The sequence below is a fragment of the Streptomyces sp. L-9-10 genome (assembly GCF_004151105.1).
Classification (GTDB): Bacteria; Actinomycetota; Actinomycetes; order Streptomycetales; family Streptomycetaceae; genus Streptomyces.
In genome coordinates this window covers 1-57,671 of sequence record NZ_PHRF01000035.1, presented here as the reverse complement: position 1 = coordinate 57,671, position 57,671 = coordinate 1, and the positions used below count along the sequence as shown (strand labels likewise).

Genomic DNA, 57,671 nt, shown 5'->3' with positions numbered 1-57,671 from the left:
GCTTCACCGATCTGGTCGGCGAGCCCCCGATGGCGTATCTCACCGGCTGGCGGCTCGCACTCGCCGGGGATCTGCTGCGCGGCACGGACGCGACCGTCGAGTCGGTGGCCAGGAAGGTCGGCTACAGCGGTTCGTTCGCGCTGAGCGCGGCGTTCAAACGGGTACGCGGCGTCAGCCCCCAGGAGTACCGGTCGGGCGCGCTGCCGGTCGGGTCCTAGAGGGAGCCCGTGGACCACGGCGCCGCCGGCCGGTACCGGCCGACGGCGCCAGGGGGTCCGGGGGCGGGGTCAGTCGTTGACCTCCGCCGGGTCGGAACCGATGCGCCTGCCCTCGTCCAGCGCGGCGAACGCCGCCAGATCGTCGGCGTCCAGCTCGAAGCCGAAGACGTCGATGTTCTCCTGGATCCGGGACGGCGTCACGGACTTGGGGATCACCACGTTCCCCAGCTGGATGTGCCAGCGGAGCACGACCTGCGCCGGGGTCCTGTCGTGCTTGTGCGCGATGGCGACCACCGTCGGGACGTCGAGCAGCCCCTTGCCCTGGCCGAGCGGCGACCACGCCTCGGTGACGATGGAGTGCTTCTCGTGCACGGCGCGGGACGCGCCCTGCTGAAGCTGCGGGTGCAGCTCGATCTGGTTGACGGCGGGGACCACGGAGGTCTCGCCGAGCAGCCGCTCCAGGTGCTCCGGAAGGAAGTTGGAGACACCGATGGCCTTGACGCGGCCGTCGCTCAGGAGCTTCTCGAACGCCCTGTAGGTGTCGACGTAGGCGTCGACGGCCGGCCTCGGCCAGTGGATCAGATAGAGGTCGAGGTACTCCAGGCCCAGCTTCTCCAGCGAGACGTCGAAGGCGCGCAGCGTCGTGTCGTACCCCTGCTCGCTGTTCCACAGCTTGGTGGTGACGAAGAGGTCCTCACGGGCGATGCCGGAGGTCGCGATGGCCTTGCCCGTGCCCTCTTCGTTGCCGTAGATGGCGGCGGTGTCGATGCTGCGGTAGCCGGCCTCCAGCGCGGTGCCGACGGCCCGCGTCGCCTCGTCGTCCGGGACCTGCCAGACACCGAAGCCGAGCTGGGGCATCTCGATGCCGTTGTTGAGGGTGAGGGTGGGGACCTTGCTCACGAGCGGTCGATCCTAACGTCGTCGGTAGCTTCTTCTGAGGACAACGGTCACGGCGGCGGGCGGATTCCCGTCCGCGCGGAGTCCGTGGGCACCTCACCGGTAGAGCGCGTCCACCTCGACCGCGTAGGCGGCCTCGATCGCTTTGCGCTTGAGTTTCAGCGACGGTGTCAGCAGCCCCTGTTCCTCGCTGAACGGATGCGCGAGGATCCGGAACGTACGGATCGACTCGGCCTGGGACACCGCCGTGTTCGCGGCCACCACCGCGCGCCGGATCTCCGTCTCCAGGTCCTTGTCCCGCACGAGATCGGTGGGTTTGAGCGGTGACCTGCCCTGGATGGAGAGCCAGTGGTCGACGGCCTCCCGGTCCACGGTCACCAGCGCCGCGATGTACGGCCGGTCGTTGCCGACCACGATGCACTGGGACACCAGCGGATGCGCCCGTACCCGGTCCTCCAGGGCGCCGGGCGAGACGCTCTTGCCGCCGGAGGTGACCAGGATCTCCTTCTTCCGGCCGGTGATGGTCAGATAGCCGTCCTCGTCGAGCGACCCGAGATCACCGGTGGCCAGCCAGCCGTCGTGCAGTACGGCGTCGGTGGACTTGGGGTCGTTGAGATAGCCCGAGAAGATCTGGTCGCCGCTCAGCCACACCTCGCCGTCCGCCGCGATATGCACCGAGGTGCCGGGGATCGGCTGGCCCACCGTGCCGTAGCGGGTGCGCTCCGGCGGGTTGGCGGTGGCCGCCGCGCAGGACTCGGTGAGCCCGTATCCCTCGTAGACGGTGACGCCCGCGCCCGCGAAGAACAGCCCGAGCCGCCGGTCCATCGCCGAACCGCCCGACATGGCGTGCCGTACCCGGCCGCCCATCGCGTCACGGACTTTGCTGTAGACGGCCTTCTCGAAGAACTGGTGCTGTACCCGCAGCGTCGCCGAGGGGCCGGGACCGAGGCCGAAGGCGCGGTGCTCCAGCGCTTCCGCGTAACGCACCGCCACGTCCACGGCCTTGTCGAAGGGCCCGGCCCTGCCCTCCGTCTCCGCCTTGCGGCGCGCCGCGTGGTAGACCTTCTCGAAGATGTACGGCACGGCCAGGATGAACGACGGCCGGAACGCCACCAGATCGGGCAGCAGCGCGCTCGCCTGGAGGACGGGCTGATGGCCCAGCTTCACCCGGCCGCGGATCGCCGCGATCTCGATCATCCGCCCGAAGACATGCGCGAGCGGCAGGAAGAGCAGGGTCGACGTCTCGCCACCGGCCTTCGCGCGGAAGACGGGCTCCCAGCGTGTGAGGACGGTGTCCGCCTCGAACATGAAGCAGGCGTGGGTGATCACACATCCTTTGGGGCGTCCGGTGGTGCCCGAGGTGTAGATGACCGTGGCCACGGAGTCCGGAGTCACCGCCCTGCGGTGCCGGTGCACCACCTCGTCGTCGATCCCGGCGCCCGCCGCGAACAGCTCGCCCACCGCGTCGGCGTCCAGCTGCCAGAGCCGTTTGAGCCTGGGCAGCCGGTCGATGACCGAACCGATGGTCATGGCGTGGTCCTCGTGTTCGACCATGCAGGCCGAGACCTCGGCGTCGTACAGCATCCAGTAGACCTGTTCGGCCGAGGACGTCGGATAGACCGGTACGGACTGCGCGCCGACCGTCCAGAGCGCGAAGTCGAAGAGCGTCCACTCGTAGCGGGTACGGGACATGATCGCGACCCGGTCGCCGAACCGTACGCCGTGCGCCAGCAGCCCCTTGGCCAGCCCCAGCACCTCGTCGCGGAACGCGGCCGAGGTCATGTCCCACCACTGGCCGCGCTCGTCCTTGCGGCCGAGCGCGATCCGTCGCGGATCGTCGACGGCATGATCGAACACGGCGTCCGCGAGCCCACCGACGTGGGGGGCGGCCGGCAGAGGGGGGACGGTGAACTCGCGCAATGACCTGCTCCTTGTGGCGCTCCGCACAGCGCGGGTGACGGTACCCCAACGGGCGTTCCGGGGGGAGAGTGTCCGCGAACCGGAGCGAAGCCGTATCGCCACAGGTCAGCGCCCGATTCGAGCCCGCTTTCGCAGGCTCGTGGCAGACATCTGACCGTGGAGTAAGTGGCCGGCGGGTGAATCTCCACCGAATCCGTACGCCGCTGTCACGCGCGCTCTACCGAGCAGGGGCCTTGGTCCGTACCTGTGGCGTCGTCCGTGCGCGCCCCGCCGAGGGCCCGGCGACCGTCAGCTGTCCGCCGCCGGACGGTGCAGCCGGTCGCCGCCCGCCAGGATCGCCGCCGCCAGCGCGTCCGCCGCCTCCTGGGTCTCCGGGCGGCCGCGCCGCCGGCCGTGCAGCAGGACGAAGTCCACGCCGCCCAGCTCGGGCAGCCCGGCCTTCGCCGGGACCGGCACCAGGCCCGGCGGTATCAGCCCCCTGGTGTGCGCCATGACGCCGAGCCCCGCGCGGGCCGCCGCGATCAGCCCGCTCAGGCTGCCGCTCGTACACGCGATGCGCCAGCGCCGGTCGTGCGCCTCCAGCACCTCCAGCGCGCGGGCGCGGGTGAGGGCGGGCGGCGGAAAGGCGATCAGCGGGACCGGACGCTCCGGGTCCAGACGCAGCTGTGGCGCCCCGATCCAGGCCAGGGTGGACTGCCAGACCAGCTCACCGTGACGGTCGCCCGTACGGCGTTTGGCCAGCACCAGATCGAGCCGGCCGTCCGCCAGCTGTTCGTGCAGGATGCCGGAGAGCTCCACGGTCAGTTCCAGGTCGACCTCGGGATGGTCGCGCCGGAAGGTCTCCAGGATCTCCGGGAGCCGGGTGAGGACGAAGTCCTCCGAGGCGCCGAACCTGAGCCGGCCGCGCAGCCGGGTCCCGGTGAAGTAGGCAGCCGCCCGGTCGTGGGCCGCCAGGATCGTCCGGGCGAAGCCGAGCATGGCCTCGCCGTCCTCGGTCAGCTCCACGCTGTGGGTGTCCCGGGTGAACAGCAGCCGCCCCGTCGCCTCCTCAAGACGGCGGATGTGCTGGCTCACCGTGGACTGGCGCAGCCCGAGCCGGTGCGCGGCCTGCGTGAAACTCAGGGTCTGGGCCACGGCAAGGAAGGTGCGCAGCTGTCGTGGGTCGTACATACCGCCAGGTTAGAGCGTTATCACAAATCACGATGACAGTGAGAGCGGTATGCGGGATTCCCGATCATGGAGAACAGGGGGAGCATGGGGAGGCACGCACTGTACCGACAGCCAGTAGTGGAGCACATGAACCGCCGTCCTTCCCCGCGCATCCGGATCCCGTCCTGGCTGCCTGTCGACCCCTACATCCTGGCGCTCATCGGAACCGTCGCCCTCGCCGCGCTGCTGCCGGCCTCCGGCACGGTCGCCGACGTCGCGGGCGGGGCCTCGACGGGCGCGGTGGCGCTGCTGTTCTTCCTCTACGGGGCACGGCTCTCCACCCGCGAGATGGTCGACGGGCTGAAGCACTGGCGGCTCCATCTGACCGTCCTCGCCTGTACGTTCCTGCTCTTCCCGCTGCTGGGGCTGGCGGCGCGGGGGCTCGTACCGTTCGCCCTGACCCCCGAGCTCTACAGCGGACTCCTCTTCCTCTGCCTGGTGCCCTCCACGGTCCAGTCGTCCATCGCCTTCACCTCCATCGCCCGCGGCAATGTGGCCGCCGCGATCTGCGCCGGATCGTTCTCCAGCCTCGTCGGCATCGTGATCACCCCCCTGCTCGCGGCGCTGCTGATCGGCGGCGGGACGACCGGCTTCTCCGCCGACTCGCTGTTCAAGATCGTCGCCCAACTGCTGCTGCCGTTCCTCGCGGGCCAGTTGCTGCGCCGCTGGATCGTCGGCTTCCTCACCCGCCACCGCACTCTGCTCGGCCTGGTCGACCGAGGCTCGGTCCTGCTGGTCGTCTACACCGCGTTCAGCCAGGGCATGGCCGCGGGCATCTGGCACCAGGTGACCCCCGCCAGGCTGGCGGTGCTGCTGGGCGTCGAGGCGGTGCTGCTCGCGGTGATGCTCTCGCTGAGCTGGTACGGCGGCAAGCGCCTGGGCTTCGGCCGCGCGGACCGGATCGCGATCCAGTTCGCCGGATCGAAGAAGAGCCTGGCGGCGGGGCTGCCCATGGCGAGCGTGCTGTTCGGCGCGCAGGCGAGCCTGGCCGTACTGCCGCTGATGCTGTTCCACCAGATGCAGTTGATGGTGTGCGCGGTGATCGCGAAGCGCCGGGCACGTGACACCGGGTCGTCGGAACCGTCGGGTCTCCCAGGACCCCGGAAGCGGCCCGCCTCGATCCGTACGCCCGTCTCCACGTCCGCCGGCGAGTGAGCCGAAGGGGCGCGCCGACGCCGTGAGGCCGAGCGCGCGGAGGTTCGTGAGGAACGAGCGAATCGAGCACGGTGGGCCTCACGGCGTCGGCGCGAAGCGCCCCGGAGGCGAACCGAGCCCCAAAAAGAGAGACATGAGAAAGGACCCGGCCGACGCAGGGGGCGCTCCCCGCCGGCCGGGCCCTGTTCCGTGCAGCGGGGGTGGTCAGACCCCGGTGTGAAGGGCGATCCTCCCGTCCCCCGCGTACACGTTCATGGAGGTGCCGCGGAGGAAGCCGACGAGCGTGAGCCCGGTCTCCGCGGCGAGATCGACGGCGAGCGACGAAGGCGCCGACACCGCCGCCAGCACAGGAATGCCCGCCATCACGGCTTTCTGTGCGAGTTCGAAAGAAGCGCGGCCGGAGACGAGCAGGATCGCCCGGGAGAGCGGCAGCAGGTCCTGCCGCAGTGCCCGGCCGACGAGCTTGTCGACGGCGTTGTGGCGGCCGACGTCCTCCCGGATGTCGAGCATCTCGCCGTCCTCGGAGAACAGCGCGGCCGCGTGGAGGCCCCCCGTCCGGTCGAAGACCTGCTGTGCCGCTCGCAGCCGGTCGGGGAGACCGGAGAGCAGCGCGGGTTCGACGCGGACCGGGGGAGTGTCATTGATCGGGAACCGGGCGGTGGTCCGTACGGCGTCCAGGCTGGCCTTGCCGCACAGCCCGCACGACGAGGTCGTGTAGACATTGCGCTCCAGCGTGATGTCCGGCACGGGGACTCCCGGCGCCAGCCGTACGTCGACCACGTTGTACGTGTTCGAGCCGTCGTCCTTCGCTCCGGCGCAGTACACGATGGACTGGACGTCGGATCCCGCCGCCAGGACCCCTTCGCTGACCAGGAAGCCCGCCGCGAGCGCGAAGTCGTCGCCCGGCGTGCGCATGGTGATGGCGAGGGGTTTGCCGTTCAGCCGGATTTCCAGCGGCTCTTCCGCCACCAGGGTGTCGGGACGGGTCGAGACGGCTCCGTCCCGGATACGGATGGTGCGGCGGCGCTCGGTGACCCGTCCCATGTGATCCAGTCCTACTCGTCGGTGCCGAAGTCAGTGCTGCTGTACGTGCTGGTAGCCGAAACGGCCCTTGATGCAGAGGTTTCCGTGCGTCACCGGGTTGTCGTGCGGCGAGGTGACCTTCACGATCTCATTGTCCTGCACGTGCAGTGTCAGATTGCAGCCGACACCGCAGTAGGCGCAGATCGTGGTGGTCTCCGTCTGGGCCGGTTCGTTCCAGGTACCGGCCTCCCGCATGTCGAATTCCGACTTGAAGCTGAGTGCTCCGGTCGGGCAGACCTCGATGCAGTTACCGCAGTAGACACAGGCCGAATCGGTGAGCGGTGTGTCGTGCTCGGTGGAGATACGGGCGTCGAAGCCGCGGCCCGCAACGGAGATCGCGAAGGAATTCTGCCACTGCTCACCGCATGCGTCGACACACTTGTAGCACTGGATGCACTTGTCGTAGTCGCGGACGTACAGATCATTGTCGATCTTCGGTTCCTCGTTCAGCCTGGCCGCGTCGGGCCCGAAGCGCTCGGGCTTCGCGTCGTACTCCTTGAGCCACTCCGCGGCCCTCGGGGTGGTCGAGAGATCGGTCGACGAGGCGAGGAGTTCGAGGACGATCTTCCGGCTGTGCCGGGCGCGCTCGGTGTCCGTACGGACGTCCATGCCCGCCTCCGCGCGGCGCGAGCAGGCGGGCGCCAGCGTACGGGCGCCCTCGACCTCGACGACACACACCCGGCAGGCGTTCTTGGGGGTCAGTGTGTCGCCCTCGCAGAGCGTCGGGATGTCCTTGCCCGCGGCCCGGCAGGCGTCGAGCAGTGTGGACCCCTCCGGTACCCGGGTCTCCTGGCCGTCCAGGGTGAACTCGATGAGCCGGCGCGGTGGTTGAAGCGGTATCGCGGTCACTCGGCACCCCTTGACTCGAAGACGTCCAGACGGTCGATGGCGGACTCGACGGCGTTCCACGCGGTCTGTCCGAGACCGCAGATGGACGCGTCCTTCATGGCCCGGCCGACCTCGCGCAGCAGCGCGATGTCCCCGGCGGCCTCGGCGCCCGTGCGGTCCAGGATCCGGTGCAGGGCTTCCTCCTGCCGTACCGTGCCGACCCGGCAGGGCACACACTGCCCGCAGGACTCGTCGCGGAAGAACTCGGCGATACGGAGCAGCATCCGGGGCAGCCGCACGGTGTCGTCCATCACCAGCACCACACCGGATCCGAGTGTGGTGCCGGCCGCTCTCGTTCCCTCGAAGGTGAGCGGGATGTCCCGCTCGTCGGGGCGTACGAACCCGCCCGCGGCGCCGCCGAGCAGGATCGCGCGCACCTCGCCCGGTGTGCCCGCCAGATCGAGCAGCTCGCCCAGCGTGGCACCGAAGGGCAGTTCGTAGATTCCGGGACGCGACACACTGCCGGAGACACAGAACAGCTTGGGCCCGGTGGACTGGGGCGTGCCGATCGCCGCGTACGCCTGGGCGCCGCCGGTCAGGATCGGCAGCACGTTGATCAGTGTCTCGACGTTGTTCTCGGCGGTCGGCTTGCCGAACAGGCCCTGTTCCACCGGGAAGGGCGGCTTGGAGCGCGGCTCACCGCGGTAGCCCTCGATGGAGTTGAACAGCGCGGTCTCCTCGCCGCAGATGTACGCGCCCGCACCGCGCCGGATCTCGATGTCGAAGGCGAATCCCTGGCCGAGGATGTCGTCCCCGAGCAGTCCGCGGGCGCGCGCCTGGTCGATCGCGTTCTGGAGGAGGCGCAGGGCGCGCGGATACTCGCCGCGCAGATAGAGATAGCCGTGGTGCGCGCCGACCGCGTATCCGGCGATGGTCATCGACTCGATCAGGGAGTACGGATCGCCCTCCATGACCACCCGGTCCTTGAAGGTGCCGGGCTCCGACTCGTCGGCGTTGCAGACCAGATAGTGCGGGTGGGCCGGCTGCGAGGCGGTGGCCTGCCACTTGCGGCCGGTGGGGAAGGCCGCGCCGCCGCGGCCGACCAGACCGGCGTCGGTGACCTCCCTGATGACACCGGCGGGCCCGATGCCGAAGGCCCGCCGCAGCGCCGCGTAACCGCCGTGCGCCCGGTAGTCGTCGAGGCTGTACGGATCGACGACCCCGACGCGGCCGAGCAGCGTCAGCCCCGGCTGCCCGGCCTGCGGTACGGCCATCGCCGCGGCGGGTTCCGCGGGCGCGGCCTCGGGCGCGGCCGTGGCCAGGACGAGCGCCTCGGCGGTGGCGGGGGCGACGACGGCCGTGGCGTACGGCCGGGACGGCGGCTCCGTCGCTCCGGCGTCCTCCGCCGGCCCCGCCTGGATGAGCAGCGCCGCCGGGGCGCGCTCGCAGAGGCCGAGACAGGGGCTCGGCTGCCAGACGGCGCCGCCCGTGGGCGTGCCCGCGGCTCCCAGCCGCTCTTCCAGGCTCGCGCAGAGCGCCTGGGAGCCATGGGCGGCGCAGGCCAGGTCGGTGCAGACGTGCAGCACCTTCGCGGGGCGCGGTGTGACCGCGAACATCGCGTAGAACGTGGCGACGCCGTACGCCTCCGCCGGCGGTACCGTGAGCCGTCGGCAGAGGTAGTCCAGCGCGCCCTCGCTGATCCAGCCGACGCGGTCGTTGACCGCGTGCAACCCCGGCAACAGCAGGTCTCTTCGCGCTCGGGCCTCGCGACCGCCCCGTGCCCAGCGCAGATCCGTGTCCGTACGGTCCTCCGCGCCTTCCCAGGCCGAGGCCGGCGGGCCGAGCAGCGCGTCGACCGCCGCCCGCTCCTCGTCGGTCGGTTTGCTGTCACCGAAGTGCAGGTCCACTGAGTCTCAGCTCCTCGATGCCGCTGCGGGCAGCTTCTCGATCCGGATCGCCGATGCCTTGAACTCGGCGGTGCCCGCGATCGGGCAATTTGCCTCGATGGTCAGCTGGTTGGTGTCCACCTCGTCCGGGAAGTGCATGGTCATGAAGGCCAGACCGGGACGGAGCCCGGGGTCGACCCAGACCGGCGCCTGTACGGTGCCGCGCCGCGACGAGATTCGGACCTCCTCGCCCACCGTCACCCCGTACCGCTCGGCGTCCTCGGGGCACAGCTCGACATACTCGCCGCGCCGCAGCGGAGAGGCAAAACTCCCGCTCTGCACACCGGTGTTGTACGAGTCGAGCCGGCGTCCCGTGGTGAGCCTGATCGGATACTGATCGTCCGTCAGATCGACCGGGGGGTCGTGCTTGACGATGCCGAAGGGCGCGAGCCGGCCGCGCCTGGCCGGGTCCGCCTCCCACAACCTGCCATGCAGATAGGTCGGTTCGAGCTTGTCCGTGTCCGGGCAGGGCCACTGAATGCCCTGATGCTCCGCCAGCCGCTCGTAGGTCATGCCGTAGTGGTCGGGGGAGACCGAACGCAGCTCGTTCCACACCGACTCGGCGTCCGCGTACTTCCAGGCGTGCCCGAGCCGGCCCGCCAGGTCGCAGATGATGTCGATGTCCTCGCGCGCCTCGCCGGGCGGCTCGACGGCCTTGCGCACCCGCTGCACCCGGCGCTCGCTGTTGGTGGTGGTGCCGTCCGTCTCCGCCCAGGCGGCGGTGGCGGGCAGCACCACATCGGCGAGTTCGGCGGTCTTGGTGAGGAAGATGTCCTGCACCACGAGGCAGTCGAGCCGCTTCATCCGCTCCACGGCCTGCTCGCTGTCGGCCTCGGACTGGGCGGGGTTCTCGCCGATGCAGTAGACGGCCTTCAGCTCGCCGGTCTCCATCGCCTCGAACATGTCCGTCAGGTTCAGTCCGTAGTGCGGCTGGATCACGGTGTCCCACGCGGTCTCGAACTTGCGCCGGACACCGGGCTCCAGGATGTCCTGGAAGCCGGGCAGCCGGTTGGGGATGGCGCCCATGTCGCCACCGCCCTGCACGTTGTTCTGGCCGCGCAGCGGCTGCACACCCGAGCCGTACCGGCCGACATGCCCGGTGAGGAGGGAGAGATTGATCAGCGCCCGTACGTTGTCGGTGCCGTTGTGGTGTTCGGTGATGCCCAGCGTCCAGCACAACTGGGCCCGTTCGGCGCGGGCGTAGGCGTGCGCGAGCTCGCGGATCGCCTCGGCCGGTACGCCGGTCACCTGCTCGGCCACCGACAGTGTCCACGGCTCGACCTCGGCGGCGTACTCCTCGAACCCGGTGGTGGCGCGCTCGATGAACGAGCGGTTGTGCAGCCCCGCGTGGATGATCTCGCGGCCGACCGCGTGGGCCAGCGGGATGTCCGTACCGACGTTCAGTCCCAGCCAGCTCTCGGCCCATTCGGCGGTGGAGGTACGGCGGGGGTCGACGGCGTACATCCGCGCGCCGTTCCTGATGCCCCGCAGTACATGCTGGAAGAAGATCGGGTGGGCGAAGCGGGCGTTGGAGCCCCACATCACGATCAGATCCGTGTGGTCGACCTCCCCGTACGAGGAGGTGCCGCCGCCGGATCCGAAGACGGCGGAGAGGCCGGCCACACTCGGCGCGTGGCAGGTCCTGTTACAGGAGTCCACGTTGTTGGTGCCCATCACCACACGGGCGAACTTCTGGGCCACATAGTTCATTTCGTTGGTGGCGCGGGCGCAGGAGAACATCCCGAACGCGCCGCGTGCGGCGCCCAGGCCCTCGGCCGCGCGGTCCAGCGCCTCGTCCCAGGTCGCCCTGCGGAGGGGGCCGCCCTTGTCGTCCCGCACCAGGGGGTGGGTGATGCGGGCATACGTTTTCGGCGTGCGATCTCGCTTCTTCACGCTGCGCTCTCCTTTGGGAGTGATGGCCGCGCCCCATTGCATACAGTATCCCGACGGCGGGTACGCGAGGGAACCCCAGTGCGGGGATTTGACGCGTACCCGCCTCTCCGGGAATCGCCGACGGGCCGTCAGGCGGCGGCGGTCACACCGCGAGCCAGCAGATCGGAGATCGCGTCCACCGTGCGGAGCGTCGGCACCTGGACATCACTGATCGCGGCGAGTTCCACGACGGCGGCGAGCAGGACATCCAGCTCCAGGGGCTTGCCCTTCTCCAGGTCCTGGAGAGTGGAGGTCCGGTGGTCACCGACCCGTTCCGCCCCGGCCAGCCGCCGTTCGACGGATATGTCGGGGCGGCAGCCCAGCGCCTCGGCGACCCGCAGGGCCTCCGACATCATCAGCTCGATGACCTCGCGGGTGGAGCGGTGCAGACACATCTCCCGCATGGTGGCGCGGGTGAGGGCGCTGATCGGATTGAACGAGATATTGCCGAGGAGCTTGATCCAGATGTCCTCGCGCAACTCGGCCTCGACCGGACATTTGAGACCTCCGGTGCGCATGGCATCGCTGAATTCCAGACACCTCGCGGACACCGAGCGGTCAGGTTCGCCGATCGAGAACCGGGTGCCTTCGAGATGCCGGACGATGCCCGGTCCCTCCAGCTCCGTCGCCGCGTACACCACACACCCGATCGCACGTTCGGGTGGGAGTACGGCGCTGACCGAGCCGCCCGGGTCGACACTCTCGACCCGCCGGCCGTCGTGCGGGCCGCCGTGGCCGTGGAAGTACCACCAGGGAATGCCGTTCTGGGCGGCGATGACCGCCGTACTGTCCTTGAGCAGGGGCGTCACCAGCGGCCCGCACGCCGCATAGGAGTTGGCCTTCAGCCCGAGGAACACATAGTCGACCGGACCGATGTCCTCCGGCCGGTCGGTGGCGTGCACCCGCGCGGTGAAATCGCCGCGTGGGCTGAGCACTCTGACTCCGTGCTGCCGCATGGCGGACAAATGCGGCCCGCGGGCGATGAGATGGACGTCGGCACCCGCTCGGTCGAGAGCGGCTCCGACATAGGCGCCGATCGCTCCGGCGCCGACAACTGCGACTTTCACTGTGGGGCTCTCCGTTCGGTTTGAGGGAGACCGAGGGAAGGGTCACACTCCGCTGTCTGTTCTCTGTGCTGTTGATCACACTCCGTGTTGACGATATATTGTCTACAGTATGTACTTCTGGTCGACAAGGCTCCGGAAAGGTATGCAGTCGGCAAACTCGGCCGGAGATCTTCCCTACCGGTCGGTCGGTTCCTAGAGTTCCCGACCATGACGCCACCACTCGCGCCCGCCGGCTGGAGCCGCTGGCTGGTGCCCCCCGCCGCGCTGTCGGTGCACCTGTCGATCGGCCAGGCCTACGCCTGGAGCGTGTTCAAACCGCCGCTCGAATCGGCGCTCGGCCTCTCCGGCACCGCCAGCGCCCTCCCGTTCCAGCTGGGCATCGTCATGCTCGGCCTGTCGGCGGCCTTCGGCGGCACGCTCGTCGAACGCAGAGGGCCGCGCTGGGCGATGACGGTCGCCCTCTGCTGTTTCTCGTCGGGCTTTCTGCTCGCCGCGCTGGGCGCCGTCACCGAGCAGTACTGGCTGATCGTCTTCGGCTACGGCTTCGTCGGCGGTATCGGCCTCGGCATCGGTTACATCTCGCCCGTCTCCACCCTGATCAAGTGGTTCCCCGACCGGCCCGGCATGGCCACCGGCATCGCCATCATGGGCTTCGGCGGCGGCGCGCTCATCGCCTCGCCGTGGTCCGCGCAGATGCTGGACTCGTTCGGCGCGGGGAGCAAGGGGATCGCGCTCGCCTTCCTGGTGCACGGGCTGGTGTACGCGGTGTTCATGGCGCTCGGCGTGCTGCTCGTCCGCGTACCCCCGCCCGGCTACCGGCAGGGCGGGGACGGCGCGGCGAAGCCGGCCCCCGGCGCCGCGAAGCCCGCGGCGGGCGCGCTGATCTCCACCGCGCAGGTGTCCGCCAGGTCCGCCGTGCGCACCCCGCAGTTCTGGTGCCTGTGGGTCGTGCTGTGCATGAACGTCACCGCGGGGATCGGGATCCTGGAGAAGGCCGCCCCGATGATCACCGACTTCTTCGCGGAGACCGACGCGCCCGTCAGCGTCTCGGCCGCCGCCGGTTTCGTGGCGCTGCTGTCCGCAGCCAACATGGCGGGCCGGATCGGCTGGTCCTCCACCTCGGACCTGATCGGCCGGAAGAACATGTACCGCGTCTATCTCGGCGTCGGCGCGGTGATGTATCTGCTGATCTCACAGTTCGGCGACTCCTCCAAGCCGCTGTTCGTCCTCTGCGCGCTGGTGATCCTGTCCTTCTACGGAGGCGGGTTCGCCACGATCCCCGCCTATCTCAAGGATCTCTTCGGCACCTATCAGGTGGGTGCCATCCACGGCCGGCTGCTCACCGCCTGGTCCACCGCCGGTGTGCTCGGCCCGCTGATCGTCAACCGGGTGGCGGACAGTCAGGAAGAGGCGGGCAGAAGCGGATCCGGGCTGTACGGTCTTTCGTTCACCATCATGATCGGGCTGCTGGTCATCGGCTTCGTCGCCAATGAACTGGTCAGGCCCGTCCACCCGCGCCACCACGTCCCCGCCCCCAGGGAGGCCGCAGATGACCACGTCCCCAGCGAAGAACACCGTGCGGCCTGAACCGCGTACCGGTCTGATCGTCTTCGCCTGGCTTTGGGTCGGGATCCCCCTCGCGTACGGTGTGTATGAGCTGGTACTGAAGGCAGCCCAGCTTTTCACCGGATGATATGGAGTCTCCAAGCGGCGCGGCTGAATCCTGTTGGTTCACCTGCACCCCTACCGGTGAGTCGCTGACGAGACTGGAGCACTCCTGACGTCGAACCAGAGGGGGTCCCGGGCATGACCGGCACTCGTATCGCCGCGCTCGGGCACTATCAGCCCGCCAAGGTGCTCACCAATCACGACCTGGCGGGCATGGTCGACACCAGTGACGCGTGGATCACCAGCCGGGTGGGGATCAGAACCCGCCATATGGCGGGGCCCGACGAGCCGGTGGACGAGCTGGCCGCGCACGCGGGCGCCAAGGCCCTCGCCTCGGCCGGGCTCACCCCGGCGGACATCGATCTGGTGCTGGTCGCCACCTCCACCGCCGTCGACCGCTCCCCGAACACCGCGGCCCGGGTCGCCGCCCGGCTCTCCATGGGCTCGCCCGCCGTCATGGACCTCAATGTCGTCTGCGCGGGCTTCACCCACGCGCTGGCCACCGCCGACCACGCCGTACGGGCGGGCTCCGCCTCCCGCGTCCTGGTGATCGGGGCGGACAAAATGACCGCGATCACCGACTGGACCGATCGCTCGACCTGCGTATTGGTCGGTGACGGCGCGGGCGCGGCGGTCGTCGTGGCGGCGGGCGAGGACGAGGAGCCGGGGATCGGCCCGGTCCTCTGGGGCTCGGTGCCGGAGATGGGCCACGCGGTACGGATCGAGGGCAGCCCGCCGGTCTTCGCCCAGGAGGGCCAGTCCGTCTACCGCTGGGCGACCACCCAGCTGCCGCCGATCGCCCGCCGGGTCTGCGAGCGGGCGGGCGTCACCCCCGAGGAGCTGGCCGCGGTCGTGCTGCATCAGGCGAATCTGCGGATCATCGAGCCCGTGGCCCAGAAGATCGGCGCGGTCAACGCGGTCATCGCCCGGGATGTGGTGGATTCGGGTAATACGTCCGCGGCGTCGATCCCGATGGCCCTGTCCAAAATCGTGGACCGCGGAGAGATTCCGTCGGGTGCGCCGGCACTGCTCTTCGGTTTCGGGGGAAACCTCTCCTACGCGGGTCAAGTCATCCGCTGCCCCTGAATCCCGGTGTTCTCGGTAGACTGTAGACGATAGCCAATGTCTTGATGTTCATCACCCCTGGTGACATCGGTCCATCGCTACAGTCAATGACACTGCCGGCCAGGAGGGGGACGCGATGTTGTCCGCGAAGTTGGCGCAAGGTGCCGTGCCTAAACTCGAACGACCGGGACCACTGCGTGAACGTGTGTACGAGGCTCTGCTCGAACTGATCACGACCCGGGCGCTCCAGCCCGGTCAGCACCTCGTCGAGAGCGAACTCGCGCGTCATCTGGGGGTGTCCAGGCAGCCGGTGCGTGAGGCCCTCCAGCGCCTCAACACCGAGGGCTGGGTCGATCTGCGCCCTGCGCAGGGCGCCTTCGTCCATGAGCCGACCGAGGACGAGGCGGACCAGCTGCTGTCGGTCCGTACGCTCCTGGAGGCGGAGGCCGCCCGGCTGGCCGCGGCCAACTCCGGCGCTGCGGGGATCGCCGAGCTGGAGGCGCTGTGCGCCAAGGGTGAGCAGTCCGTGGCCGATGACGACAGGGATCTGGCCGTCGCCACCAACGCCGCCTTCCACGCCAAGGTCATGGAGCTGGCGGGCAATGTCGTTCTGGCCGAGCTGGCCGCGCAGGTGGACCGCCGGGTGCGCTGGTACTACACGCCGGTCGCCCGGCAGCGCGGCAAGCAGTCCTGGATCGAGCACCGGGAGCTGATCGCCGCGATTTCTACGCGCGACGAGCGGCGCGCGACGGAAGTCATGAAGGCCCACACGGAGCACACGCGCAACACGTATCACCACAGGCAAGAGTCCTGATCGTCCCAAGCCCCTTCATTCCTCGCCGACCCGAAAAGTAGGTGCGAAGGACGGTAAAAGCGACGCCCCGAAGCGGCTTTGTCCTCGGTGTGGAGAAAGTTGGGACTGATTCCCGCTCAACTTCTTCCCCCTGCGGGCAAGCGCTGCTACGTTCCCTCGAAAGCCCGACGCATAGGCCGAGAAGGCGGGGAGGGGCGCGTGAGACGTATGACCGCACGACCCGCGAACGCGCATCAGGCGCGACTGCTCAGGCTGTTGCGCGACGGTGGCCCCAACTCCCGTGCGCAACTGGGTGACCAGGTCGATCTCTCGCGCTCCAAGCTCGCCGTCGAGGTGGACCGGCTGCTGGAGACCGGCCTGGTGGTCGCCGACGGACTCGCCGCCTCGCGCGGCGGCCGGCGCTCCCACAACATCCGGCTGGCACCCGCTCTGCGCTTCCTCGGTGTCGACATCGGAGCCACCTCCATCGATGTCGCCGTGACCAACGCGGAGCTGGAGGTGCTGGGACATCTCAACCACCCCATGGACGTCCGTGAGGGCCCCGTCGCCGTCTTCGAGCAGGTGCTCGTCATGGCGGCCAAGCTCAAGGTCTCCGGACTCGCCGACGAGTTCGACGGCGCCGGGATCGGCGTGCCGGGACCCGTCCGCTTCCCCGAGGGTGTCCCGGTCGCGCCGCCGATCATGCCGGGCTGGGACGGCTTCCCCGTACGGGAGGCGCTCAGCCAGGAACTCGGCTGCCCGGTCATGGTCGACAACGATGTGAACCTGATGGCGATGGGGGAGCAGCACGCGGGCGTCGCACGCTCGGTCGGTGACTTCCTCTGCGTCAAGATCGGTACCGGTATCGGCTGCGGGATCGTCGTCGGCGGCGAGGTCTACCGCGGTACGACCGGCAGCGCCGGCGACATCGGACATATCCAGGTCGAGTCGGAGGGCCGCGCCTGCGCCTGTGGCAACAAGGGCTGTCTGGAGGCCTACTTCAGCGGCGCCGCCCTCGCCCGGGACGCCGAGGAGGCCGCGCGCTCCGGCAGCTCGCCCGAGCTGGCCGCCCGGCTGGAGGCCACGGACCGGCTCTCCGCCGTGGATGTCGCCGCGGCCGCCGCCGCCGGTGACCCCGCCGCGCTCGATCTCATCCGGACCGGCGGCAACCGCGTCGGCCAGGTCATCGCCGGGCTCGTCAGCTTCTTCAACCCGGGCCTCGTGGTGATCGGCGGCGGGGTGACCGGTCTCGGTCACACGCTGCTGGCCAGCGTACGTACCCAGGTCTACCGGCAGTCCCTGCCGCTGGCCACCGGCAATCTCCCCATAGTCCTGGGGGAGTTGGGCCCGACCGCCGGAGTCACCGGCGCGGCCCGGCTCATCAGCGACCACCTGTTCTCGCCGGCCTGACGCCCGTCCGGGGCCGGCGGCGCACCACCGGACACCACCGCTCCATCCGAAACACCACCGCTCCATCGGTAACACCAGCACCACGGACAACCGCAGTACCCGTCACACCGGCACCACGCACGAGCCGCACCACCCGTCACACCAGCAGTACGCACGAGCCGCACCGCCCGTCATCACCGCAGCAGGCGCGAGCCGCAGCACCCGTACGAGCCGCGTCACCCGCACGAGCCGTATCCGCACGACGTACCGACACCGCTCCGCCGCACCTGGTTCCGCCCTGCCCAACTCCGCCCTGCCTTCTTCCTTTTGCCCACTTCATGCCCTGCCCGCTCTACGGCCGCATCCGCCGAGGGGATACGCCATGGCACCAACACCCGCACCACCGGAAAAACTTCTGCTCACCATGTCCGGCATCACCAAGCTGTTCCCCGGTGTCCGCGCCCTCGACGGTGTGGACCTGGAGGTCGAGGCGGGCGAGGTCCACTGCCTGCTCGGCCAGAACGGCGCCGGCAAATCCACCCTCATCAAGGTGCTCGCCGGGGCCCATCAGCCCGACGGCGGTGTGATCACCTGGCGCGGCGAGGCCGTCACACTGAAATCACCCATCGCCGCCATGCGGCTCGGCATCGCGACCATCTACCAGGAACTCGACCTGGTCGAAGGGCTCACGGTCGCCGAGAACATCTTCCTCGGACACGAGCCGACCACCGCCGGCTTCGTGGTCAGGGGCCGGGAGGCCAGGACACGGGCGACCGCGCTGCTCAAGCGGCTCGGCCACCCCGAGATCCAGGCCCACCGGCCCGTCGGCTCGCTCTCCGCCGCCCAGCAGCAGATCGTGTCGATGGCCCGCGCCCTCTCGCACGACGTACGGCTCATCGTGATGGACGAGCCGTCAGCGGCCCTCGACCCCGACGAGGTCGACAACCTCTTCCGTATCGTCGCCACCCTCACCGCCGACGGTGTGGCCGTCATCTACATCTCCCACCGGCTGGAGGAGATCCGGCGCATCGGCGACCGCGTCACCGTCATCAAGGACGGCCGGACCGTGGCCGTCGCCCTGCCCGCGAAGGAGACCCCGACCCGCGAGGTCGTCGCGCTGATGACCGGCCGGAACGTCGAGTACGTCTTCCCCGATCGGCCCCCGGCCACGGCCGGAGCGGCGCGCGCCGAGCCCGTACTGAAGGTCGAAGGACTGGCCAGGGACGGGGAGTTCGCCCCCGTCGACCTCGAACTGCGGCCCGGCGAGATCGTCGGACTCGCGGGGCTCGTCGGCTCGGGACGCTCCGAGATCCTGGAGACCATCTACGGGGCGCGCAAGGCCACCGCGGGCCGGGTGCTCGTCAACGGCACCCCGCTGCGGCCCGGCAGCGTACGCGCCGCCGTCCGCGCGGGACTCGGCCTCGCACCCGAGGAGCGCAAGGCCCAGGGCCTGCTGATGCTCGAATCCGTCACCCGCAACGTGTCGGTGTCATCGCTGTCCCGCTTCGCACGGGCCGGCTGGCTCGACCACACGGCGGAGCGGACCGCGGCCAGGGAGGCCACCAGGGAACTCTCCCTGCGCCCCGACAACCCGGACGCCCGCATCCGTACCCTCTCCGGCGGCAACCAGCAGAAGGCGGTCCTCGCCCGCTGGCTGCTGCGCGGCTGCCGGGTACTGCTGCTCGACGAGCCGACGCGCGGAGTCGATGTCGGCGCCCGCGCCGAGCTGTACGCCGTGATCCGCCGGCTGGCCGACGAGGGCCTCGCCGTACTGCTCGTCTCCAGCGAGGTCCCCGAAGTCCTGGGCCTCGCCGACCGGGTGCTGGTGCTCCGCGAGGGCCAGGTCGTCCACCGGGCGCCCGCCCAGGAGCTCGACGAGCACCGTGTACTCGACCTTGTGATGGAAGGGAGCCCGACGTCATGAAACAGCCTGCCTCCGAGGCGCAGCAGGGCGGGCCCGACGCGGCGGCCGTGCCCGAGCCGCCCACGCCGCCCGCCATGTCCCACGCGTCCGCCAAGTCCACGGAGGAGAAGGGCGGTTGGCGCGCCCTCGGGCTGCGTCTCGATGTCCGTAACCTCTCCCTGCTCGGGGTGCTCGCCGCCCTGATCATCGTCGGCGGCATCACCAAGCCCGATCAGTTCCTGGACACCAACAACCTGCAACTGGTGCTCACCCAGGCGTCCGTCATCGGTGTGGTCACCGTCGGTATGACGTTCGTGATCACCAGCGGCGGGATCGATCTGTCGGTCGGCGCGATCGTGGCACTGGCGTCCGTCTGGGCGACCACACTGGCCACCCAGGAATACGGGTTCGCCGGCATCCTCTTCACCGCGGTGATCGTGGGTCTGGCCTGCGGACTGGTCAACGGCGTACTGATCGCCTACGGCGGTATGGTGCCGTTCATCGCCACCCTCGCGATGCTCGCCTCCGCCCGTGGACTGGCGCTCCAGATCACCGACGGCAAGACGCAGATCGTCACTGTGGACTCGGTCCTCGACCTCGGGGTCCGTGACTCGTACATCCTGGGCATCCCGCCGCTCGTGCTGGTCTTCGCGGCCGTCACCGTCATCGGCTGGCTGATCCTCAACCGGACGACCTTCGGCCGGCGCACCGTCGCCGTCGGCGGCAACGCGGAGGCCGCGCGGCTCGCCGGCATCGACGTACGCAGGCAGCGGCTCTACCTGTACCTGCTCTCCGGCCTCTGCTGCGGTATCGCGGCGTTCCTGCTGGTCGTCCTGGCCGGCTCGGGACAGAACACCAACGGGAACCTGTACGAGCTGGACGCCATCGCGGCGGCGATCATCGGCGGCACCCTCCTCAGCGGCGGACGCGGCACGATCGTCGGCTCCGTACTCGGTGTTCTGGTCTTCACCACGATCACCAACATCTTCGCCCTCAACAACCTGCAGAGCGACGTCCAGCAGATCGCCAAGGGCGCGATCATCGTCGCCGCCGTACTGGTCCAGCGCCGCACCGTGCGCAACGGCGAGTCCTAGTTCCGGTCTCGCACCCGCTTACTGTCGTACCGCCCTACCTGAAGGGTTGAACCGTCATGCCAGAAACCAGCCGCAGAGGAATGCTCTTCGGCACCGCCGCCATCGGCGCGGGTGCTTTCCTCACCGCCTGCACCAGCAACGAGCCGGCGAAGAAGGAGCCCGCGGCCAACGACCAGCCCGCCTCCGACGACAAGCCGGGCAAGCCCGTCACCATCGGCTTCGCCGGCCCCCAGGCCGACCACGGCTGGCTCAACGCCATCAACGAGAACGCCAAGTCGCGGGCGGAGACCTACTCCGATGTGACGCTCGACATCACCGAGGGCTCCAACGACACCGCCGCCCAGATCGGCCAGGTCGAGACCCTCATCAACAAGAAGGTCGACGTCCTGGTGATCCTGCCGGCCGACGGCAAGGCCCTCACCCAGGTCGGGCTGAAGGCCATGCGGGCCGGCATCCCGGTCATCAACCTGGACCGGATCTTCGCCTCGCCGCAGGCGTACCGCTGCTGGGTCGGCGGCGACAACTACGGCATGGGCCTCAACGCCGGCAACTACATCGGCGAGAAGCTCAAGGACAAGCCTGACGCGAAGGTCATCGAGCTGTCCGGACCCGACAGCCTGGAGCTGACCCAGCAGCGCACCCAGGGCTTCGACGACGCCCTCAAGAACTACCCGAACATCAAGAAGGTCGCGCGCCAGGCCGCCGACTTCACCGTCGAGTCCGGCCAGGCCAAGATGGCCCAGCTGCTCCAGGCGCAGTCCAGCTTCGACGCGCTCTGGAACCACGACGACGACCAGGGCGTCGGCGCCCTGCGAGCCATCGACCAGGCGGGCCGGGACGGCTTCCTGATGGTCGGCGGGGCCGGCGCCAAGGCCGCGATGGACGCGATCAAGGCGGACAACGGTGTGCTCAAGGCCACCGTCCTCTACCCGCCGATCATGGCCGCGTCCGCCATCGACCTGGCCCGCGCCCTCGGACAGAGCAAGGGCGTCAGCGGGCTGTCCGGGCTGGAGATCCCGGCCCAGGTCACGCTCTTCTCGGCCGTGGTCGACAAGACGAACATCGATGACTACCTGCCTCAGGGCTTCAGCTGACCGGTCCAGTCAAGGCCGCCCCCACCAGCGAGAGACGAGGAGTACTCCGTATGACCCTCAGGGAAGCGTCGGAGAAAGAAGCCGGTGCACCACCGACACTCGGTATCGGCATGGTCGGATACGCGTTCATGGGCGCCGCACACTCGCAGGGGTGGCGCACGGCGGGACACGTCTTCGACCTGCCGATGCGCCCCGTGCTCGCCGCTGTCTGCGGCCGTGACGCGGACGCGGTCCGCGCCGCGGCGGACCGGCACGGCTGGGCCGCGGCCGAGACCGACTGGCGGCGGCTCATCGCGCGCGACGACGTGCAGGTCGTGGACATCTGCACCCCGGGGGACAGCCACGCGGAGATCGCCATCGCCGCGCTGGAGGCGGGCAAGCACGTCCTGTGCGAGAAGCCCCTCGCCAACTCGGTGGCCGAGGCCGAGGCCATGGTCAGGGCCGCGGCCGACGCCAGGTCGCGCGGTCAGCTGGCCATGGTCGGCTTCAACTACCGCCGGGTGCCCGCGATCTCGTACGCCAGGAAGCTGATCGCGGAGGGCAGGCTCGGCACCCTTCGGCATGTCCGGGTCACCTATCTCCAGGACTGGCTGGCCGATCCGTCGGCCCCGCTCACCTGGCGGCTCAAGCGCGAGCGCGCGGGGTCGGGGGCGCTCGGCGACCTCGGAGCGCACATCGTCGACCTGGCGCAGTTCCTGACGGGGGAGCCGCTGGTCGGGGTCTCCGCGCTCGCGGAGACCTTCGTCAAGGAACGGCCCGTGCTCAGCGGGGCGACCGCCGGCCTCTCGGGGACCGCGGGCACCGAGACGGGCCCGGTGACCGTGGACGACGCGGCGCTGTTCACCGGACGGCTCGCCTCGGGCGCCCTGGCCTCCTTCGAGGCCACCCGGATGGCCTCGGGGCGCAAGAACGCGCTCCATCTGGAGATCAACGGCGAGCGCGGCTCGCTCGCCTTCGATCTGGAGCGCCTCAACGAGCTGTCGTTCCACGACCACACCGAGCCCGCTCCCTCCTCCGGCTTCCGCCGGATCCTGGTCACGGAGCCGGAGCATCCCTATCTGGAAGCGTGGTGGCCGCCCGGTCACGCGCTCGGCTACGAGCACACCTTCGTGCACCAGGCCCGCGATCTGGTCGAGGCGGTCGCCGCCGGGACCGATCCGGCGCCGTCCTTCGCCGACGGGCTCCAGGTGCAGCGGGTGCTCGCGGCCGTGGAGGACAGCGCGGCGAAGAACGCCGTGTACACGCCCGTGCCGCAGCCCTAGCCATCACATCGAGGAGGAGGTCCGAATGCCACGTCCGTTCACGCTGTTCACCGGCCAGTGGGCCGATCTGCCCCTGGAGGAGGTGTGCCGGCTCGCCCGTGACTTCGGTTACGACGGGCTGGAACTCGCCTGCTGGGGGGATCACTTCGAAGTAGACAAAGCACTCGCGGATCCCGGCTATCTGGACGGCCGCCACCAGCTGCTCGACAAGTACGGGCTCAAGTGCTGGGCGATCTCCAACCACTTGGTGAGCCAGGCCGTCTGCGACAGCATCATCGACGAACGCCACCAGGGCATCCTGCCGTCCCGGATCTTCGGCGACGGCGATCCCGAGGGTGTCAGGCAGCGCGCCGCCGCCGAGATCAAGGACACCGCGCGGGCCGCGGCGGCCTTCGGGGTCAATACGGTCATCGGTTTCACCGGCTCGTCCATCTGGCACCTGCTGGCGATGTTCCCGCCGGTGCCGCCCGGCATGATCGAGCGCGGGTACGAGGACTTCGCGGAGCGCTGGAACCCGATCCTCGACGTCTTCGACGCCGAGGGCGTGCGCTACGCCCACGAGGTGCACCCGGGCGAGATCGCGTACGACTACTGGACCACGCACCAGGCCCTGGAGGCGGTCGGCCACCGGCCCGCGTTCGGGCTGAACTTCGACCCGAGCCACTTCGTCTGGCAGGACCTGGACCCGGTCAACTTCCTCTACGACTTCCGGGACCGGATCTACCACGTCGACTGCAAGGAGGCCCGGAAGCGCCTCGACGGCCGCAACGGGCGGCTCGGTTCGCATCTGCCCTGGGGCGACCCTCGGCGCGGCTGGGACTTCGTCTCGGCGGGCCACGGCGACGTCCCGTGGGAGGACGTCTTCCGGATGCTGCGGTCGATCACGTACGAGGGCCCCATCTCGGTGGAGTGGGAGGACGCGGGCATGGACCGGCTGGCCGGCGCCCCCGAGGCCCTCGCGGACCTGAAGCGCTTCGACTTCGACCCGCCGACCGCGTCCTTCGACGCGGCCTTCGGCGGCGGCGAGTAGCTCCTTCTCCCCGGATCGGGCTCCGGGGAGAAGGCTGGCAGCCCGGCGGCGGAAGCGCCGCCGGGCGGTCAGGCCTGCCCGGAAAGTGCTTTGTCCTGAGGGAGGAAAAAGGCAACTTCTCCTCTGCGCAAGGTCTTTCGGACACGGACGAACACAGCTACCGTCCACTGAGATGTACAGGACATAGGTACACGGCATACGTACAGGACACAGGTGGTCTCCGATGTGACGGCGCACGTCGGCGACGCAGTCACCTCTCTCCGGGGATCCGGTGCAGGACGAGCACCGTCCCCGGGAGGCGAGAGCGCTCCTCCGCGCTCCCTTGGCAACCCAGCACGTACGAACAGCCCATTGTGGAGGACTTTCGTGCACAGAAAACGCCCCAGAGCCAGAACCCTCCTCGCACTCCTGACGGGCGCTCTGCTCGCAGGATCGAGCCTCAGCGCCGTACCCGCCGCCGCGCATCCGGACGAGCCGGCCGCGGAGGAGAGCTTCCAGCAGGTGACCCTCGCGAAGGGCGCCGACGCGGTCGGCGAGCCCATGTCGCTCGCCGTCCTGCCCGACCGCCGGGTGCTGCACACCTCGCGTGACGGCACACTGCGCATCACCGACGCCGGCGGCGACACCACCGTCTCCGGCACGCTGGATGTCTACAACCACGACGAGGAGGGCCTCCAGGGCGTCGGGGTCGACCCCGACTTCGCCGAGAACCGGGCCATTTACCTCTTCTACGCGCCCAAGCTGGACACCCCGTCCGGCGACGCCCCCGAGAACGGCACGGCGGCCGACTTCGCCCCGTTCGACGGATACAACCGGCTCTCGCGCTTCACACTCAACGAGGACGGCACGCTCGACAAGGCGAGCGAGAAGAAGGTCCTCGACGTCACCACCTCGCGCGGCACCTGCTGCCACGTGGGCGGCGACATCGCCTTCGACGCGGACGGCAACCTGTATCTGTCGACCGGCGACGACACCAACCCGTTCGCCTCCGACGGTTACACGCCGATCGACGAGCGGGCCGACCGCAACCCGGCGTTCGACGCCCAGCGTTCCTCCGGCAACACCAACGACCTGCGCGGCAAGGTCCTGCGCATCAAGGTCGCCGAGGACGGCTCGTACACCATCCCCGAGGGCAACCTCTTCGCCCCGGGCACCGAGAAGACCCGGCCCGAGATCTACGCCATGGGGTTCCGCAACCCCTTCCGTATCTCCGTCGACAAGAAGACGGGCATCGTCTACGTCGGTGACTACGGTCCCGACGCCGGCGCCGCGTCCCCGACCCGGGGTCCGGCCGGCCAGGTGGAGTTCGCCCGGGTCACCCAGGCGGGCAACTTCGGATGGCCGTACTGCACGGGGGACAACGACCCCTTCATCGACTACGACTTCGCCACCAAGGCGTCCGGCGCGGCCTTCGACTGCGCGGCGCCCAAGAACACCTCGCCGCACAACACGGGTCTGACGGACCTCCCGCCGGCCCAGGCGGCCTGGATCCCGTACGACGGCGGCAGCCTGCCCGAGTTCGGCAGCGGCTCCGAGTCCCCGATGGGCGGACCGGTCTACCGGTACGACGCCGACCTCGACTCCCCGGTCAAGTTCCCCGAGGAGTACGACGGGGACTTCTTCGCCGGTGAGTTCGGCCGCCAGTGGATCAAGCGGATCGAGCAGGGCGAGGACGGCACCGTCAGCAAGATCAACCCGTTCCCGTGGTCCGGCACCCAGCCCATGGACATGGAGTTCGGCCCCGACGGCGCGCTCTACGTCCTCGACTACGGCCTGTCCTGGTTCGGCGGCGACGAGCACTCCGCGCTCTACCGCATCGAGAACTCCACGGGCGGCAAGTCACCGATCGCCGAGGCGACCGCGACCAAGACGTCCGGCAAGTCCCCGCTGAAGGTCACCTTCTCCTCCGCGGGCACCGAGGACCCCGACGGCGACGCCCTCACCTACGCGTGGGACTTCGGCGACGGCGGCACCTCGACCGAGACCAACCCCTCGTACACGTACAAGAAGAACGGCACCTACACCGCGCGGCTCACCGTCACCGACCCGACCGAGCGCACCGCGAGCGCGTCCGTGCGGATCGTCGTCGGCAACACCGCGCCCAAGGTGACACTCGAACTCCCCAACGACGGGCACCTCTTCAACTTCGGGGACACCGTCCCCTTCAAGGTGAAGGTCACCGACCCGGAGGACGGGGCGATCGACTGCTCCAAGATCGTCGTCCGCTACATCCTCGGCCACGACAGCCACGGCCACCCGATCACCTCGGCCAACGGCTGTGAGGGCACCATCACCGCGCCCGCCGACACCGAGCACGATCCCAACGCCAATATCTTCGGTGTGATCGACGCCGAGTACACCGACGGCGGAGGCGGCGGCCAGGCGGCGCTCACCACGCACGACCAGTCGCAGCTCCAGCCGCGCCACCGGCAGGCCGAGCACTTCAACAACTCCTCCGGTATCAAGGTCTACGACAAGGCACCGGCCAACGGCGGCAAGACCGTCGGCGACATCGACAACGGTGACTGGATCTCCTTCTCGCCGTACAACCTGACCGGGTCCAAGACGCTCACCGCCCGGATCTCCTCCGGCGGCGCCGGCGGATTCCTGGAGGTGCGCACCGGCTCGGCCACCGGCAACCTGCTCGGCTCCGCGCCGATCCCGGTCACCGGCGGCTGGGAGACCTTCCAGGACATCGACGTACCGCTCCGTGCCGTACCCAAGCAGACCACCGAGCTGTTCCTGGTCTTCAAGGGCGGTGCCGGCGGCGGCGCGCTGTACGACCTGGACGACTTCCAGCTCTCCACGGCCGTGGCCGGCAAGACCGAGAAGCGGGTCCTGGTCTTCTCCAAGACCGGCGGCTTCCGCCACGACTCGATCCCCGCGGGCGTCGCCGCGCTCAAGGAGCTCGGCAAGACCACCGGGATCACCGTCGACGCCACCGAGGCGGCCGGCCAGTTCACCACCAACAACCTGGCCAGGTACGACGCGGTGGTCTTCCTCTCCACCACCGGTGACGTCCTCAACGCCGACCAGCAGAAGGCGTTCGAGAACTACGTCGCCACCGGCGGCGGCTACATGGGCGTCCACGCCGCGGCGGACACCGAGTACGACTGGTCCTTCTACGGCGGCCTGGTGGGGGCCTACTTCGACTCCCACCCGCAGATCCAGCCGGCCACCGTACGCGTCGAGGACCACGACCACCCGTCGACCGCCCACCTGGGCGACGAGTGGCAGCGCACCGACGAGTGGTACAACTACCGCACCAACCCGCGGGATCAGGCCCGCGTCCTCGCCACCCTGGACGAGACCACCTACCAGGGCGGCAACATGAAGGGCGACCACCCGATCGCCTGGTGCCAGACGTACGAGGGCGGCCGTGCCTTCTACACCGGCGGCGGCCACACCAAGGAGTCGTACGCGGACGACGCCTTCCGCCAGCACCTGCTCGGCGGACTGCGCTACGCGGCCGGCCAGGTGAAGGCGGACTGCAAGCCGCAGACCGGCTACCGGGACCTCTTCAACGGCAAGACGCTGGAGGGCTGGAAGCAGGCCGGACCGGGCAAGTTCAACGTCGTGGACGGTGAACTGCGCTCCGAGGGCGGCATGGGCCTGCTGTGGTACCAGGCCAAGCAGCTGGGGTCCTACTCCCTGAAGCTCGACTGGAAGATGGACGGGGACGACAACTCCGGTGTCTTCGTGGGCTTCCCGGCCTCCGACGATCCGTGGTCCGCGGTCGACAAGGGGTATGAGATCCAGATCGACGCCACCGACGCGGCCGACCGCACCACCGGCTCCGTCTACGGCTTCAAGTCGGCCAACATCAAGGCCAGGGACCAGGTTCTGCGGCCCCCGGGCCAGTGGAACAACTACGAGATCAAGGTCCAGGGTGAGCGTCTGCAGATCTTCCTCAACGGCGTGAAGATCAACGACTTCACCAACAAGGACCCCGAGCGCAGTCTGAAGGACGGCTACATCGGCCTCCAGAACCACGGCGCGGACGACCAGGTGTCCTTCCGTGACGTCCAGCTCAAGGAACTGCCCTCCGCCTAGAGACCTCTCGTAGCCAGAGGTCTCCGGGACGGGGCGGCCCGTAAGCCGGCGGCGGGCGGGGAGGCGCCGTACCCCCCGCCCGCCGTCCACCAACCACCACACCACCGGCAGGGAGGCAGCCCCGTGACGACGACCAGTCCCGCGACGACGACCCGTACAGAATCGACTGCAGCACGCACCGGCGTCTGGTTCGTCGGAGCGCGCGGCTCCGTCGCCACGACGGCCGTCGCCGGATGCGCGGCGGTCACCGCCGGGCTCCATCCCGCGACGGGCATGGTCACCGAGACCGCGCCCTTCGCGGACACGGGCCTCCCCGCACTCTCCTCGCTCGTCTTCGGCGGACACGACACGGTGAGCTGTCCGCTGCCCAAACGCGCGGAGGCGCTGACCGCGGCGGGCGTGCTGCCGCACGGCCTGCCCGCCGCTATTCACGCCGAACTGGCCGCCGCCGACCAGGAGATACGGGCCGGCGGCCCCCAGCCGGGCGACACCAGGAGCGACGAGGAGCTCATCGCCTCGTTCGCCGACGACCTCAGGGACTTCGCGCGCCGCACCGGCGTCGCCCGCACCGTCGTCGTCAACGTCTCCTCCACCGAACCCCAGCCCGCGCCGGACGATCCGCGCCTGCCCGCCAGCTCGCTCTACGCGGCGGCCGCCATCCGGGCCGACTGCTCGTACGTCAACTTCACGCCCTCCACCGGGCTGCGCACCGAGGCCCTCACGGCGGCCGCCGAGGCCGGCGGACTTCCCCACGCCGGCCGCGACGGCAAGACAGGCCAGACGCTGCTCCGTTCCGTGCTCGCCCCGATGTTCGTCCAGCGCGCGCTGACCGTACGGGCCTGGTCGGGCACGAACCTGCTGGGCGGCGGGGACGGAGCGGCGCTGGCCGACCCGGCCGCCGCGGCGGCCAAGAACGCGGGCAAGGAACGCGTACTGGCCGACACCCTCGGCACGGCCCCCGAGGGCGAGGTCCACATCGACGACGTCCCCGCGCTCGGCGACTGGAAGACCGCCTGGGACCACATCGCGTTCGACGGCTTCCTCGGCTCGCGGATGATCCTCCAGACCATCTGGCAGGGGTGCGACTCGGCGCTCGCCGCGCCGCTCGTACTCGACCTGGCCCGGCTGGTGGCCCGTGCGCACGAGGCGGGGCTGAGCGGGCCCCTGCCCGGTCTCGGCTTCTACTTCAAGGATCCGGACGGCGGCCCCGCCGCGCTCGCCGAACAGTTCGACGAGCTGCTCGCCTTCGCCGAGCGGCTGAAGGAGACCAGGTGAGCCTGCGCGGACGTATGCGGGCCTGGGCCGAACTGCTCCGCGTCTCGGCCCTGTTCACGGTCCCGGGCGACGCGCTGGCCGGGGCCGCGGCTCTCGGCGTACGCCCCAACCGCTCCACCGCGCTCGCCGTGGGCGCCTCGCTCTGCCTGTACGAGGCGGGCATGGCGCTCAACGACTGGGCGGACCGCGAGGAGGACGCGATCGACCGCCCGCACCGCCCCATCCCGTCGGGCCGGATCTCCCCGCCGGCGGCCCTCGCCGCGGCGGGCGTGCTGACGGCCGCGGGCCTCGCCCTCGCGGCCCGCGCGGGCCGGTCGTCGCTGGCCGTGGGCACGGCCCTGGCGGCCACGGTCTGGGCGTACGACCTGCGGCTGAAACACACGGCGGCGGGTCCGGCGGCGATGGGCGCGGCCAGGGCACTGGACGTACTGCTGGGCGCGACCGCGACCGCGACCGCGACCGCGACCGCGAACGTGCGCGACCGCGCCACGTCGGCGCCGGCCGGGCCCGGCACGGCCGGCCGCGCGGCAGCGGTGACCCGGGGTCCCGGGAACACCTCGTCCGCGCCGGCCGGAGGCGCAGGCGGCGGCGGTGCCGCGCGCACCTCGCCCCGTACGCCGTCGCCGTACGCCGGAGCCGTACGCGGCACCGACCCCTGGGACGGTCTCCGTACCGCACTGCCCTCGGCCACACTCCTCGGCGCGCACACCGTCGCCGTCACCACCGTCTCGCGCCGCGAGGCGCAGGGCGGTTCGACGGCCGCGCCGCTCGCCGCGCTCGTGGCCACCGGCGTGCTGGGCACGCTGGCGGGCCGGCCGGCGGACGGGGCCGTGGCGCGGGGCGGTTTCCGTGCCGCCCCACACCGGGGGACAGGTGCGGTCCGGTCGGCCGGGCCCGCGCTCGCCGCCGCGGGACCCGCGCTCGCCGGGGCGCTCGCCCTCGTCTACGCGGGGACCGCCGGGAAGCCCCTCCTGCACGCCGCGCTCAATCCGTCGCCACCGCTCACCCAGCGCGCCGTCGGCGGCGGCATCCGGGCGATGATCCCGCTCCAGGCCGCGCTGGCCGCGCGCGGCGGGGCCGCCGGGATCGCGCTCGGCGTCATGGGGCTCGTACCGCTGGCCCGCACGTTCGCACGGAAAGTGAGCCCCACATGAGTCTGCGTTTCGGATACGGCACCAACGGGCTCACCGATCTGCGCCTCGACGACGCCCTCGGGCTGCTCGCCGACCTCGGCTACGACGGCGTCGGGCTGACCCTCGACCATATGCATCTCGACCCCATGGCCCCCGATCTGACCGCCCGCACCCAGCGGGTCGCCCGCCGGCTGGCCGAGCTGGGCCTCGGGGTCACCGTCGAGACCGGCGCCCGTTACGTACTCGACCCGCGCCGCAAGCACGGACCCACGCTGCTCGACCCGGACCCCGACGACCGCGCCGCCCGAACGCGGCTGCTGGTCAAGGCCGTTCAGGTCGCCGCCGACCTCGGCGCGCACGCCGTCCACTGCTTCAGCGGCATCGTCCCCGGCCCCACCGACACCGACACCGCCTGGAAGCGGCTCGAAGAGGCGATGGGCCCCGTCCTCGACGCGGCGGAGGCCGCCGACATCCCCCTCGCCGTCGAGCCCGAACCCGGCCATCTCGTCTCGGACATCGCGGGATTCCACCGGCTCAGACATCTGCTCGGCGACCCGGACGCGCTCGGGCTCACCCTCGACATCGGCCACTGCCAGTGCCTGGAGGCCGCGTCTCCCGCCGACTGCGTACGGGACGCCGCCCCCTGGCTGCGGCATGTGCAGATCGAGGACATGCGGCGCGGTGTCCATGAGCATCTGCCGTTCGGGGAAGGCGAGATCGACTTCCCGCCCGTGCTCGCCGCGCTGGCGGCGACCGGGTACGAGGGCCTGACCGTCGTGGAACTGCCCCGCCACTCCCACGCCGGGCCCGAACTGGCCCGCACGTCCCTGGACTTCCTCCGCGCCCAGGGGGTGTCCTGATGTCCCCGACCCGTGAGGAACTCCTCCTCAGGCTCGACGCGCCCGCCGCGTCCTGGCTCGACGAGGCCCTGGCCGAGGCCACCGCCGGCCGCGCCGACGACAACGTTGCCGCCGCCGGCTGGGAGCTGCGCTTCGCCGCCGCCGGACGCCACTGCGGCCAGGATCACGCCGACGCCGTACGCACCCTCCTGCTCAGGGAAGCCGATGCCGGGCTCACCACCCTGACCCGGCTCTACCAGCGGGGCACCGCCGCCGAGCGGCGCGCCGTCCTGCTCGCCCTGCCCGACCGCGTCACCGGACCCGGCGCGCTGCCCCTGGTCGAGGACGCCCTGCGGACCAATGACACCCGGCTGGTCGCCGCCGCCGTCGGTCCCTACGCCGCCGCCCATCTCGACCCCCACGCCTGGCGGCACGCCGTCCTCAAGTGCCTCTTCACCGGCGTGCCGGTCGACGCCGTCGAGAGCCTGGCCGCACGCGCCCACGGAGACACCGAACTGGCAAGGATGCTCGCCGACTTCGCGGCAGAGCGCACCGCCGCCGGCCGTCCCGTACCCGCCGACCTGCACCGTGCGTTGACCCTGACCGGCGAGGAGTCCTGATGCGCATCTTCGACCCCCACATCCATATGACCTCCCGCACCACGGACGACTACCGGGCGATGTACGACTCCGGAGTCCGCGCCCTGGTCGAGCCGTCGTTCTGGCTCGGCCAGCCCCGCACCTCACCCGAGAGCTTCTTCGACTACTTCGACGCGCTCCTCGGCTGGGAGCCGTTCCGCGCCGCCCAGTACGGCATCGCCCACCACTGCACGCTCGCCCTCAACCCCAAAGAGGCGAACGACCCGCGCTGCACCCCCGTCCTGGACGAACTGCCGCGCTATCTGGTCAAGGACGGTGTCGTCGCCGTCGGCGAGATCGGATACGACTCGATGACCCCGGCCGAGGACACCGCCCTGGCCGCGCAGCTCCAGCTCGCCGCCGACCACGGGCTGCCCGCGCTCGTCCACACCCCCCACCGCGACAAACTGTCCGGGCTGCGCCGCACCATCGACGTCGTACGGGAGTCCGCGCTCGCCCCGGACCGGGTGCTGCTCGACCACCTCAACGAGACGACCGTCAAGGACGCGGCCCAGAGCGGCAGTTGGCTCGGCTTCTCGATCTACCCCGACACCAAGATGGACGAGGACCGGATGGTCGCCGTCCTCAAGGAGCACGGCACCGAGAGGGTGCTCGTCAACTCGGCCGCCGACTGGGGCAACAGCGACCCGCTCAAGACCCGCAAGGTCGGCGACGCGATGCTCGCCGCCGGGTTCGGCGAGGACGACGTCGACCAGGTCCTGTGGCGCAACCCCGTCGCCTTCTACGGGCTCAGCGGCAGACTTCAGCTGGACGTACCCGCGCCGGAGGCCCTGCACGAGGGCAACTCCATTCTGCGCGGCGGGGAGTGAGCCCATGCGCTTCCGCCACCCCGACGGCTCCACCGTCCACCTCTCGTACTGCACCAATGTCCACCCCGCCGAGACCCTCGACGGCGTACTGGCCCAGCTCCGCGACCACTGCGAGCCCGTGCGCAAGCGCCTCGGCCGGGACCGCCTCGGCATCGGCCTCTGGCTCGCCAAGGACGCCGCCCAGGCCCTGATCAACGACCCGGCGGTGCTGCGCGGGCTCCGCGCCGAACTGGACCGGCGCGGTCTCGAGGTCATCACACTCAACGGCTTCCCGTACGAGGGCTTCGGCGCCGAAGAGGTCAAGTACCGCGTGTACAAGCCGGACTGGCGCGACCCCGAGCGGCTCGCCCACACCAGCGATCTGGCCCGGCTGCTGGCCGCACTGCTGCCCGACGATGTCACCGAGGGCTCCGTCTCCACGCTCCCGCTCGGCTGGCGCACCCCCTGGGACGCCGCCGCGGCCCGCACCGCGCACCAGGCGCTGTCCACGCTCGCCGAACGGCTGGACGCGCTGGAGGAGCTGACCGGCAAGTCCATCAGGATCGCGCTGGAACCGGAGCCCGGCTGCACCGTCGAGACCACCGCCGACGCGATCGGCCCGCTCACCGACATCGCCAGCGGCCGGATCGGCATCTGTATCGACACCTGCCATCTCGCCACCTCCTTCGAGGACCCGGGCGCCGCGCTCGGCGCGCTGGAGGCCGCGCACATCCCCATCCCCAAGGCCCAGCTCTCCGCGGCCCTGCACGCCGAGCACCCGCATCTGCCGGAGGTACGGGACGCGCTCGCCTCCTTCGCCGAGCCCCGCTTCCTGCACCAGACCCGTACCCGCACCGCCGCCGGGCTGCGCGGCACGGACGACCTGGACGAGGCCCTGGCCGGGGACGTACTGCCCGACGGAGCCCCCTGGCGCGCGCACTTCCACGTCCCCCTGCACGCGCCACCCGCCCCGCCGCTCACCTCCACGCTCCCGGTGCTCCGGGACACCCTGGCCCGGCTCGTCGGCGTCGCGCAGCCGCGTACCCGCCATCTGGAGGTCGAGACCTACACCTGGCAGGCGCTCCCGCCGGAGCTGCGTCCCCGTTCACGCGGACAGCTCGCCGACGGAATCGCCGCCGAACTCACCCTGGCCCGGGATCTGCTGACCGACCTCGGCCTGAAGGAGCTGCCGTGACCGAGACCCCGGCCGGGACCCCGGCCCCGACCCCGCTGCTCGTCCTCGACGTCGTCGGGCTCACGCCCCAGCTGCTCGCCCATATGCCGAACCTGCGCAAGCTGGCGGCGGCAGGCTCGCAGGCCCCCCTCTCCACGGTGCTGCCCGCCGTCACCTGCAGCGCCCAGTCCACCTTCCTCACCGGCACGCTCCCCGCCGAGCACGGCATCGTCGGCAACGGCTGGTACTTCCGCGAGCTGGGCGATGTGCTGCTGTGGCGCCAGCACAACGGCCTCGTCTCCGGCGACAAGCTGTGGGACGCCGCCCGGCGCGCGCACCCCGGCTATACGGTGGCCAACATCTGCTGGTGGTACGCGATGGGCGCGGACACCGACTACACGGTCACACCGCGCCCCGTCTACTACGCGGACGGCCGCAAGGAACCCGACTGCTACACCCGTCCGCCGGCGCTGCACGACGAACTCACCGAGAAACTCGGCACGTTCCCCCTCTTCCACTTCTGGGGCCCCGGCGCCGACCTCGTCTCCTCGCAGTGGATCGTGGACGCCACCCGCCATATCGTCCGCACCCGGCGGCCCGATCTGGCCCTCTGCTATCTGCCGCATCTCGACTACGACCTCCAGCGCTACGGCCCCGACGACCCGCGCTCGCACCGGGCCGCCACGGATCTCGACGCCGCCATGGCCCCGCTGCTGGACGACGCCAGGGCGGAGGGCCGTACGGTCGTCGCGCTCTCCGAGTACGGCATCACCCGTGTCTCGCGGCCCGTCGACATCAACCGGGCACTGCGCCGTGCCGGGCTGCTGGAGGTGCACACGCAGGACGGCATGGAGTATCTCGACCCGATGGCCTCCCGGGCGTTCGCCGTCTCGGACCATCAGCTCGCCCATGTCTACGTTCGCCGCCCCGAGGACCTTGACGCCACGCGCGAGGCCCTGAAAGATCTCCCCGGAATCGACGAACTCCTGGACGACGAGGGCAAGAAGGCGCACGGTCTGGACCACCCCCGCTCGGGTGAGCTGGTGGCCATCGCCGAACCCGACGCCTGGTTCACGTACTACTACTGGCTCGACGACGAACGGGCCCCCGACTTCGCCCAGTTGGTCGAGATCCACCGCAAACCGGGCTATGACCCGGTCGAGTTGTTCATGGACCCCCTCGACCCGTACGTACGCCTCAAGGCGGCCAAGGCGATCGCCCGCAAGAAGCTCGGTATGCGCTACCGCCTCGCGGTCGTCCCGCTGGACGCCTCGCCCATCCGCGGCAGCCACGGCCGGCTGCCGCGGAGCGACGAGGAAGGTCCGCTCATCCTGTGCTCCACCCCCCGCGCCGTCGGTGACCGGGTCGCGGCCACCGACGTCAAATCCCTGCTCCTCCAGCTCGCCGGACTGCACTGACAGAAGGAGTTCCGCAATGAGCCGCAAGAAGTCAGCCGACCCAGAGCTCGCCCAGAAGCTGAGCCGACGCAATATGCTCGGCGTCGCCGCGGGTGCGACCGCCGCCGCCGTTCTCGGCGCCTCGGCGACCCCCGCCGCCGCCCACGGGAAGGGACACGGCAACGGCCACGGCCATGGACACGGCCAGCCCGTGCTGCCCGCCGGCCGGCTCGGTGTCCAGCTCTACTCACTGCGTGACAAGGTCTCCACGATCGGCTTCGCCAAGGTCTTCGAGGAGCTGGAGCGCTTCGGCTACGACGAGATCGAGTACGCCGGATACACCCAGGGGTCCGCGGGCGCGATCACCCTGCCCCAGCTCAAGCGGCTGGCCAGGGACCACGGTCTCAAGGGCATCGGCAGCCATGTCAACTACTACGATGACAACAACCCCAACGCCTACAGCTTCGCGCAGAACCTCACCCAGGTCCTGGACGACGCCCAGGAACTGGGCCTTGACCACGTCGGCACGGCCTCGGGCCCGTTCCGCTACGGATCGACCGTGGACGCCTGGAAGCGGGCCGCCGCGGACTTCAACGCCTATGGCGCCGCGGCCAAGCGGCGCGGCATGAAGTTCTACCAGCACAACCACGCGGAGGAGTTCTCCTTCGCCACCGACCAGCCCAACGTCCGGCTCTACGATGTCCTGCTGGCCGAGACCGACCCCAGCCTGGTCTATCTGGAGATGGACATCTACTGGGCGTTCGCCGGGCAGTTCCGCTTCAGCAAGACCCCCGAGGGCAAGCCCGCGCCCTTCGACCCGCTGCGGTACGTCCTCAAGCAGCCCCACCGGTACCCGCTCTTCCATGTGAAGGACGGCATCGAGGACATCGCCGCCCGCGACGGCTACCGGATGGTGGACGTCGGTGACGGCGACATCGACTACACGCGCTTCATATCGGCGGTGAACAAGACCCGCGGCGGCCGCCGTGACCACCACTGGCAGGTGGAGCACGACCAGCCGGTGGACTCCATCCTCTTCGCCAAGAAGTCGGCGGCGCACCTGCACTCGCTGCGCGAGCGCCGGTAGTCCACAGGGAACGTCCGCCGGTGTGACGGCACGGCGGTGTGACCACACGGAGGCGGCCCTCCCCACGGCTCGTGATGAGCCGTGGGGAGGGCCGCCCGTCCGTGCTGGGTCATCCCCCGGCAGGCTGCGGAACGGGGGGAACACTCCCGTCCCGCGGTTGTCCGGGGTTCCGCAACAGCATGGCCATGGCCGCCGCCACGAGGGAGAGTCCGCCGGCGAGGATGTACGCGCCGTTGTATCCCCACGAGTTGACCGCCATCGCCCCGAGCCCGCCGCCGAACAGCCCGCTGATCAGTTTGCCGCTGTAGGCGAGACCGTAGTTGGTGGCGTTGTAGTTCTCCCCGAAGTAGTCCGGCGTGAGCGCCGCGAACAGCGGGAAGAACGCTCCGCCGCCGAAGCCGGAGATGAAGGCGAACACCAGGAACAGGATCTCGTTCTTCGTGCTGCCCGCCCACAGGACGCCGAACTGCGACAGCCCCAGCACCGTGATCACGAAGATCAGTGTGTTCTTGCGGCCCCAGAGATCGGAGAGCCAGCCGACGACTCCTCGCCCGACGCCGTTGACGACCGACAGCACACCGGCCGAGGAGGCGGCGACGAGCGGTCCGAACCCGACGTCCTTGGCGAACGGCACCTGGAAGGAGATACCGAAGATGGACACACCGGCGGTGATCACCAGCAGCACCCAGATCAGCGGGAGCATGCCCGTCCTGATGGCCTCCATGGGCCGGTACTGCTTGGCCGCCGGAGGGTTCTTGGCCAGGGTCGTCGCGTTCTTGCTGCCCGCCGGGATCTTCAGCGGATCGATGTCCGCCGGCCACCAGTTCTTGGGGGGATCCCGGAAGAACAGGGCGCAGACGGCGACGATGACCAGGACGTAGACCCCGATCAGGTCCAGCACCGTCCGGTAGTTACCGATGTTGAACGCGTAGTTGAAGATGAAGATGAAGGGCACCGCGCCATAGGCGAATCCGCCGTTGACGAAGCCCGTCTTTCCACCACGACGTTCCGGGAACCACTTGCCCACCATATTGATGCAGGTGGCGTAGACGAGACCGGAACCGACACCGCCGAGCAGTCCGAATCCGAGGACCGCGGCCGACACGTTGTTGAAGTGTGAGATGGAGAGGAATCCCACGAAGGAGAGAACGGCGCCGATCAGCGTGGCGGCGCGCGCTGTCAGAATCCCCTTCTCCCGCAGCCAGCCTGCCGGGAAAGCGACACCCGCCTGGAAGAACACCCAGATACTGAGGATCCAGAAGGTGTTGCTCTGGGACCAGCCATGCGCCGCCGAGAGGACGCTTTCGGCCGAACCGAAGGCGTACTCGAAGACGCTGATGGCCATCATGGCCGCCCATGGCAGGTACACCATGAACTTTCGGGAGTGACCCAGTATCTGTCGGTCGGTCTCGCCGATGCGGTAGATACGGCCACGTTCGTCTGTGATCTCGCGGTAGCCCGCGCCGGCCGTAGCCGACGCGGACCTACCGGAAAGAGGTTCTGCTGACATTAAGCGATTTCACGGCCAATCGGGTTCGGGTTTGGTTCGATTTTCTTGCTGTCCGGCCTTCCTGGCGCCTTGAGGAAGAGGGCCAGGATCGCTGAGAGAAGTCCGATACTGCCGGCGATGATGAACGCGCCCTCGTAGTCCCAGGCGGCCACCACGACGGCTCCCATGCCGGATCCGACCAGTCCGGAGATGAGCTTGGAGCTGTAGACCATTCCGTAGTTGGAAGCGTTGTTGTTCTCCCCGAAGTAGTCCGCCGTCATCGCCGCGAACAGCGGGAAGATCGCGCCGCCGCCGAAGCCGGAGACCATCGAGCAGAAGAGGAAGAACGGCATACTGCCCATGGAGCCGGAGACGAGCACTCCGAACTGCGCGCTGCCCAGGACCAGGCAGACGAAGATCAGGGTGTTACGGCGTCCGTACCGGTCGGAGATCCAGCCGATGACACCGCGTCCCGTACCGTTCACGATCGCCTTCAGCGACATCGCGGTGGCCACGATCCCGCCCGCGAACCCCATGTCCTTGCCGAAGGGCACCTGGAACGCGATTCCGAAGATGTTGATGCCGGCCGTGCAGAGCAGGCAGAACCACATCATCCACAGCACGGGTGTACGTGCCGCTTCCCTCGGTGTGTACTGCTTCACCGCAGGCGGGTTCTTCTCCAGAGCGCGGCGGATCCTCGGGTCCTCGGACGTCTTCAGCGGGTCGGCGCCGGTGGGCCACCAGTACTTCGGCGGGTCCTTGAAGAACCAGCCCGCGACCGCGACCACGACACAGCAGACGACACCGACGGCCACGAGCACCGTCTGGTAGTTGCTCAGGTCCATGTACGAGGTGAAGAGGAAGACGAAGGGCACCGAGCCGTAGGCGAAACCGCCGTTGACGAGGCCGGTCTTGCCTCCCTTGCGCTCCGGATACCACTTGCCGACCATGTTCACACAGGTGGCATAGACGAGACCCGCGCCGATGCCGCTGAACATGCCGAAGCCGATGTACGCCACGATCACATGCGGCGCGTAGGCCAGTGAGATATAGCCGAGGAGAGTACCCAGCGCGCCGAGCATCATGGCGTACCGGGCGGGCAGCTTGCCGCTCTCACGGAGCTGCCCCGCGGGGAAGGCCACGGCCGCCTGGAAGAATATCCAGACGCCCATCAGCCAGAATATGTGCCCGCTGCTCCATAGATGGGCCTCGTGCAGAGTGTCCTCCGCCGAGGTGAACGCGTACTCCGACGAACTGATGCCCATCATCCCGATCCACGGGAAGAGGACCATCGTCCATCGCGGACGGCCCATGATGCTCCGGTCGGTCTCGCCGATCCGGTACACACGGCCGTTGCCGTCCGTCACCTCCTTGAAGGCGACAGTGCTGGAGACTTGAGTGGTTGTCATGCGGTGTAGACACCCCTTGCATCGAAAGAACTGGCCAGCGCCCCCTGTCCAAACTTTCGCGCCACCCGACTTGGTCAGGTCATCGACTTCCTCCCAACGGGGTTAACTCCGCATCATTCTGACGATGCGTCACTAATTTCGGGTGAGCTGCGGTCAACTGCCCCGCCGCTCGGGTCCACACGGCGGTGTGATGTCCGGGGTGCGACCCGCGGACCCGCCGGTGGAAGTCTGGTGAGTGGGTCACAGCAGCCCCGCCGCCCGTGCCCAGGTGTACTTCGCGCCGAGCGCCGCGACCGGCTTCTCGGTGGTGTACGGATAGGCCACCACTCCGCGCTCGAAGAGGTACTGACACGCTTCCTCGACCTCGATGTCGCCCGCGAGGGACGCCACCACCGGCTTGTGGACGCCCTTCGCCCGGAACTCCGCGACCACCCGGGCCGTTAGTTCAGCGAAGGCCATCGGCGGGGTGACGATCGTGTGCCAGTAGCCCAGCACCAGCGCGTGGATCCGCGGGTCCTGAAGGCCGAGCCTGATCGTCGCCTCGTACGTGGCCGGCGGCTCGCCCCCGGTGATGTCCACCGGGTTGCCCGCCGCGCCGAAGGGCGGGATGTACGCGCGGAACGCCTTGTCCAGATCCGGCGGGATCTCCATCAGCCGCATGCCGTTGTCGACGACGGCGTCGGAGAGCAGTACGCCCGAGCCGCCCGCGCCGGTGATGATGACGACGTTGTCGCCCAGCGGAGTGGGGAGCACGGGCAGCGCCCGCGCGTACTCCAGCATCTCGTTCAGGCCCGGCGCCCGGATGACACCCGCCTGCCGCAGCACATCGTCGTACACGGCGTCGTCACCGGCGAGCGCGCCGGTGTGCGAGCCCGCCGCCCTGGCACCGGCCGCCGTACGCCCGGCCTTGAGGACCACGACCGGCTTCTTCGGCACGGTCGCGCGCGCCGCCGCCACGAAGGCCCGGCCGTCCTTCAGGTCCTCCAGGTGCATGGCGACACACTCGGTGTTCGGGTCCTCGCCGAACCAGGTCAGCAGATCGTCCTCGTCGAGGTCCGACTTGTTGCCGAGGCCGACGATCGCCGAGACACCCGTCCTGGTGCTCCTGGCGAAGCCGAGGATGGCCATCCCGATGCCGCCGGACTGTGAGGTCAGCGCCACGCCGCCGCGAACGTCGTACGGGGTGCAGAAGGTGGCGCAGAGATCGTGCCAGGTGGAGTAGTAGCCGTAGATGTTCGGCCCCAGCAGCCGTACGCCGTACTCCTCGCCGATCGCCACGATCCGCGCCTGGAGTTCGTGCTCGCCGGTCTCGGCGAAGCCGGAGGGGATCAGGACGGCGTTCGGGATGCCCCGGCGGCCGGCCTCTTCCAGGGCCGCCGGCACCGACTCCGCGGGGATCGCGAAGACCGCCACATCGGGCTGGCCCGGAACGTCCATCACGCTCTTGTATGCCTTACGGCCGAGTATGTCATCGGCCTTGGGGTTCACCGGATGGATCTCTCCCGTAAATCCCCCGTCGATCAGGTTCCGCATGACCGAGTTGCCGATCTTGCCCGGCTCGCCCGAGGCCCCGATCACCGTCACCGAGGCGGGCTTCATCAGCCGGCGCATCGAGACGAGGATCTCCTCGCGGGTGTACGTACGACGCCTGACCGGTGCCTCGTCCGCGAGCAGGATCCGCACGTCCGCCGCCATCACCCCGCTCGCCGAGGCGAACACCGGGTTGAGGTCGACCTCCGCGATCTCCGGGAAGTCGGCCGCGAGCCGCGACACCCTGACCACCAGATCGGCGAGCGCGTCCCGGTCCACGGCCGCGCCGCCGCGCACCCCGCGCAGGATCTCCGCCGCGCGGATCCCGTCGAGCATCGACAGCGCCTCGTCCCTGGACGCCGGCGCGAGCCGGAACGTGACGTCCTTGAGGACCTCCACCAGGATGCCGCCGAGACCGAACGCCACGATCGGACCGAAGGTCGGGTCGGTGACCGTCCCGACGAGCACTTCGGTGCCGGACGGAACCATCTGCTGCACCTGTACGCCGAGGATCCGCGCCTGCGGGTCGTACGCCCGCGCGTTGGAGACGATCCCGGTGAACGCCCCGCGTACCTCCGCCGTCGAGCGCAGACCGGTCCGTACGCCGCCCGCCTCCGTCTTGTGCGTGATCTGCGGCGAGACGATCTTCAGCGCGACCGGGAAACCGATCCGGTCGGCGAGGGCCACCGCCTCGTCGGCGCACTCGGCCAGCCCCTCCGCCGGGGTGGGGATGGCGTACGCGTCGGTGACGGTCTTGCCCTCGGGCGCGGTCAGTGCCGTGCGTCCCTCGGCCAGCGCGGCGTCCAGGACGGCGCGCACGGCCTTCTGGCACTCCTCAGTGGTGTCCACCGCTAGATGACTCCGTCCGTTTTGAGCAGGCGCAGTTCCTCGGCGTCGAGCCCCAGCTCGCCGACGTACACCTCTTCGTTGTGCTCACCGAGAAGGGGTGAAGTGACCACGTCGACAGGGGAGTCGGAGAGCTTCAGCGGATTGCCGACCGTGGTGAACGTGCCGCGCTGGGGGTGCGGGACCTCGACGACCATCTCGTTGGCCGCCAGGGAGGCGTCCTCGATGATCTCCTTGGTGGAGAGGATCGGTCCGCACGGGATGTTGTGGGCGTTGAGCTTCTCCAGCACCTCCCACTTGGGGATCGTGCTCGTCCACTCCTCGATGAGCTGGAACATCTTGCCGAGCTTGGGCAGCCGGGCCTCCGGGGTCGCCCACTCGGGGTCGTCCGCCAGCTCGGGCCGGCCCATCAGCTCGGTGACCGGCCGCCAGCCGACCGGCTGGACGATCACATACACATAGTCGTTGGGGCCGCCCGGCGCGCATCTGACGGCCCAGCCGGGCTGTCCGCCGCCGCTCGCGTTGCCGCTGCGCGGCACGTCGTCGCCGAAGTCCTCGTTGGGGTACTCCGCGAGCGGTCCGTGCGCCAGCCGCTGCTGGTCGCGGAGCTTGACGCGGCAGAGGTTGAGCACGGCGTGCTGCATCGCGACATTGACACGCTGGCCGCGTCCGGTGTGCTCACGCTGGAAGAGCGCGGCGAGTATGCCGGCGACGGCGTGGATGCCGGTGCCCGAGTCGCCTATCTGCGCGCCGGTGGCGAGCGGGGGCCCGTCCTCGAACCCCGTGGTGGTCATCGAGCCGCCCATGGCCTGCGCGACGACCTCGTACGCCTTGAAGTTGGTGTACGGACCCTCGCCGAAGCCCTTGATGGAGGCGTAGACGATCCGCGGGTTGATCTCCTGGATGCGTTCCCAGGTGAACCCCATACGGTCCACGGCGCCGGGGCCGAAGTTCTCCACCATGACATCGGAGCGGCGGATCAGCTCGGTGAGGATCTCCTTGCCGCGCCCGGTCTTGGTGTTGAGGGTGACGGACCGCTTGTTGCAGTTGAGCATCGTGAAGTACAGCGAGTCGACATCGGGGATGTCGCGCAGCTGCTTACGGGTGATGTCGCCGGTCGGAGCCTCGACCTTCAGCACGTCCGCGCCGAGCCAGCCGAGCAACTGGGTGGCGGAGGGGCCGGACTGAACATGCGTCATGTCCAGTACCCGTACGCCGGACAGTGCCTTGGCCGACGCGGTGGTCCGAGGGGTCTCAAGAGCCTGGGGCATGGAGGGGCTCCTCTTCTTGTACCTGGTCTGGTCCATGGGTACGGGGGCGTGCGCTTCGGTCGGCATGAGGAGGCCCCTGTCCCTTCGCATAGGGGAGGGCTGTCGCCCTCTCGGTACATTGCATACAGTCGACGAATACTGTATGAAGCTTGTTATCCCGCATCCAGTGGATGGTGTCCAGGGGGCGTGCGGCACTTTCGTCAAAAAGGGAGCCGGCATGGATCTGTACGAGCACCAAGCAAGGGAACTCTTCGCGGACCATGGCATCGCGGTGCCGGAGGCCGAAGTGGTGGAGCTGGCGAGGGAGGCCCGGTTCGCCGCGGAACGGCTCGGTGGCCGGGTGGTCGTCAAGGCCCAGGTGAAGACCGGAGGCCGGGGCAAAGCGGGCGGAGTGAAGCTCGCGATCGACCCGGCGGCAGCCGAATTGACAGCCCGTCAGATCCTTGGCATGACCATCAAGGGCCACGTCGTCAGGAAGGTGATGCTCGCTCAACCAGTGCATATCGCATCGGAGTTCTACGTCTCCTACGTCCTCGACCGGGCAGCGGGCACCTTCCTCGCGATCGCCTCGGCCGAGGGCGGCATGGAGATCGAGGAGATCGCGCACAGCCGCCCGGAGGCGGTTGCGCGGATCCCCGTGGACCCCGCGGAAGGGGTCACGGAAGCAAAGGCGGCGGAGATCGCGAAGGCCGCTCAGCTACCGCCCGAGACCGTCCCCGTACTCCAGGCTCTGTGGCGGGTGATGGTCCGGGAGGACGCCCTTCTGGTCGAAGTCAACCCATTGGTCCGTACCGAAGATGGGCTGATTCTCGCCCTCGACGGCAAAATCACACTTGACGACAACGCTCGCTTCCGCCAATCGCGTTGGGGCGACCGTGAGAGCGACGAACACGCCGACCCGCTGGAAGCCACCGCGGCGGCCAAGGGGCTCAACTACGTGAAGCTCGACGGCGAGGTGGGCGTCATCGGCAACGGCGCCGGCCTCGTCATGTCCACCCTCGACGTGGTCGCCGGCTGCGGCGCGCGCCCCGCCAACTTCCTCGACATCGGGGGAGGGGCGTCCGCCCAGGTGATGGCGGACGGCCTGTCCGTCATCCTCTCCGACCCGGCGGTCACGTCCGTGTTCGTGAACGTCTTCGGCGGCATCACGGCCTGCGACGCCGTCGCCGAGGGCATCGTCCAGGCCCTGGACTCCGTGCGGCTGACCAAGCCGCTCGTGGTGCGCCTCGACGGCAACAACGCGGCCCGTGGCCGCGCGATCCTCGCGGACCGCGCGCATCCACTCGTGGAACAGGTCACCACCATGGACGGGGCGGCCCGGCAGGCCGCCGTACTGGCGAATGTCGGATAGGCGTCGGACAGACGCCGGACAAGGGAGCGACAGACCATGGCGATCTTCCTGACCAAGGAGAGCAAGGTCCTCGTCCAGGGCATGACCGGCGGCGAGGGCATGAAACACACCCGGCGGATGCTCGCCGCCGGGACCGACATCGTCGGCGGCGTCAACCCGCGCAAGGCGGGCCGCACCGTCGAGTTCGACGTCTCCGACGGTCCCGAGGGCCGGGGAGGCGCACCCCGGGTCGTCCCCGTCTTCGGCTCGGTGGGCGAGGGCATGGCGGCGACGGGCGCGGACGTCACCGTCGTCTTCGTACCGCCGCCGTTCGCCAAGGCCGCGGTCATCGAGGCCGTGGACGCCGGGATCGGGCTCGCCGTCGTGATCACCGAGGGCATCCCCGTCCATGACGCCGTCGCCTTCCAGGCGTACGCCAGGGAGCGCGGCACCAGGATCGTCGGCCCCAACTGTCCCGGACTGATCAGCCCCGGGCAGTCCAACGCCGGCATCATCCCGGCGGACATCGCCGCCGAGCCCGGCCGGATCGGACTCGTCTCCAAGTCCGGCACCCTGACCTACCAGCTCATGTACGAGCTGCGGGAGACCGGCTTCTCCTCTGCGGTCGGCATCGGCGGCGACCCCGTCGTGGGCACCACCCATATCGACTGCCTCGCCGCCTTCGAGAACGACCCGGACACAGAACTGATCGTTCTCATCGGGGAGATCGGCGGCGACGCGGAGGAACGCGCGGCGGCCTACATAGCCGAGCGCGTCACCAAGCCGGTCATCGGCTACATCGCCGGATTCACCGCGCCGGAAGGCAAGACGATGGGACACGCCGGCGCGATCGTCTCCGGTTCCTCCGGCACCGCGGAGGCCAAGAAGAAGGCATTGGAGGCGGTCGGCGTGCGGGTCGGCTCGACCCCCTCGGAGACCGCGCGGCTGGTGCTCGACCACCTCGCGACGTCACGTGACGTCGCTCATAATTGAAGGGAGTGTGTGCCTCCCCCCATCCGGTTCACGATTCACTTCGGACGAGAGCCGAGCCATGCAACTCCCGCCCCTCTAGAGCGGAGACCCTCAATGGCACCCACCCTCACCACACCCCACCTGATACTCAAGCCGGGCACAGCCTGGTCGGACGCCTGGGCGCGCTGCCTCGCGGTGGCCCCCGAGGCGTTCGAGGACGACCGTGTGCGCAACCTCTGGGCCGCCGCCTGGCAGTCCGACGGCCGTGCGGTGCCCGCCACCAGCCCGGTCGACGGCAGCCCCATCGCGGGCCCGCCCCGACTCGACTCCGAAACCGCCCAGCAGGCGGTGCGCGCCTGCCTGGACGCCCACCGCGCCTGGCGCGATGTCCCGCTGGCCGAGCGCAAGGCCCGTGTGACGGCCACGCTCGACGCGCTCACCGAACACCGTGAACTGCTCGCCCTCCTCCTCGTCTGGGAGATCGGCAAGCCGTGGCGGCTCGCCCAGGCCGACGTCGATCGCGCGATCGACGGTGTGCGCTGGTACGTGGACGGTGTCGAACCGATGCTGGCGGACAGGACCCCGCTGGCGGGCCCCGTCTCCAACATCGCCAGCTGGAACTATCCGATGTCCGTCCTGATCCACGCGATGCTGGTGCAGGCCCTGGCCGGCAACGCGGTGATCGCCAAGGCGCCGACCGACGGGGGAGTGGCCTGTCTGACCCTGGCCTGCGCGCTCGCCGTCCGCGAGGGCATCCCCCTCACGCTGGTCAGCGGCAGCGGCGGCGAACTCTCCGAGGCGCTCGTGCGCGCGCCCGAGATCGGCTGCGTCTCCTTCGTCGGAGGCCGCGACACCGGCGCCAGGATCGCCACCGCAGTCGCTGACCTGGGCAAACGGCATATCCTCGAACAGGAGGGCCTGAACACCTGGGGCATCTGGAACTTCAGCGACTGGCCCTCACTGACCGGAGTCATCCCCAAACTCTTCGACTACGGCAAGCAGCGCTGCACGGCGTACCCGCGCTTCGTGGTCCAGCGCTCGCTCTTCGCGGACTTCCTGGCCGCGTATCTTCCCGCCGTACGCTCCATCCGCCTGGGTCACCCTCTTGCGGTCGAGCGCCCCGGCGACCCGCTCCCGGAACTGGACTTCGGACCGCTCATCAACGCGGCCAAGGCCAAGGAACTGAACGACCAGGTGTCCGAGGCGATCAGCCGCGGCGCCGTCCCGCTGCACCAGGGAGCACTGGAAGAAGGACTGTTCCTGCCCGGCCAGGACACCAGCGCCTATCTCCCGCCCGTCACACTGCTCAACCCGCCCCCGTCCTCGCCGCTGCACCACGCGGAACCCTTCGGCCCGGTCGACACCATCGTCCTGGTCGACACGGAGGCGGAACTGCTGGCCGCGATGAACGCCTCGAACGGCGCCCTCGTCGCGACCCTCTCCACCGACGACCCGGCCACCTACGCGCGGCTCTTCCCGCAGATCCGCGCTTTCAAGACCGGCCACGGCAAACCCCGCTCCCGCGGGGACCGCGACGAGCTCTTCGGCGGCTTCGGCCACTCCTGGCGCGGCGCGTTCGTCGGCGGTGAGCTGCTCGTACGAGCGGTGACGGACGGCCCCTCGGGAGAGCGCCCGCCGGGCAACTTCCCGGACTACCACCTGATGCCATAACCCCTACGGTGCCGAGCGCTCCCGGTCCCCCCGGCGGGGAGCGCTCGGCACCCCCTCCTCGCTCGGTTCCCCGTCGTGGCGACGGTCCGTGCCGGGTTGGCGACGTTCCGTACAGACCCCCTCGGGGCACCCCGCGCAGGGGGTCCGAGGCTCCGGAGGGTGGCCGGCCACGGAGCCCTGACCACCGGATATACGGGTGAGAGCCACCTCGATCCCCTGGTATCGTTGTCCTTGTCGCCGCGGATACACACTGCGGTGAGACCACTCGTCCGGGTGGCGGAATGGCAGACGCGCTAGCTTGAGGTGCTAGTGCCCTTTATCGGGCGTGGGGGTTCAAGTCCCCCCTCGGACACCAGCAGAGACCCCAGTTGATCTGGGGTTTTTCTGTTTCTCGGGCTGTGGCGTGACCAACCACGTGACCAACAGCCGGGCGAATCCCCAGGTCAGACCAGGGATGACAGGCCGAGTCGGCCCGCTCCGGAAGCGGCCAGCCGCCGCGCTCCGTCCTTACGTGAGTGCCCGTACCGGGCCATGGTGTAGCCCGGCGAATGGTGCCGGACGTTCGCGGAGACCTCTACGGGGTTCTCCCCGGCCTCCAGGTCGTTCGTGACCTTGCTGTGCCTCCAGTCGTGAATCCGGAAGTCCTCCGGCAGGTGCAGGCGCGTCCGGAGGGTGCGCCAGCGTGCCGAAACCTTCTCGGGGTCCTGCGGTCCGCCCGCCTCACTCCGGTACAGCTTGAAGCCGTCGCGGGCGAAGACGAGATCACTGTCCACCCACGCGGAGCCGAGCCGTTCCCGCTCCGCGTTCTGGCGTTCCCTCTGCCACTTCAGGACGTTCATCACGGACTGGTCCACGTAGATGACGGCGTTGTCGTCGCCGTCCTTGGTGAGCTTGCGCAGCCGGTAGGTGTTGCCCTCCTCGACCACGACCCAACCGAGTTCGATGGATCCCGCATCCCAGTTCACGAGGGACCACTTCATGCCGAGCGCCTCGCTGCGGCGCACGCCGGTAGCGGCGTACACGGTCCACAGCGGGGCGTCCCGAAGACAGTGGGGGGTCAGGCCCCCCGTCACAGGCCCGGTTGCCTATCCAGTAGCGCTCCCGCTTCCCTGTCGCCTTGTTGAAGTGCAGGGGCGTACGCACGCCCCAGGTGTTCGCTCTGCCCGTACGCGGAATCTCCACTGGAGTCCCGCCGAGCCCGTTGCCACGTTTGGCCACCCGGCTACTTCCCCCTTATCCTTCGCGGTTGCTATCGGGCGTCCTCGGCGGTCGTGCCGCCGGGTTGAATCCTCTTGAGGATGTTGTGGGCCTTGTCCGTGAGCTGGCCCCCGGCCTTGCCCTCGACCTTGGTCAGAAACCCGCGCTGGCGTGCGGCTCGGAGGTGCCCTTTGAGGGTGGCCTGTTTGGTTCCCGTGACCTGTTCAAGGTCCTGGATCGGGGCGCGTTGCCCGACCTCCACCACGCGGACGTAAACGGCGGAGAGGAACGCCAGGTACTCATCCGAGAGCCCCCGTGGCATCTGACGCAGGGTGGCGGACAGGTCATCCAGCGCGGGTTCTTTGCCTCCCGTGCGCTTTTGTACCGGCACATCGGTGAGAGCGCCTGAGACAGGCGCACAGGGGCGCAGTCAGGCGCTCACCTCGGAGTGCACCGGGACGGGCGGGCGCACTCCGGTGAGCGCCTCTGCACGGGCCACGAGGTGGGGTGCAAGGTCGGGGTACCAGCCACGGGCTACGGCTTGCAGCATCTCGGCCAGGGCTGCCAGTTCCCCGATTCGGCCGGCGGGGGTGTCGAGGACCGGCGCGAACTCCTTGCGGATGCGGGCGGCTACGTCGGGAACAAGCAGGCTGTTGGCGTGGAGGAGTCCCGCGTCGTAGCCGAAGGGCACCCGTCCCCATCGCTCCCAGTCCAGCAGGCACAGGGGTGCGGCGGTGAGGTTGCCCCAGTGCAGGTCACCGTGACCGGTCACCCGCTCCACCTTCGCGGGGGCCGGGACGCCGAGGAACTGGGGGAAGGCCCGTTCGATCCAGCCGTCCCGGACGGTGACCTTCACCCCCTCCGCTTCAGCGAGCAAGGCAAGGGCTTGGCGAAGGTCCGCCCACCACTCGTCGGGCAAGCCGGGGTCGTGGTCGATGTCGGCTCGGTCCGGGGACACGATGGGTTGCGTAACGTAGTCAAGGACTTCCGCCTCGAAAGCCCACTCCCCGTCAGTCCAGTCGTGCACCTCGTACAGGCGCGGGCGCGGGACAGCGTCGGGCACGAGCAGGGATGCCCCGAGGACACCCTCCCCCTGCTTCCTGCCCGCGTTGCGCTTCGCCGTCCTGCTCACCCGTAGCCACCGGTCACCCGCCCGCCGTCCAAGGGTGACGCCGAGGAACCCCCACGCCAGCGGACCCGAGCACGTCAGTCCCAGAGCTTTGGCAGCCCGGTCGTGGGCGGCCTCCATCAGGGTCTGCACGTCCTTATTCAGCGGCGAGTTCATCGGTCACCCTCCTCAGTTCCTGGGCTGTCAGCGGGGCAGCCAGAGCCTTTGCCGCATCGTCCCAGTGTTCGCGGGTGCTCGCGGAAGTGAGGACAACATCTAGGCCAGGGCACGAGCCAGCAGCCAGCAGGGCAGCGGCTGCGGGCGACAGGCCGGGGCGGATGAGGTTCACCAGTTCGGGTGTCATGGCATTGAGGAGTTCGCCACCGTGCAGGGGAGCGGAGCCGAACGTGATCAGCCCGGCGTCCTTCGCCTGCACGAGCGGCCCACCGCCGTTCAGGGACTGTGTGATGGGGTCATCCATGACCAGGCTCACGGGCATCTGCAAGCCCGTGAAGTGATGCTCGGCGGAACCGGCCGCCTGCCGGGCGAGCGCGAGCATCTCGGGAACACTGAACGCTCCGGAGCGCAAGCCCGACCATGTGGCGACGCCGTACCCGCCGATCCTGCCCGCGTGGGCGAACTCCTCCAGCGCGGTGAAGGCTTCCCTCACACGCCAGTGCAGAGCGGCACGGTCAAGGCCGTGCCCGTGGTGCTCGGGGTTATGCACGAACACCAGGTCCACGCGGCCGAGCGCGGCCAACGAGTGCTCCGTCTGCCAGCGAACGAAGTCCCGTTCAAGGCTGTGCCTACCGGCCGTCTCATCCCGGGTCAGCACACCCTCAGCGAGGGCGGTGCGGCCCTGCTCCGCTGTGAAGAACCCCGCCTTCGTGGCTACCCGTACGGTCGGGTACTCCCCGAGAACCGGGCGCAACTCCTCATGAGCCCGGCCATGGGCGTAGTTCGGTGCCGTGTCCACCCAGGGGCTACCGGCAGCCAGGGCGGTGCGTGCCGCCTGACTGACGGCACGCACGCGGTATGTCCCCAGGGAGAGAGCGGCGGTCACAGCGCGGTCCCCACGACTGCGACGGCATGGCCTTCGATGAGGGCGGAGACCAGTTCGGCCACGTCCTTGACCTCCAGTCCGGCGGAGTCGGCGAGTTCGCCGAGCGTGGTCGGCTGGTTGGTGAGCAGCGTGCCGAGCGCGGGCGCTGCGGACTCGGCGAAGTCCCACGCCGTACCGGCCGCCGAGAAGGTGACCGTGCCCTCTGCGCGGTTCGGCGTCAGGCGGCCCCTCGGAGTCGTGAGCTTGACGGTGATCTCCCTCCGCGCGGGGAGCCCGTCCACGTACGGCAGGGAAGGAATCGCGTGGCCCTGGTCGGTCGTGTCGATCGACTCCGCCCACCGCTCCACGAGGCGGGGGTCCGCCATCATGTCGGCCACCTCACGGCGTACGGCGTCGATGAAGTCCGACTGTTCCGCCGACGAGCCGAAGCGTGGAATGTCCCTGCGCGGCGCGAGGGACGCCCGAAGCTGATCCACGACCCAGAGCATCAGGTCAGCGCCCGTGTGCGGGACCATGCCGAACGTGAGGTGAAGGGATTCTGTCCCCTGGTCAGCGGTGACCGCGTGCCACCAACCGCGCGGCAGGTAGAGCACGTCACCCGGGGACAGAACGAGGTCAGCCACCGGGTCGCCCTCCGGCTCCTCCGGCGACTCCACGTCCCGAAAGGTGGGCGCCTCACGGGTCGTCCCCCACAGGCGCCACCGCTTCGAGCCGTGCAACTGGACCACGACGACATCATGGTCATCCCAGTGCCGGCCGAAGCCCTCCCGCTCGGTCCACGAGGCGTACACGTTGGCCTGCACGGAAGTCCCGAGGAAGCGCTCAAGCCCCTCCGCAGCCATCCCCACAGCGGGGTGGCTCTTCTCCACCGCGTCGAGGACCAGCGACGCCCCGTCCCTGAGCTGGGCGTGGAAGTCGGACGGCTGGATGCGGGACCAGGTGACCGCGCGGCGGTTCGTGGTGGGGATCGCATAGCGGTGCAGCGGGACCATCTCGCCGTCGACCGACAGGCGCAGCCGGGGCGGTTCCAGCCGTTGCGTGGCGATGATCCGGTTCAGGTCGTCCCAGGAGAACAGGCCCGCCGTGTCGGCGGCCCCGGGGAAGTGCGCGTAGGAGCGGTGGTACGTCTGGGCGAGGAACGTGTCCCCGCCCAGACGCCCCGCCCACGAGGCTGCATCAAGCAACGTGGGCGCTCCCGTCAGTCGTTGCCGTCGGAACGGCCACTGCTGACGTCAGACTCCTGCTCAGCGCGGGTGCGCGCGGCCATGATCTTCCGCTTCGCGACGAGCAGGCCACCCCCCTCGGGGGCTACCGAACCGGTGTTCTCTTCCACCATCGGACTACCTCTCTCTTCTCGGGGAACTCCCACCGGGAATCCGGCAGGAAGCAAAGGGGGACAGCGGCGAGCGCGGCCCCGCGTACCGGCCGAAGTGGCGCAACGCCCAGTCGGCAAGCCGCGCATCACGTCGTCTTCGGCTCCACCGCCACGGGCCGGAGAGCATTGGTGGACAACGAGCTGCGGCCCGTGCACCGAGGGCACCCGCACGGCGGGTACTTGGTCGGCGAACCGAGGATCACCGCATTGCGCGGCTCCACTTGCACCTCACGCACCGGGCCGTACGTTCGGCCGCCGTCGTGTGAGACCCGCAGAGTCATACGCCCGGTCACAAGCGCACCTCACCGTCAGGGCCGAACGTCTGCCGGTAGTCGAGCAACCGGCCCACGCCGTCGCGGTCTCGCTTCTCGTTTCGCTCGGTCGCTGCCATGGAGGAAATCATTGACCCAGAAAGCGGCAGCTGTGTAGTTCTTTCCCGTCATGGACTAAAGATCATGAACGGCAGGCAGTAGACCATGACATCAAAAGAGCCCTTGCTTCCTCATTGAAAAGTGCATAGCCCTCCAATGTGGAGAACAAGTCCAGATGCATTTCGATGTCTCTCGGGTCTCTCAGGATCACGACACCGGTCGTGTTCTCCACGGTGGCCAGCCTGTTGTCATAGACGGTGAAGGTATCCATCGGAGCCATAGGCTTATATCCCGCAATCGGGATCACCCCGAGCCTCACATTCGACAAGTGAGTGAGCGAGGCCAGCCGGTCAATCTGCATCGCCATTGCAGCCGGGGGCAGGAGTGGCCACCTGACGGCCTGCTCGGTGAGGATGAAGGTGAACCGCTTCGTCGTATCGTAAAGAACTTCCTGCCGCTCCAGCTTCCTCGCTACCGTCTTGGTGATGTCGGCCGGAGAATGGGCGAGGCTGGCCCGGATGTACTCAGGGGTGGACAGCAGGCCAGTAATCATGGACAGTAGAAAGAACCGGAACTCCGTACACGAGGATTCCAACGCGGCAAGCTCGGTCTGCTTTTTTTCCAGCCCTCTCCGGCGAAGCGAGCGAAGGTCTTGCCACTCGGTGTTAGCCAGTCTCGCGAGGGCAATCACCTCTTCGATGACCTCGGGCGGAGCAACGACAGCCCGGAGGATTCTCTCCAGGTCGAGCAGGCTCGGCAGGATTTTCCCATTCTCGATCCGGCTGATCTTCGATTGGGACATGTTGCAACGCCGAGCGAGCCGGTCCCCAGTGAGGCCGGCTCGCTTGCGCAGTTCTTTCAGCAGGGCTGCCAGTTCCTGTTTTGGCTGCCCCAACTGTTCAGGGTCGAACATCACCCGATCACGTACTCCAGGAATGGAACCGACTCGGCCACGGCGATCCGCTTCCACTGTCGGTACGGCTCCGGGTCACCTTCGCGCAGTTCCCGATTGATCTGTGTTCCGTCCGCCCGGTAATTCATCAGGACCACCTTGGACTCATCGAACATCCAAAAGTCCTGATCCGGCAGTCCGGGATTCTCGCGGTCGGTGAGGTCGAGGATACGGATATCCTCGCCCGCCTTGACGTGATGCCGGTAGTAATACTCGAACTCGAACCGCAGGTAATCCGAAAGCGGGCGCGTCACGACATGCACCCGGCCAACGCTCTTTCCTTCCGAGGCCCATTGCCGGACCTCGTCCATCCACGCCGAGGTGTAATCATACGGCGACTTCTCCCCGGCGAGAAAGCGCTTCAGCTTCTCCGCTTCCTGGGGCATGGTGTAGACGGGCAGCGTCTCCAGCCGCCACGCCTCCCGCTCCATGGAATCGAAGCAGTCATTCCACGCGTCACCATCCAAGTGCACGGAACGCCTCCCTGAGAACCGCCTCCGGGATTTCCACGAGCCCTTCCCCAGCAGGCGGGGTGAAGGCAGCGGACACGTCGCCCTGCACCACGAACGATCCGGTAGCCGTGCGGTACACGTTCGGACAGTCCTTCTCTCCGCACTCGCCGTTGCCGTTGCCCGTGAGCCGGGTGAGTGCCGAACGTTCGGCCATGCCAAACCCCCTTGCTCTGGCCCCGTTTGGGCGCCTGGCCAACGACAGTAGAGGGGGTGGCGCTACGCGTCTATGCGTGAACGCGACTATGCGTGTCCTTGCATAAACAGGTCCCCGACCGCGCCAGCCCACCCCGGTACGCGGTCACGTACGCGACCGTGCAGACTGGGCGTAGCCCCGTGGCGCCGTCCGGGAAGCCTGACCAGGGACGGACGCCTCGGAGGAGGGTTGGTCACATGACCAACGCGTGACCAACAGGGGCCCGAGAGGGCCTGAAACAGCAGGAAAGAACAGGAAAGAACAGGAGAAGCGCCCGCCGAAATGAAGCCTGTCAGCGGGCGTTTCCCCAGGTCAGATCGGTTGTGGGCTGGTGCCCGAGTGGAGAGTTCAAGTCCCCCCTCGGACACCATGGGCAGTTCACACAACTGCCGTGATCGGCTTCACAGAACTCCCAGCACGGATTCGTCCGGGCTGGGAGTTCTTTTGTGTTCGGAAGGCGAGGAAGGCGCCCTCGTCACCGGGCAGGCCGTCGATGCCCGCTTCCCCGCCGGAGGTCGGATAGCGGAGGACGAAGCCCGTATGTCTGCCTGGGTCGGCCTGGGGGCCATTTTCTTCCCAGGAAGATCGTGACTCTCCCGTCGATGCGGTGGACCTGGCACCGTGGAGGACATGAAGGGCGCGAAGAGGGCTAAAAGCCGCGAGCTTGCCGCGTTGCTGCGTGCTCGCCGCGGTGAGGTCTCTCCTCGACAACTCCTCACCATCGCCCAGGAACGCGACCAGTTCCTCGTGGTCATGCCCGCCTCCGACGAGGACAGCGGCCAACGGCTCAGGGCCCTGGGCACACCGTAAGCACGGGCATGGCACGACCATGCGCCACACCTCTGGAAGGAGGCCGAGGCGCGAGGACCCCCGAAACGCGCGGGGCCCGGCGCCTCCACCAGCCATGACCACCACACTCATCACCGGAGCCACCCGCGGGCTCGGCCTGGAGACCGCCCGCAGGCTGACCGCGGCCGGGCACACCGTCTACCTCGGCGCACGCGACCTGGAACGCGGCCAGGAAGCCGCGCGGCAGACCGGCGCCCGTGCGATACAACTCGACGTCACCGACGAGGAATCGGTGCGGGCCGCCGCGAAACTGGTCCGCGAGGAAGCCGGAACACTCGACGTCCTCATCAACAACGCGGGTATCTCCGGCGCTTGGAAGCTGGCCGGCGAGTACACCGCCCCCGACATGGAAACCGTCTACGCCACCAACGTGTTCGGCCTGGTCCGCGTCACCCACGCCTTCCTGCCTCTCCTGGAGGCCGGCGGCCACCCCGTCATCGTCAACGTCAGCAGCACCGGCGGATCCCTCACACGCAACGCCGACCCCACCAGTGTCGAGTACAAGATGCCCGTGCTGACCTACGCCTCCTCCAAGAGCGCCGTCAACATGATCACCGTCCAGTACGCCAACGCCTTCCCCCACATACGGATCAACGCCGTCAGCCCCGGGCTCACCGCAACCGATTTCTCCGATATCGCCAGCCCCGGGCCCACCCCCGTCGATTTCGGCGAACTGGGCATCCAGAGCGTCGAAGAGGGTGCCGAGATCATCATCCGTATGGCCACGATCGGGCCCGACGGCCCCACCGGAGGCTTCTTCGAAGCCGGCGGCCCCGCCCCCTGGTGACGTCGCAGACCCGACGCGGCATCGCCGGAACGGTGCGACCGGGCCGGGGCGACTTCCTGACCCGGAGACCACACGCGCGAGCCGAATGGCGGGCGTCAGTTCTCGGTGTCGAGGCGGATGTGTTCGATGTCCTCGTCCAGGAAGGTGATCAGGTCCTGGGCCTCGGCGCGAACGGCTTCCTGTTCCTGGGCCGTGAGGGGGCGCAGGGGGCTGATGCGGAGGCGGTGGTCGCGCGTGGTCCAGGTGGCGGTGACGCGTCCGTCGACGAGGACGGTGCGGTGGCCCGCGACGGAGAGACCGAGGTGGGCGGCGTCGATGATGCGGCTGCGGTCGTGGTAGCCGAGGATGGCGTTGTCGAAGGCCGGGAGGAACCGGACGGGGGCGGGGGTGTCCGGGTGGGGGCGGGGTGCGTCCGGCAGGTCGAGCAGTTCGCGGCCGCGTTCGTCACGGAAGACGACGAGTTCGTCCCGGACGGCTTTGACGGCGGAGGGAAGGCCGGCGAGGCCGCACCAGGCACGGAGGTCCGCGGTGGCGGCGGGCCCGTAGGCGGCGAGATAGCGGCGCAGCAACTGCTGCCCGACGGGATCGGTGTCGTCGGCGGGCAGGGGGGCGATGTCCCGTTCCAGCCAGGTGCCCAACGGCAGGTTGCGTACGCCGGCGGTCCGGTGCCACAGGCCGCGCGGCGGGAGTTGGGCCATGGGGATGAGGGCCGCGATGAGCAGCTCGCCCAGGGCGCGGCGCGGTGGGCCGGGCCAGCGGTCTTCGAGGGCCTGTACGAGCTCGGTCATGGTGCGGGGCCGCCGGTCGGCCATGACCGCGCGGCCGGCGGCGGCGACCTCGTCCATGTCGATGCCGGCCAGTTCGCGCCGGTAGGTTCCCAGCACCCGCCCGCGCAGCATGGTGTCGTGGCGGGCTCGCCAGGCGAGCGCGTCGTCGGCGGTGACGAGGTGGACGGTACGGCGCATCAGGTGGGTGCGCACCACCGTGCGGCCGGTCAGCGCGTCGTCCAGTTGTCCGGGCTTGAAGTCGGACAGACGGGACCACAGCCCGGTGAAGGGTTCCTGAGGCTCCTGCGCCTGGAGGCCGCACAGGTGGGCCACCGCCTCCGCCACGGATGTGTCGCCGCGCTTGAGCAGGTGCTGGCGGGCGAGGGTGGCGCGGTTGAGGGCACGCGCGTCGAGCACCGTCATGGTCCGTCCCGGCTTCCGCATGCGCACGGTGACCCGTTTCCTTCCGTTTCTGTACGTGTCCGGTGCCCGCGACCCAGGGGACCAGGGGCGATGCCTCCCGAAGGGCTCGAATACCACCATGGCAGAGGTAGCGGACAGGGTGTGTCCTGTACTGCGGGGAGGTTCCGCCCGGCTGTTCGGCGAAGGTGCGGGGGCCGGGCCTCGCCGGTGACCGGCCACCGTTTGTCCACCACTCCAGCCCTGGAACGCCCGCCGGATCAGAGGCGTTTCGCGCTGCGGAGCGCGCTCGCGTAATAGCCGTGCCCGTCCAGGCGGGAGGTGCCTCCCTCGTCGCCCATCGTCGGACCGTTCACCTCCTTCCTGCTCGACAGGAACATCTGGTTCCCGTCGGTGTCCGGGCCCAGGTATATGCCGGTGTGGTCCAGGCGGGATGCCGTCCGCGCGTCGGTCTTGAAGAAGACCAGGTCGCCGGGTTGGAGCTCGCTGATGGACTCCGGGCGCTCGTAACGCGGCGCGGGGCCCGACAAGTTGATGATGTCCACGCCCACCGCGGAGCGCGCCATGCCGTTGGCGGTGCGCGGCAGTCCGTCGCCGGTGCCGTCGGCCGCCGCCAGCGGATAGCGGCCCCGGTAGCCGAACACGGTCCGGATGAAGCCCGAGCAGTCGATCGCGCGGTAGCGCGCGGGCTGCGGCTGCTTGGTGGTGCCGTCGCGGAAGGTGTACGGGATGCCCAAGTAGTCGTAGAAGTCGGACTCTTCGAGGCGCTGGCCCTCGCCCGGGCCGATGTCCGGGGCGAGCGGACCGTAGTCGGCGTCGCCCGCGTACGGGACGTCCTCGTCGTCCTTCCTGACCGGCGCGCCCTCGACGTACTGGAACGCGATCGCGAAGAGGTCGTCCCGCTCGCTGCCGTAGTACTCCTTGAACCAGTCCTTGAACCACTGTTCCTTCTCGGCGCCCTTCGCCCACGCCTCCGGCATCAGCCGCACCCAGTTCTCGGTGACCACCCGGGACGACGTGTTGGCCGGCTCGTCGAAGGTACGGCTGGGACCGGTGAGCGTGGCCGTACGGGCGCCGTCGGTGAAGGTGGCGAGTATGCCGCCGATGCCGATCCGCAGCACCGAGCGGTCCGGGTTCCTCAGCCGCTCCCAGTGCTGTTCCCCGGCGGTCCTGGCGGACCCCGACCTCAGGTGGGGGATGTCGGTGATGGCCTGGACGGCGGGCAGCTTCGCCTGTTCGTCCTTGCGGAGTTCGACGGTGAGATATGCGCTGCCTGCCAGCAGCGCCAGTACGGTCACGCCGTGCAGCACGGGACGGCCGCGCTTGGACTTGGCACTCATGAGGATTCTGCTCCGTGTGTGGGGGGTTCAGGCGGAGGGGGGCGCCGAGCGGGAGGCCCGCGGTCAGGACGGCACAGACCGTGCGTGCGACAGCGCCGGTGGTCCTGGTGTGCTGTCGGCGAGGGCGGGCGGCGCGCCTTCGCGCCTGCGCTGCTCCTGGAGTTGCTGGCGCAGCAGTTCCAGGGAGCGTGCGATGGCCCCGACCTCGTCGTGGTGGCGCGGGTAGAGGACGGTGCGGCGGTCGCCGTCGGCCAGCGTCTC

49 protein-coding genes and 1 tRNA gene (1 of these 50 running past the window's edge) are annotated in these 57,671 nt (G+C 69.4%); 26 read left to right on the top strand and 24 right to left on the bottom strand.

Annotated elements, in window-relative coordinates:
* Positions 1 to 218, top strand: the final stretch of a protein-coding gene (locus CU044_RS09545) for an AraC family transcriptional regulator (protein ID WP_129768054.1). Its footprint begins 733 nt before the window's first position; the window shows 218 of its 951 coding nt (coding positions 734-951); its start codon lies off the left edge, out of view; the stop codon is at positions 216 to 218.
* Positions 219 to 287: 69 nt separating this feature from the next.
* Here CU044_RS09545 and CU044_RS09540 read toward each other — a convergent pair whose 3' ends face one another.
* The 3 genes from CU044_RS09540 to CU044_RS09530 form a co-directional block, all read right to left on the bottom strand.
* Positions 288 to 1,118, bottom strand: coding sequence for an aldo/keto reductase (locus CU044_RS09540; protein ID WP_165371834.1), 831 nt, complete (start codon positions 1,116 to 1,118; stop codon positions 288 to 290).
* Between the two features lie 93 nt (positions 1,119 to 1,211).
* Positions 1,212 to 3,035 carry an AMP-dependent synthetase/ligase gene (locus tag CU044_RS09535; RefSeq protein WP_129768053.1) on the bottom strand — a complete coding sequence of 608 codons (1,824 nt, stop codon included), beginning with the start codon at positions 3,033 to 3,035 and terminating at the stop codon, positions 1,212 to 1,214.
* A 288-nt stretch (positions 3,036 to 3,323) separates the two neighbouring features.
* On the bottom strand, positions 3,324 to 4,205 hold the full coding sequence (locus tag CU044_RS09530; RefSeq protein WP_129768052.1) for a LysR substrate-binding domain-containing protein: 882 nt from the start codon (positions 4,203 to 4,205) through the stop codon (positions 3,324 to 3,326).
* A 126-nt stretch (positions 4,206 to 4,331) separates the two neighbouring features.
* Here CU044_RS09530 and CU044_RS09525 point away from each other — a divergent pair, with 126 nt between their 5' ends.
* A complete protein-coding gene (locus CU044_RS09525; protein WP_129768051.1) occupies positions 4,332 to 5,399 on the top strand; it encodes a bile acid:sodium symporter family protein in 1,068 nt (355 codons plus the stop codon).
* A 204-nt stretch (positions 5,400 to 5,603) separates the two neighbouring features.
* Here the strand turns inward: CU044_RS09525 and fdhD are convergent, their stop codons facing one another.
* The 5 genes from fdhD to CU044_RS09500 form a co-directional block, all read right to left on the bottom strand.
* Positions 5,604 to 6,443 (bottom strand): formate dehydrogenase accessory sulfurtransferase FdhD, encoded by an 840-nt coding sequence (gene fdhD / locus CU044_RS09520; protein ID WP_129768050.1) that lies wholly within the window; start codon positions 6,441 to 6,443, stop codon positions 5,604 to 5,606.
* A 30-nt stretch (positions 6,444 to 6,473) separates the two neighbouring features.
* The gene (locus CU044_RS09515; RefSeq protein WP_129768049.1) at positions 6,474 to 7,331 is read right to left on the bottom strand and encodes a 2Fe-2S iron-sulfur cluster-binding protein; all 858 of its coding nucleotides are present in this window, start codon (positions 7,329 to 7,331) and stop codon (positions 6,474 to 6,476) included.
* Positions 7,328 to 9,217: an NAD(P)H-dependent oxidoreductase subunit E gene (locus CU044_RS09510; RefSeq protein WP_129768048.1), complete on the bottom strand. Its 1,890-nt coding sequence runs from the start codon at positions 9,215 to 9,217 to the stop codon at positions 7,328 to 7,330. The genes CU044_RS09515 and CU044_RS09510 overlap by 4 nt, the downstream gene beginning before the upstream one ends.
* Before the next feature lie 6 nt (positions 9,218 to 9,223).
* Positions 9,224 to 11,149, bottom strand: a complete 1,926-nt coding sequence (locus CU044_RS09505) for a molybdopterin-dependent oxidoreductase (protein ID WP_129768047.1) — start codon at positions 11,147 to 11,149, stop codon at positions 9,224 to 9,226.
* A gap of 128 nt (positions 11,150 to 11,277) precedes the next feature.
* The gene (locus CU044_RS09500; protein WP_129768046.1) at positions 11,278 to 12,255 is read right to left on the bottom strand and encodes a 2-dehydropantoate 2-reductase; all 978 of its coding nucleotides are present in this window, start codon (positions 12,253 to 12,255) and stop codon (positions 11,278 to 11,280) included.
* A 207-nt stretch (positions 12,256 to 12,462) separates the two neighbouring features.
* Between CU044_RS09500 and CU044_RS09495 the strand changes: the two genes are divergently transcribed.
* From CU044_RS09495 to CU044_RS09410, 18 genes are all read left to right on the top strand, one after another.
* The gene (locus tag CU044_RS09495) at positions 12,463 to 13,842 is read left to right on the top strand and encodes an OFA family MFS transporter (RefSeq protein WP_129768045.1); all 1,380 of its coding nucleotides are present in this window, start codon (positions 12,463 to 12,465) and stop codon (positions 13,840 to 13,842) included.
* Between the two features lie 219 nt (positions 13,843 to 14,061).
* Complete coding sequence (locus CU044_RS09490; RefSeq protein ID WP_129768044.1) at positions 14,062 to 15,009, top strand: beta-ketoacyl-ACP synthase III; 948 nt, start codon at positions 14,062 to 14,064, stop codon at positions 15,007 to 15,009.
* Between the two features lie 115 nt (positions 15,010 to 15,124).
* The gene (locus tag CU044_RS09485) at positions 15,125 to 15,802 is read left to right on the top strand and encodes a GntR family transcriptional regulator (protein ID WP_129768043.1); all 678 of its coding nucleotides are present in this window, start codon (positions 15,125 to 15,127) and stop codon (positions 15,800 to 15,802) included.
* Positions 15,803 to 16,009: 207 nt separating this feature from the next.
* A complete protein-coding gene (locus CU044_RS09480) occupies positions 16,010 to 17,191 on the top strand; it encodes an ROK family transcriptional regulator (protein WP_129768042.1) in 1,182 nt (393 codons plus the stop codon).
* A 403-nt stretch (positions 17,192 to 17,594) separates the two neighbouring features.
* Positions 17,595 to 19,094, top strand: coding sequence for a sugar ABC transporter ATP-binding protein (locus CU044_RS09475; protein ID WP_129768218.1), 1,500 nt, complete (start codon positions 17,595 to 17,597; stop codon positions 19,092 to 19,094).
* Positions 19,091 to 20,167, top strand: a complete 1,077-nt coding sequence (locus CU044_RS09470) for an ABC transporter permease (RefSeq protein WP_193563917.1) — start codon at positions 19,091 to 19,093, stop codon at positions 20,165 to 20,167. Before CU044_RS09475 ends, CU044_RS09470 begins: the two co-directional genes overlap by 4 nt.
* A 56-nt stretch (positions 20,168 to 20,223) precedes the next feature.
* Positions 20,224 to 21,261, top strand: coding sequence for a substrate-binding domain-containing protein (locus CU044_RS09465; protein ID WP_129768041.1), 1,038 nt, complete (start codon positions 20,224 to 20,226; stop codon positions 21,259 to 21,261).
* Between the two features lie 50 nt (positions 21,262 to 21,311).
* On the top strand, positions 21,312 to 22,523 hold the full coding sequence (locus CU044_RS09460; RefSeq protein WP_129768040.1) for a Gfo/Idh/MocA family oxidoreductase: 1,212 nt from the start codon (positions 21,312 to 21,314) through the stop codon (positions 22,521 to 22,523).
* 25 nt (positions 22,524 to 22,548) lie between these two features.
* Positions 22,549 to 23,553, top strand: a complete 1,005-nt coding sequence (locus tag CU044_RS09455; RefSeq protein ID WP_129768039.1) for a sugar phosphate isomerase/epimerase family protein — start codon at positions 22,549 to 22,551, stop codon at positions 23,551 to 23,553.
* A gap of 366 nt (positions 23,554 to 23,919) precedes the next feature.
* Positions 23,920 to 27,606 carry a ThuA domain-containing protein gene (locus CU044_RS09450; protein WP_129768038.1) on the top strand — a complete coding sequence of 1,229 codons (3,687 nt, stop codon included), beginning with the start codon at positions 23,920 to 23,922 and terminating at the stop codon, positions 27,604 to 27,606.
* A 123-nt stretch (positions 27,607 to 27,729) separates the two neighbouring features.
* A complete protein-coding gene (locus tag CU044_RS09445) occupies positions 27,730 to 28,881 on the top strand; it encodes an inositol-3-phosphate synthase (protein ID WP_129768037.1) in 1,152 nt (383 codons plus the stop codon).
* Between the two features lie 14 nt (positions 28,882 to 28,895).
* Complete coding sequence (locus tag CU044_RS09440; protein WP_129768216.1) at positions 28,896 to 30,035, top strand: SCO3242 family prenyltransferase; 1,140 nt, start codon at positions 28,896 to 28,898, stop codon at positions 30,033 to 30,035.
* Positions 30,032 to 30,874, top strand: a complete 843-nt coding sequence (locus tag CU044_RS09435; protein WP_129768036.1) for a sugar phosphate isomerase/epimerase family protein — start codon at positions 30,032 to 30,034, stop codon at positions 30,872 to 30,874. The genes CU044_RS09440 and CU044_RS09435 overlap by 4 nt, the downstream gene beginning before the upstream one ends.
* Entirely contained in the window at positions 30,874 to 31,473 is a 600-nt protein-coding gene (locus CU044_RS09430; protein WP_129768035.1) for an EboA domain-containing protein, read from the top strand. The genes CU044_RS09435 and CU044_RS09430 overlap by 1 nt, the downstream gene beginning before the upstream one ends.
* Positions 31,473 to 32,321, top strand: a complete 849-nt coding sequence (locus CU044_RS09425) for a TatD family hydrolase (RefSeq protein WP_129768034.1) — start codon at positions 31,473 to 31,475, stop codon at positions 32,319 to 32,321. Before CU044_RS09430 ends, CU044_RS09425 begins: the two co-directional genes overlap by 1 nt.
* A gap of 4 nt (positions 32,322 to 32,325) precedes the next feature.
* Complete coding sequence (gene eboE, locus CU044_RS09420; protein WP_129768033.1) at positions 32,326 to 33,495, top strand: metabolite traffic protein EboE; 1,170 nt, start codon at positions 32,326 to 32,328, stop codon at positions 33,493 to 33,495.
* Positions 33,492 to 34,892 (top strand): nucleotide pyrophosphatase/phosphodiesterase family protein, encoded by a 1,401-nt coding sequence (locus tag CU044_RS09415; RefSeq protein ID WP_129768032.1) that lies wholly within the window; start codon positions 33,492 to 33,494, stop codon positions 34,890 to 34,892. The genes eboE and CU044_RS09415 overlap by 4 nt, the downstream gene beginning before the upstream one ends.
* Before the next feature lie 16 nt (positions 34,893 to 34,908).
* On the top strand, positions 34,909 to 35,958 hold the full coding sequence (locus CU044_RS09410; protein WP_129768031.1) for a sugar phosphate isomerase/epimerase: 1,050 nt from the start codon (positions 34,909 to 34,911) through the stop codon (positions 35,956 to 35,958).
* Between the two features lie 109 nt (positions 35,959 to 36,067).
* On the opposite strand, the gene CU044_RS09405 is transcribed toward CU044_RS09410, so the two are convergent.
* The 4 genes from CU044_RS09405 to frc all read right to left on the bottom strand — a co-directional run bounded on the left by CU044_RS09405 (position 36,068) and on the right by frc (position 42,503).
* Entirely contained in the window at positions 36,068 to 37,468 is a 1,401-nt protein-coding gene (locus tag CU044_RS09405; RefSeq protein ID WP_129768030.1) for an OFA family MFS transporter, read from the bottom strand.
* Positions 37,468 to 38,856 carry an OFA family MFS transporter gene (locus CU044_RS09400; protein ID WP_129768029.1) on the bottom strand — a complete coding sequence of 463 codons (1,389 nt, stop codon included), beginning with the start codon at positions 38,854 to 38,856 and terminating at the stop codon, positions 37,468 to 37,470. Before CU044_RS09400 ends, CU044_RS09405 begins: the two co-directional genes overlap by 1 nt.
* Before the next feature lie 240 nt (positions 38,857 to 39,096).
* Entirely contained in the window at positions 39,097 to 41,235 is a 2,139-nt protein-coding gene (locus CU044_RS09395; RefSeq protein ID WP_165371833.1) for an acetate--CoA ligase family protein, read from the bottom strand.
* A gap of 2 nt (positions 41,236 to 41,237) precedes the next feature.
* A complete protein-coding gene (frc, locus tag CU044_RS09390) occupies positions 41,238 to 42,503 on the bottom strand; it encodes a formyl-CoA transferase (protein ID WP_129768028.1) in 1,266 nt (421 codons plus the stop codon).
* Positions 42,504 to 42,720: 217 nt separating this feature from the next.
* On the opposite strand from frc, the gene sucC reads away from it, so the two are divergent.
* From sucC to CU044_RS09370, 4 genes are all read left to right on the top strand, one after another.
* Positions 42,721 to 43,854, top strand: a complete 1,134-nt coding sequence (gene sucC / locus CU044_RS09385; protein ID WP_129768027.1) for an ADP-forming succinate--CoA ligase subunit beta — start codon at positions 42,721 to 42,723, stop codon at positions 43,852 to 43,854.
* Between the two features lie 36 nt (positions 43,855 to 43,890).
* Positions 43,891 to 44,826, top strand: a complete 936-nt coding sequence (gene sucD, locus CU044_RS09380) for a succinate--CoA ligase subunit alpha (protein WP_129768026.1) — start codon at positions 43,891 to 43,893, stop codon at positions 44,824 to 44,826.
* A gap of 93 nt (positions 44,827 to 44,919) precedes the next feature.
* Positions 44,920 to 46,476 (top strand): aldehyde dehydrogenase family protein, encoded by a 1,557-nt coding sequence (locus CU044_RS09375; protein WP_129768025.1) that lies wholly within the window; start codon positions 44,920 to 44,922, stop codon positions 46,474 to 46,476.
* Between the two features lie 267 nt (positions 46,477 to 46,743).
* Positions 46,744 to 46,831: transfer RNA gene (locus tag CU044_RS09370), tRNA-Leu, on the top strand.
* A gap of 88 nt (positions 46,832 to 46,919) precedes the next feature.
* On the opposite strand, the gene CU044_RS09360 is transcribed toward CU044_RS09370, so the two are convergent.
* From CU044_RS09360 to CU044_RS09320, 9 genes are all read right to left on the bottom strand, one after another.
* The gene (locus CU044_RS09360; RefSeq protein ID WP_165371832.1) at positions 46,920 to 47,498 is read right to left on the bottom strand and encodes a tyrosine-type recombinase/integrase; all 579 of its coding nucleotides are present in this window, start codon (positions 47,496 to 47,498) and stop codon (positions 46,920 to 46,922) included.
* Positions 47,499 to 47,725: 227 nt separating this feature from the next.
* Positions 47,726 to 48,064: a hypothetical protein gene (locus CU044_RS09355; RefSeq protein WP_129768023.1), complete on the bottom strand. Its 339-nt coding sequence runs from the start codon at positions 48,062 to 48,064 to the stop codon at positions 47,726 to 47,728.
* 39 nt (positions 48,065 to 48,103) lie between these two features.
* A complete protein-coding gene (locus CU044_RS09350; protein ID WP_129768022.1) occupies positions 48,104 to 48,958 on the bottom strand; it encodes a hypothetical protein in 855 nt (284 codons plus the stop codon).
* Positions 48,939 to 49,844 (bottom strand): aldo/keto reductase, encoded by a 906-nt coding sequence (locus tag CU044_RS09345; protein ID WP_129768021.1) that lies wholly within the window; start codon positions 49,842 to 49,844, stop codon positions 48,939 to 48,941. Before CU044_RS09345 ends, CU044_RS09350 begins: the two co-directional genes overlap by 20 nt.
* On the bottom strand, positions 49,841 to 51,028 hold the full coding sequence (locus CU044_RS09340) for a cupin domain-containing protein (RefSeq protein WP_129768020.1): 1,188 nt from the start codon (positions 51,026 to 51,028) through the stop codon (positions 49,841 to 49,843). The genes CU044_RS09345 and CU044_RS09340 overlap by 4 nt, the downstream gene beginning before the upstream one ends.
* A gap of 14 nt (positions 51,029 to 51,042) precedes the next feature.
* Complete coding sequence (locus CU044_RS38440; protein ID WP_165371831.1) at positions 51,043 to 51,180, bottom strand: hypothetical protein; 138 nt, start codon at positions 51,178 to 51,180, stop codon at positions 51,043 to 51,045.
* Between the two features lie 492 nt (positions 51,181 to 51,672).
* Positions 51,673 to 52,506 (bottom strand): helix-turn-helix transcriptional regulator, encoded by an 834-nt coding sequence (locus tag CU044_RS09330; protein ID WP_129768019.1) that lies wholly within the window; start codon positions 52,504 to 52,506, stop codon positions 51,673 to 51,675.
* Positions 52,503 to 53,015 carry a DUF6879 family protein gene (locus CU044_RS09325; protein ID WP_193563916.1) on the bottom strand — a complete coding sequence of 171 codons (513 nt, stop codon included), beginning with the start codon at positions 53,013 to 53,015 and terminating at the stop codon, positions 52,503 to 52,505. The genes CU044_RS09330 and CU044_RS09325 overlap by 4 nt, the downstream gene beginning before the upstream one ends.
* Positions 52,999 to 53,208 carry a hypothetical protein gene (locus CU044_RS09320; RefSeq protein WP_129768018.1) on the bottom strand — a complete coding sequence of 70 codons (210 nt, stop codon included), beginning with the start codon at positions 53,206 to 53,208 and terminating at the stop codon, positions 52,999 to 53,001. The genes CU044_RS09325 and CU044_RS09320 overlap by 17 nt, the downstream gene beginning before the upstream one ends.
* A gap of 669 nt (positions 53,209 to 53,877) precedes the next feature.
* Between CU044_RS09320 and CU044_RS38435 the strand changes: the two genes are divergently transcribed.
* Together CU044_RS38435 and CU044_RS09310 are read left to right on the top strand one after the other, a co-directional pair.
* Positions 53,878 to 54,057 carry a hypothetical protein gene (locus CU044_RS38435; RefSeq protein ID WP_165371830.1) on the top strand — a complete coding sequence of 60 codons (180 nt, stop codon included), beginning with the start codon at positions 53,878 to 53,880 and terminating at the stop codon, positions 54,055 to 54,057.
* 94 nt (positions 54,058 to 54,151) lie between these two features.
* Positions 54,152 to 54,883 carry an SDR family NAD(P)-dependent oxidoreductase gene (locus CU044_RS09310; protein WP_129768016.1) on the top strand — a complete coding sequence of 244 codons (732 nt, stop codon included), beginning with the start codon at positions 54,152 to 54,154 and terminating at the stop codon, positions 54,881 to 54,883.
* Between the two features lie 95 nt (positions 54,884 to 54,978).
* On the opposite strand, the gene CU044_RS09305 is transcribed toward CU044_RS09310, so the two are convergent.
* From CU044_RS09305 to CU044_RS09295, 3 genes are all read right to left on the bottom strand, one after another.
* Complete coding sequence (locus CU044_RS09305) at positions 54,979 to 56,073, bottom strand: winged helix DNA-binding domain-containing protein (protein WP_129768212.1); 1,095 nt, start codon at positions 56,071 to 56,073, stop codon at positions 54,979 to 54,981.
* 257 nt (positions 56,074 to 56,330) lie between these two features.
* Positions 56,331 to 57,410, bottom strand: a complete 1,080-nt coding sequence (locus CU044_RS09300) for an NlpC/P60 family protein (RefSeq protein ID WP_129768015.1) — start codon at positions 57,408 to 57,410, stop codon at positions 56,331 to 56,333.
* Between the two features lie 63 nt (positions 57,411 to 57,473).
* On the bottom strand, positions 57,474 to 57,671 hold a 198-nt coding region (locus CU044_RS09295), incomplete at its 5' end, for a hypothetical protein (RefSeq protein ID WP_129768014.1).

Bases quoted from the DNA above. Each gene is read 5' to 3' on its own strand.
- CU044_RS09430 (WP_129768035.1), top strand. From the start codon at position 30,874: ATGTCCCCGACCCGTGAGGAACTCCTCCTCAGGCTCGACGCGCCCGCC.
- CU044_RS38435 (WP_165371830.1), top strand. From the start codon at position 53,878: ATGAAGGGCGCGAAGAGGGCTAAAAGCCGCGAGCTTGCCGCGTTGCTG.
- CU044_RS09410 (WP_129768031.1), top strand. From the start codon at position 34,909: ATGAGCCGCAAGAAGTCAGCCGACCCAGAGCTCGCCCAGAAGCTGAGC.
- CU044_RS09435 (WP_129768036.1), top strand. From the start codon at position 30,032: ATGAGTCTGCGTTTCGGATACGGCACCAACGGGCTCACCGATCTGCGC.
- eboE (WP_129768033.1), top strand. From the start codon at position 32,326: ATGCGCTTCCGCCACCCCGACGGCTCCACCGTCCACCTCTCGTACTGC.
- CU044_RS09485 (WP_129768043.1), top strand. From the start codon at position 15,125: ATGTTGTCCGCGAAGTTGGCGCAAGGTGCCGTGCCTAAACTCGAACGA.
- CU044_RS09350 (WP_129768022.1), bottom strand. From the start codon at position 48,958: ATGAACTCGCCGCTGAATAAGGACGTGCAGACCCTGATGGAGGCCGCC.
- CU044_RS09320 (WP_129768018.1), bottom strand. From the start codon at position 53,208: ATGGCCGAACGTTCGGCACTCACCCGGCTCACGGGCAACGGCAACGGC.
- CU044_RS09455 (WP_129768039.1), top strand. From the start codon at position 22,549: ATGCCACGTCCGTTCACGCTGTTCACCGGCCAGTGGGCCGATCTGCCC.
- CU044_RS09425 (WP_129768034.1), top strand. From the start codon at position 31,473: ATGCGCATCTTCGACCCCCACATCCATATGACCTCCCGCACCACGGAC.
- sucC (WP_129768027.1), top strand. From the start codon at position 42,721: ATGGATCTGTACGAGCACCAAGCAAGGGAACTCTTCGCGGACCATGGC.
- CU044_RS09310 (WP_129768016.1), top strand. From the start codon at position 54,152: ATGACCACCACACTCATCACCGGAGCCACCCGCGGGCTCGGCCTGGAG.
- CU044_RS09300 (WP_129768015.1), bottom strand. From the start codon at position 57,410: ATGAGTGCCAAGTCCAAGCGCGGCCGTCCCGTGCTGCACGGCGTGACC.
- CU044_RS09440 (WP_129768216.1), top strand. From the start codon at position 28,896: ATGCGGGCCTGGGCCGAACTGCTCCGCGTCTCGGCCCTGTTCACGGTC.
- CU044_RS09465 (WP_129768041.1), top strand. From the start codon at position 20,224: ATGCCAGAAACCAGCCGCAGAGGAATGCTCTTCGGCACCGCCGCCATC.
- frc (WP_129768028.1), bottom strand. From the start codon at position 42,503: ATGCCCCAGGCTCTTGAGACCCCTCGGACCACCGCGTCGGCCAAGGCA.
- CU044_RS09470 (WP_193563917.1), top strand. From the start codon at position 19,091: ATGAAACAGCCTGCCTCCGAGGCGCAGCAGGGCGGGCCCGACGCGGCG.
- CU044_RS09405 (WP_129768030.1), bottom strand. From the start codon at position 37,468: ATGTCAGCAGAACCTCTTTCCGGTAGGTCCGCGTCGGCTACGGCCGGC.
- CU044_RS09495 (WP_129768045.1), top strand. From the start codon at position 12,463: ATGACGCCACCACTCGCGCCCGCCGGCTGGAGCCGCTGGCTGGTGCCC.
- sucD (WP_129768026.1), top strand. From the start codon at position 43,891: ATGGCGATCTTCCTGACCAAGGAGAGCAAGGTCCTCGTCCAGGGCATG.
- CU044_RS09530 (WP_129768052.1), bottom strand. From the start codon at position 4,205: ATGTACGACCCACGACAGCTGCGCACCTTCCTTGCCGTGGCCCAGACC.
- CU044_RS09490 (WP_129768044.1), top strand. From the start codon at position 14,062: ATGACCGGCACTCGTATCGCCGCGCTCGGGCACTATCAGCCCGCCAAG.
- CU044_RS09475 (WP_129768218.1), top strand. From the start codon at position 17,595: ATGTCCGGCATCACCAAGCTGTTCCCCGGTGTCCGCGCCCTCGACGGT.
- CU044_RS38440 (WP_165371831.1), bottom strand. From the start codon at position 51,180: ATGGTGGAAGAGAACACCGGTTCGGTAGCCCCCGAGGGGGGTGGCCTG.
- CU044_RS09305 (WP_129768212.1), bottom strand. From the start codon at position 56,073: ATGACGGTGCTCGACGCGCGTGCCCTCAACCGCGCCACCCTCGCCCGC.
- fdhD (WP_129768050.1), bottom strand. From the start codon at position 6,443: ATGGGACGGGTCACCGAGCGCCGCCGCACCATCCGTATCCGGGACGGA.
- CU044_RS09525 (WP_129768051.1), top strand. From the start codon at position 4,332: ATGAACCGCCGTCCTTCCCCGCGCATCCGGATCCCGTCCTGGCTGCCT.
- CU044_RS09400 (WP_129768029.1), bottom strand. From the start codon at position 38,856: ATGACAACCACTCAAGTCTCCAGCACTGTCGCCTTCAAGGAGGTGACG.
- CU044_RS09375 (WP_129768025.1), top strand. From the start codon at position 44,920: ATGGCACCCACCCTCACCACACCCCACCTGATACTCAAGCCGGGCACA.
- CU044_RS09460 (WP_129768040.1), top strand. From the start codon at position 21,312: ATGACCCTCAGGGAAGCGTCGGAGAAAGAAGCCGGTGCACCACCGACA.
- CU044_RS09480 (WP_129768042.1), top strand. From the start codon at position 16,010: ATGACCGCACGACCCGCGAACGCGCATCAGGCGCGACTGCTCAGGCTG.